Here is a 57,531-nt window from a genome sequence, read left to right as displayed (position 1 = left end):
GTGCTGTTCAAGTCGGACGTGGTGCAGGTGCTGCGGGCGGACGTGGTGCTGCTGAACCACGACTACGACTTCGGCGGGCGCCCGCCGCTGCGAGTGGACCTGCGCATCCAGCGCGGTGGTGCCAGCGTGGACGTGACGGCGTTGGTCATCCACATGAAGGCGCTCGCCGGTGCCGACGACTACGCGCGGCGCCTGTCGGCCTCCGGGTGGATCAAGGACTACATGGACCTCCGCCTGCCCACGCAGCGGGCCATGGTGGTGGGTGACTGGAATGACGACGTGGACGTGTCCATGGCGACCAATCCCAGCACCGGGCTGAAATATGAATCGCCGTACCGTAACTTCGTGAGCGACTCGGCCAACTACCGGTTCACCACCCAGGCCCTGTCCGAGGCGGGCATTGGCAGCACGGCGAGCCGCAGCACGTTCATCGACCATCAGCTCGTCACCAACGAGATGTGGACCAGCTACGTCCCCAACTCGACCCAGGTGCTGCGGCCGAACATCACGGGCTACCGGAACAACACGTCCGACCACTACCCCATCATCAGCCGCTTCAACTTCGGGAATGCAGGCGGCGGGGGAACGGGGACGGGCGGGACGCAGTACAAGGTGTTCATCAACGAGTACCTGCCGCAGTCGCACAACAAGCCAGGCACCACGACGCCGGATTATGACCAGCAGTTCGTCGAGCTGGTGAACACCGGCACCACGGCGGTGGACCTGGGCGGCTGGAAGATTCACGACGCCAGCTCCTACGCGGGCGAAGACGACACGCGGCACATATTCCCTGCGGGGACGATGATTCAGCCGGGCAAGTCGTACGTCGTGTACTCGGGGCCGACGGCGGTGCCTGCGGGCGTGACGAACGCCACGGCAGCCTCGGGAGGCGGGCTGTATTTCAACCGGGGCGTCAACACGGGCAGCAGCGGAGACACCGTGTTCCTGGTGCGGCCGGACAACAGTGTGCAGGACAGCGCGGGTTATCAGGACACAGAGGTGGGCATCTCCTACAACCGGAGCCCGGACGGGAGCTCCACCGGGACCTGGGTGCCGCATACGCAGCTGTCACCCGGAGTTGAAGCTTCGCCTGGGCGGCGGGTGAACGGCACGGCGTTCTGATAGAGGCAAACTGTTCCCCTTTGTTGTTGAAGCAGAGAAACGTGCTCAGCGGCACGCCTCGCTGCGAGGAGAACTCCTTCTGCCTCAGCCCGCTCGCCTCGATGGCTTCGGCGATCCGAAACCACTCCTGCTTCTCCACCGGCTTCGACAAATACTCCAGGATCCACGGCGCTGACTCCTCACTCAACGCCTCTCAGCTCGTCGTTGGCCGGACGGATACGCTGCACCGTGGCGGCGTTCATGAAGGAGTCCATACCTCTCTCATGAATGGGGCGGATGGCGGACAATTCAATGAGGGCCTGCCCACCCAGCCCTCCGTCGCCCATTCCCTCTTCGGCCTACCCCTGACGCAGTAGTGATAGTTCAGGAGTTTTGTCGCGTGACAGCCACGAGGACTCCAAGCCTGTGTAGGTGCAGCGCAATCCATCTCGCCTCGGTCTCTGTACCCGACCAGAGATCATTCAAAGGTGCGCGTATCAAGCGCGCGGCCGCGTTGAGATCAAGCCCAAGCAAACGCCTCATCTCCCTTACGGCATTGCTGCGGTGTGCCGCATCCAAGAGGTGCAAGCTCCATTGCCCCTGAGCCTCAATGAATGCACTGCGGATCTGCTCAGACGGGAATCCGATATCGTCCTCTTCCACCGCATTTCCACAGTGCATCCCCCGTGACCACCGCAACTCCTTTCTTGAACCGATGGACTGAACGACGCTCCATTCAACACCACAGCCACACACTGAGCAATTTCCGTCCTCGCGGATCACTCAATCCATCCCTTCTTTCGTTTGACTAGCTCCAAAGACTCACAAAAACCCTCAATGGAGAATGTGCTTATCCATTTGTTGCGGCGACTGCTGTCGCGTCAAGGAGTTGAGTCCCCTCACGAGCATGACTTCCGGTGGTCCGGCTCCGTGATGGCATTTTCGGAACCTCCGCTCGTGAGCCCCTCAGCCAGTGCGCACGAAAACAGGCGTCCATCCCTCAAATAGCATACGCGGCAACAATCAGGCCTGCTTCTGGACCCCACCTCGTCCGCTCGGACTTCCATGGTTACTGGGACTACGTCCTCAAGCCCAAGGTGGCTAAGCAATTTCTGATCGAACCCCTACCGTTGGCGTCCTGCTTCGCCACCAAGCTGCGCTGCGCGTCTTAGATATCTGTCTCTGTGTCACAGTTCTTCCACTGTGCATCCCTGTGGCCGACCAAAGTAGCGCACCCCTACATCAAGCTCGGAATCTGAGAGCATTTTATGCGCTGACCGTAAGGTACGGTGCGCAGTCATCTCTGATACAGGCGCTGTTTTCAGAAATCTCAAAAACTCTCTCCTGACTTCTCCAGTCATGACTGCACATTCCATAGGCGCGCCATCCTCATCAACACCTGCAGATTCTCTCGGACCAATCGAGGCCAGAAAGCCAAAAAGCTCCTCCCACCAGGGATGCCACTCTCTTGCATCCGATGGGCTAACAAAAAAGAACCGAACTCTTCCGGTGGCATGGGGGAGATCGACTCGAATGGTGGCTATCGTTTGGACATTCATCGTTAAAAGACCTCTGACAGCGCCTCAATCACAGCCACCCTATTAAGCATAGAATCCGCTCCTGGCTCGGAAATGGTCTCAAGGAGATCTGGCATATCTGGGACAGGCTGAGTCCTTTCGAGCTTGTTACTTCGTAGCGTTGCCATTTCAGAGCGCGGCAACGCAACCACCACCCCACCAACCTCTCCACCCTCGCGCCCCATGACTCGTATCCGCGAAAAATTCCACCATGAACAAATCGGCCACTGTAAAGAGCCGCTCCGACTCCAAAATCTTGAAACGGGTGCAACACCTTCTTTGACGAATGCATTTAGGCGGCTGCGCAGCGGTGCGCTGGAGGCGGGTGGAGAAGGCGGTGGTCCTCCACCCCAGCGGCAGCCCAGGGACTGAACCCATCCGACCATCTCCGGCTGCTCGACCGCCTCCGCCACGCCTGGGTAACCCTGCACCCCATATGGCCCCTCCCGGCCCCGAGTGGGAATCGTCAGACGGACCCACAATGAAAATGCGCGCCATTCGTTATAGGCGCGACCCATTTTGCGACCCCGTTCCGTATCCCATTTTGAAGGGATGACGGACGGCCGGGCATTGGGCTCGAGCCGGCTCGCGATGAGGGACGGAGTTACCGTGCTGCCTGGAAACGACCGGTCCGTCTTGGAGGCTTTCCGCCGGGGGGAGACGTCCGTCCTCACGCAGGTGTACCGGGCCTATTCGCCGGAGGTGCTCCGCTACCTCTCGCGAAAGTTCGCGGTGGGCACGGATGGGGGCACGCGGAGCGCCGCGTTGTCCGCGCTGGATTTGGACGCCGCCCATCAAGAGACGTTCGTCCGGGCCTTCCGGCCCAACATGCGGCAGGCCTATGACGGGGTTCGCCCCTACCTGGGCTTCCTCCTCACAGTGGCGCGCTCGACGGCCATCGACCTGATGCGCGCGTCGGGACGCGTGTCCCGCGAGGCCGTCCCCATGGACGACGCGCCCGAGCTGACCCACCTGCCCACCGAGGGCCGGACGCCAGAAGAAGAAGCCCTCAGCACCGAAGTGCGCGACCTGGTCCGCGCCTTCCTCGACACACTCACGGACGAAGGCCGCGCCCTGGCACAGCTCCGTTTCGTCGAAGGTCTTTCGCAGGAATCCGCCGCCCAGCAACTCCAGCTCACCCGAGGCGAAGTCCGGGTGCGCGAGCGGCGGATGCGGACGCACTTCACCGAGCATTTGAAGAATTCGGGCTGGCTGGACGCATCGGCCGAGCCCGGGCGGATGGAGCTGGGAGTCCTCCTGGCCTCGCTCGCCCTGTGCGCAATAGGGAGCATGCCCTCATGAGGTGGTACGAGAGACATATCGACGCCAGCCTGACCCGGTGGTCGCTGGGAGACCTGTCCTCCCACCAATCCGCTCGCCTGCTGCGCCACGCCCACGCCTGCCAGCGCTGCGGCACCCGCTACGAGCGCTGGGCCCAGGCCCACCGCGCCCTGGAGGGCAATGACATCCACGTCCCCTCCTCCGTGGAGCTCCAAGCATTGTCAGACGGAGGCCTGGAGGCCGCCCTCGCCGCGGCCGCGCCGGAACAGGCTCCGTCCCGGTGGTCCTCCCTGGCCCTGCTCGGCGGCGCGCTGGCCGCGGTCTTCCTCGCGGTGGTGCTCGTCCCCACCGCCACGACGACGCCCGGCGAGTTCGTCGCCCGCGGCGAAGGCACCGCGCCGCCCGGCGTCGCCCTGCGAATCTTCTGCGCCACCCCGGGCCAGGCCCTGCGCGAGCTGCACGCCGGAGATGCCTGCCGCGCCGGTGCCATGCTGGCCTTCGCCGCCGGTGGACATGCGCCTTTCACCCACGTCGCCGTCCAGGTCCGCGGCGCCAAGAAAGCGGAGGTGACGGCCGGTCCCTTCGCCCTGTCCGGAGGCTTGGGCAAGGAAGCCCCCCTCGAGCTGACCGTGCCCATGCCAGAGACGGCGGGCACTGTCGAAGTCGTCGCTGTCTTCGCAGGCAGCCCGACCGAGTCCCTGTCGACCCTGCGCGGAGAACAGACAGAGGGCACGGTGGTGCTCAAGCAGTCAGTGAGGGTAGAGGAAGCTCCATGAAAAAGCTGGGAGTGCTCCTCGGCGCCGCGGCACTGCTGCTAGCCCGTGGTGCCTCGGCCGAAGCCGTGGTTCGCCGCGCCCTGGTCATTGCCCATAACGGGAGCGACGACCCGTCGCTCCCGTCGTTGCGTTTCGCGGACGATGACGGCGTGCTGTGGGCGGAGACGCTTCAACGCCTGGGCGTGGAGACCACGCTGCTGGTAGCCCCGGACGAGGCAACACGCGCCACGGCCCGGCCGGTGCTCGCGGGCGCCCGGCCCCCAACACCAGACGAGGTGAAACGAGAGGTCGCACGCCTCCGCGCGGCCAACCTGGTGGACCATGAATTGGGACGCCAGACAGACGTGCTGCTCGTCTACGTGGGCCACGGCAACACAGACGAGGCCGGACGCGCGTACTTCACCCTCGCGGGGGGACGTCTGGATAAAGCAAGCCTTTACGCGGACGTGGTGGACCCGCTCGGCGCCAGCTACGTCCACCTCATCGTGGACGCGTGCCGCGCGTCTGGCGTCGTGGGCAGTCGCGGCGGTCAGACGGACGCGGCGGTGCTCGCGGAGCTGCGCGGCATGCTGGCCCGTGAGCAGCTCGCCACCCGGCCCACCGTGGGCGCCGTGTTCGCGGAGAGCGAGGACGGCGAAACGCACGAGTGGTCCCGCATCCGCGCGGGTGTCTTCAGCCACGTGGCCCGCTCCGGCCTCCTGGGCGCGGCGGACATCAACGGCGACGGCAAGGTGGAGTACAGCGAGCTGGGCGCCTTCGTCACCGCGTCGCTCCAGGGCGTGAAGGGCCTCCCCGCGCGCCTGTCGCTCCACGCCTTCGCCCCCACCCGCGAGCCCCGACGTCCGCTGGTAGGCCCCGCGCCGAAAGGCCCCAGCCTTCCCCTGCCCTCCGGGCTCGAGCACTCGCGCATCTCCGTCGAGGACTCGGACGGACGGCGGCTGGCCGACGTGCGCCGATCCAAGGAACAGTACGTGCTGCTGCGCCTGCCCGAGCGCGACGTGTATTGGATTCGCACGCCCACGCAGGAAGCCCGCATCACCCTGGCCAAGCTGTCCACCAACGGCATCATCGACCTGGGCGACCGGGAGCTCCAGGAGCGAGGCCCCGCCGAGGAGGCTCTGCGCAAGGGCTTGTTCGCGGTGCCGCTCGACAAGGATTTCTACGAGCGCTACGTGGCGGCCACCGGGCTCGCGCCCGTGGGCATATCCCAGGCGTTTCCTCCGAGCGCGGGCGGCACCTTCCCGCGGTTCATGGCGCGGCGGCCCGACACCTTGGCGGGTTGGGACCTGGGCTGGACGGGGCAGCAGGCGCCGCTCGGATTGAGCACGCTGGCCACCGGACCCACCGTGACGTGGCGGCGCGAGGCGCCCCTGCCGTCGCTCTACTACGGCGCGCGCGCCTCCTATGGCCTGACGCCCCTGGCCACCGACGACATCCGCACCCACCGGGGTGCGCTCCTCGGCCTCCTGGGCGCACAGGTACCGGCCCCCCTGCGCGTGCCGCTGTTCCTGGAGGCGGGCGCGGGCTGGGGCTTTCTGGGAATCACTCGCGGACAGGTGCGCATGGGCGACCCCACCGTGCTCTCCACGTACACCGCCGCGGGGGTGACGGGAGCGCTGGCGGGTGTGCGGCTGCGTCTGGCGGCCACGCTCACCTATGACCGCGTCACCCTGGACCAGCGCAATTACTGGGACCGCGCGTTCGGCTTCGAGCTGGCGCTGCGACGCTGAGGGACCTGCTCATGAGACGCATGTGGATGACGATGCTCGTGCTCGTCACGGGGTGTGACGGCATCGAGTTGGAGCGGCTCGTCCGGCAGCACCCGCCGCTCACCCGGCTGGAGCCCGAGCCCGCGGGTACCAACTGCGTCCACGGTGGCCATTTCGTCCGCACGGGCCTGGACCTGAACGACAACGGCGTGCTCGACGACGGCGAAGTGACCGTCACCCAATACGCGTGTGTCACCGCCATCCCCGGCGTGCTGATGCGCGTGCAGGACGAGCCCCCCGGTGAGAACTGCACCGAGGGCGGCAGGGTGTACCGCGCGGGCCAGGACGCGAATGGCAACGACGAGTTGGAAGACAGCGAGGTCAGCCGCCAGGTGTACGGCTGCGCCAGCTCGGCGGCCGTGGTCACCCGCGTACGGCCACGGGAGCCGCTCCTCTTCCCCTGCGGGGAGAACGGCGCCGTGGTGGAGGCGGGACAGGACCAGGATGGCAACGGCGTGCTGGACGACTCCGAGGTCCGGACGACGTCCAACCTCTGCGTGCTCCCCTCCGAGGTCCGGCTGCGTCAGTCACCGGCTCCGGCCGGCGCCGCGTGTCCCACGCCCAGCACCCAGGTGGACGTGGGCACCGACGCGGACGCGGACGGCCTGTTCGAAGACGAAGAGGTGATGTCATCCATGTTCGTGTGCCAGCCCCTGCACACGCTGGACGGCAACTACCGCGTGCGCAACGCGGTGGACCTCGTGGCGCTGGAGGGCATCTCCCGCGTCCGGGGCGCCCTCTACTTCGACGCCGGGGCCGCCACGGAGGCCGTCCTCCCCGACTTGATGATGGTCGAAGGCGCGCTGGAAATCGTCGACACGTCGCTTGAACGCGTGGAGATGCCCTCGCTGCGCCTCGTCGGTGGCCCGCTCACCGTCGCCCGAAACCCCGCGTTGACCACGCTGACCCTGGGCAGCGGCAGCCGCGCTCCGCTCTGGGTCTGGGGCGATTTCAGCCTGATATCCAATCCCTGGCTCCCCACGCTCGCGGGAGTGAGCGCGGTCCTTCCTGGCAACAACATCGTCCTGAGAGACAATGATGCCCTCGAAGGGGGCTACTTCACCTTCACCTCCGCGCTCCTCGGCAGCATCACCCTGGAAGACAACGCAAAGCTCTCCACCCTTCCCTTCCGGCACCTCGAGTGGCTGGGCGGCTCCCTGAACATCATCGGCAACTCCTCCTTGAGCACCCTGACCGGAACGGTGCTGCAGAAGGTCGTGGGAGACCTGGTTGTAACGGACAATGAAAACCTGACTGCGTTGTCGGGCATGCCAGCGCTGACGTCCATTGGCGGTGGCCTCCGCGTGCGGGACAACGCCAATCTGCGCTCGGTGGAAGGCATGAATGAACTCACCCAGGTGGGGACGCTCGAATTCGATCGCAACCCCGCGCTGGAAGCCGCGGGAGAGTTCCCCAAGCTGGCGCGCGTCACCTCCGGCATGCGGTTCAATGCCAACGCCGTGTTGAAGGACCTGTGGGGGCTCCAGAAGGTGCAGAACAGCGGTTTCCTGTTCATCGGCAACAACCCACAGCTCTCCCGGCTGATGGGCTTCGACCGGCTGCTCTCGCTGCAGGTGCTGACCGTGGAGAACAACGCGAGCCTCACCGACCTGTCGGACCTCGCCCTCCTCCAATCGGTGGAGGAGCTGTTTGTGCTCTCCAATGAGAACCTGCTGCGCCTGGACCTGAATGCCCTGGAGAGCGTCACCCGCCTCTTCACCGTCACGGAGAACCCCCGGCTCCCCACCTGCCTGGCCGTGTCGCTCGCCGCACGGGTCAACACGGGCGGCGCGCCCGAGATTCGCGGCAACGACAGCTCATCTCCCTGCGATTGAAGGCCTCCCAGCGGCGAGCCCCGTCACGAGGAAGAGAGAAGCACCCATGCGATGGACCTGGATGGCGGTGGTACTGCTGGCGGCGGGCTGTGACGACATCAGCCTGCGCGAGCTCGTCACGCAACACGAGGCACGCACGCGGGTGGACCCCGAGCCAGCCGGAGACCGCTGCCCGCTCGGCGGCAGGGCCTTTCTCGCGGGCCTGGACCTGAACGACAACGGCGTGCTCGACGACAGCGAAGTCACGAGCATCGAGTACGTCTGCACCACGCCCACGCCCGGGGTACTGGTGCACATGCAAGACGTGCCCCCCGGCGAACAGTGCCCGCTCGGAGGACATGTGTCGCGGGCGGGCCAGGACGTGAATGGCAACGATGCCCTGGAGGACGGCGAAGTCACCCGGGAGGTGTACGGCTGCACCGAGCCAGTCTCCCCGCGTGTGATTCACCGAAGCCAGCATCAGCCTCCGTCGGCGGCGGTCCCTCCGTGGCTCTGTAGCTGGGGCCGCACCTGGGTGGAGGCCGGCCTTGATGCGAACGGCAATGGCCTCCTCGACGACGACGAGGTCCGCGCCGTGGTCAGCGTCTGCGTGGAGCCGGCCCGGCTCAAGGTCGTCTACGTGCCCGAGCTCGCCGGAGCGGCCTGCCCCCAGGGTGGCACGGGCATCCGGCTGGGCGTGGATTCGAACGGCGATGACGTGCTCTGGGGGCCAGAGGTCCACAAGACCGCCTTCGTCTGCGAGGCCCTGCACACGCTCCACGGCGACTACACCGTGCGGACCCCCGCGGACCTCGCCGCGCTCCAGCGCATCTCCCGCATCCAGGGCTCGCTCCTCATCAACGACGCGTCCATCACCGAGCTGAGCCTGCCGGGGCTCGCGGTGGTGGACCGCAGCTTGCGCCTCTGGAACAACCAACTCCTGACCCAGGTGGACCTGCCCGTCCTGCGCTTCGTGGGTGACGACCTCGACGTGACAGCCAACCCCGCGCTGGACAGGCTGCAAGCGGGCGGCACCGACGAACAACGGCTGTTCGTGGGCCGAGGCGTCGTCGTGAGCCACAACGACCGGCTGCGCAACCTGAACGGGCTCGTGAGCGTGTCGCCTCGGGAGAGCCTGCTGGTGGAGGGCAATGATGTCCTGGCGTTCCACCCCAAAGAGGACTCCGTGCTCGTCAACGTCGACAACCTCATGGGCTCGCTCACCGTCACCGACAACAACGCGTTGCAAGCGCTTCCCTTCTCGAACCTCGTCCATGTCGGCGGCAACGTCCGCGTCTCGGGGAACCCGGAGCTGCGCTTCCTGGAAGGCCTCTCCCCGTGGAGCATCGGAGGCGGGCTCGTCATCAGCGAAAACAAGGCCCTGCAGGCGCTCTACAGCCTCGCGCCGCTCCGTCACCTGTCCGAGCTGAGCGTGAAGGGAAACCCCGCCTTGACGACCCTGGAGGGCCTGAGCGGCCTGAGTACCCTCGCTTCGCTTCGCGTGTCGGACAACGCGAGCCTCGTCCGGCTCGGCCTGAGCAGCCTGCACCAGGTCGGTCAGGTCTTTGACGTCACGGACAATCTCGAACTTCCGTCATGCCTCGCGACGTCGCTCGCGGCGGACGTGTACACGGGCGACGCCGGGCAACTCCACATCAGCGGCAATAACGACACCGCCACCTGCGGCGAGTGACGCCCCGAAAGGCTCCTGGCGATGCGATGGACGTGGATGTTGGCGCTGGTCCTGGCCACCGGGTGTGACGGCATCGACCTGCACCGGCTCATCGGTCAGCACGAGGCGCGCACCCGCGTGGCTGACGAGTCCTCCGGCCCGAACTGCGAGCACGGCGGGAAGGCCGTGCGCTCGGGGCTGGACCAGGATGATGACGGCGTGCTCGACGACGACGAGGTGACGGGCACCGAATACATCTGCGCCACGCTCTCGCCAGGCGTGCTGGTGCGCACGCGGCAGCTCCCTCCCGGCGAGCCATGTGCGCTGGGCGGGCAGCTCACCCTGGCGGGGGCGGACCTGGATGGCAACGGCCTCCTTTCGGATGACGAGGTGACGCGCGAGGTCCACGGCTGCATGGAGCCGGCGCCTGTCCTCGCCCGCGTGCGCCCGCTGCTGACCCACCCCTTCGTCTGCCGGCACGACAACGCGCTCGTGGAGGCCGGCGTGGACCTCAATGGGAACGGCGTGCTCGATGACAACGAGCTCCGGGCAGCCGCCCGCTTCTGCGCGGACCCCGCGGTGACACTGCTGCGCCAGCGGCCAGAGCCGACGGGCCCTAACTGCACCACGGGAGGCACCCAGGTGGAGGCAGGCGTGGACACCAACCTGAACAGGGTGCTCGACGACACCGAGGTTCTCGCGGCTGCCTTCGTGTGCCAGCTGTCGGCGGCCCATGACGGGATGTACGCGGTGGAGAACGCGGCCGACCTGGAAGCGTTGAAGTCCCTCTCCATCATTCGCGGTGAGCTCTCCATCGAGGACACGGATGTCACGACGGTGGTGCTGCCCGGCCTCGTGTCGGTGGAAGGTCCGCTGTCCATCCACGACAACCCGGCGCTGACGCGGGTGGAGCTGTCTGGGCTTCGCTACGTGGGAGGAACGTTGAGCATCCGTGGCAGCAACCTGCTCAACGAGGTGCGCGTCGGACCGCAGACGATGGAGGCGCTTCCAGCCGTTCGCGTCGACAGCCTGACGCTCTACACGCTCCCCGCCTTGTCCTCCCTGAGCGGCGTGGCCGCCGTGGCGCCCCACTTCGACCTCACCGTGTGGAACACCGGCGTGCTGTCGAGCCCCGACACGTTCCCCCACGTCCAGGTGCTGGCGGGCACGCTCACCGTCCACGGCAACCCCGCGCTGGAGAAGCTGCCGGTGTCCCGTCTGACAGAGGTGGGAGGGAGCGTCACGGTTTCGGGCAACCCGATGCTTCAATCCCTGGAAGGGCTGGGACGTTTGACGAGAGTCGGCGGTGGGCTCGACGTCTCCAACAACAACGCCCTCACGCACCTCACCGGGCTGGAACACCTGGCGGTGGTGAAGGACCGCATCAACGTGATGAACAACGCCCGGCTCCTGGACCTCCGCTTCGATGCCCTCTCCGAAACAGGCGCGCTCACCGTGATGGGCAACGCAGCGCTGGAGCAGGTGGGCCCGATGCCGTCGCTGCTCCGGGTGAATCAGGACGTCACCCTGGCGGAGAACCCACGGCTGCTGCGCGCGGCGGACCTGCCAAAGCTCCAGAGCATGGGCGGCGCGTTGTTCGTCAACCTCAACCCGCTGCTGACGGACCTGTCTGGCTTCCAGCAAGTGACGTGGATGCGCGGCCTGTATGTCACGGGCAATGACGCGCTGGAGCACCTGAGCACCCTGGGCTCGCTCCATACCGTGGTGGGCACCCTGAAGGTGATGGGGAATCCAGCGATGACGGCGCTGAGCCTGGATGCACTCGCGCGCGTGAGCGATGCGTTCGTCGTCACGGACAACCCCCGGCTCCCTTCGTGCTGGGCCACGATGCTCGCGGACGACGTCTACACCGGGCCGCCGGAGGAGCGCTCCATCGGGAACAACGACAGCGTCACGCCTTGCCCTCCCTAGGCTGGCTGGAAGCGCGCGGCCTGGAACGGTGCTTGCCCGTGCGGGAAGCGCGGTCCTACAGTGCCGGCCTCCACCAAGGCCGCCATGACGATCCCGAGTCCACCGGCGTCGAGGGAATCCGCTTCACCGGCGCTCGCCCCGACTCCGCCTGTCCCCACCATTGCGCCTTCTCCGTCACCCGCGAACCGGTGGGCGCCCTGGGGCGCCGCGCTGGGTGGACTGGCGTGGTTCCTCTGGCTCGGCGGTGGCCGGGCGATTCCGCCCACGCGCATCGACTGGATGATTCGCGAGGACTGGGCGGCCTCCGGTTTCGGTTGGCTGTTCTACCGAAACGCACCCTGGGGCCTGCCGCTCACGAGCTCGCCCAACCAGCTCTTCCCGCATGGCACCTCCGTGGCGCTCACGGACGGCAATCCCCTGCTGGCGGTGCTGTTCAAGCCCTTCAACGCGCTGCTGCCCGCTGACTTCCAGTACCACGGCCTCTGGCTCGCGCTGGGCTTCGCGCTCATGGGCTGGTTCGGCGCGAAGCTGGTGTCCGTCGTTTCGTCCCGCCCCACGCACCAGTTGCTGGGCGGCCTGCTGCTGGCCCTGGCTCCGCCCATGGCGGCGCGGCTGGGGCACCTGACGCTGTGCTCGCACTGGCTGCTGGTGGCCATGATGTGGCTGCACCTGCGCGACACACCGGACGCCCATGGGGCGAAGCGGAGCCTCCTGTGGGCCGCCGCGTTGAACGCCGTGGGCGCGGGCACGCATCCGTACCTGGTGGCCATGCTCGCGCCGCTGGCCATGGCGCTGACCGTGCGCCTGGCCCTGGGCCGCGTCATCAGCTGGGGACGCGCGCTGCTGGCCTCGGTGGGCATCGTCGTGCTGGACGTGCTCATCTTCGCCCTCTTCGGCTACTTCGTCGGCAGCAACCTGGGTGCGGAGGGCTTCGGCCAGTTCTCCGCCGACCTGACCACGCTGTTCAATCCCACGGACTGGTCGCGGCTGCTGCCCTCGCTGCCCGTGGCGCGGCGGCAGGGCGAAGGCTTCGGCTATGTGGGCGCGGGGGCGCTGCTGCTCGTGGTGCTCTCCGTCGTGGGCGCGGCGCTTCGCTTCCGCACGCTGCGCGATGTGCCCTGGCGGCGGGGACTGCCCTTCGCGGTGGCGGTGCTGCTGCTGGCCGTCTACGCGCTGTCGTCCCGGGTGACGTGGACGGGCCGGCTGGTGGTGGACCTGGGCGGGCTGTACGAGCCCTTCTCGCGGCTGACGTCCGCGTTCCGCGCGTCCGGGCGCTTCATCTGGCCGCTGTGCTACGCGGTGATGGGCGGCGCCCTCCTCCTGTGGCTGCGACAGTGGCGAGAGCGCGCCTGGGTGGGGACGGCGGTGCTCGCGCTGGCGGTCGCCGTGCAGGCCTATGACGTACGCCAGGACAAGAGCGAGCTGCGCCGTCGCCCGGAAGGCTTCCGCCGGCTCCAGGCCCCGGAGTGGGCGGAGCTGAAGGGCCACTACCAGCACCTGGCCCTCTTCCCGCCGCAGGTGCAGTGGGTGTGCCCCTACAACGAGCCGCTGGTCAACGCGACGGGGTACATGGCCTACCGGCTGGGCCTCACCTTCAACAGCGGCTACGTCACCCGGACCCCACCGTCGATTGCGGAGGAGTGCAACGCCACCATGCGCCCTGGCGGCGTGGACGGGGACACGGTGTACGTCGTGGTGCGTCAGCAGGTGGGCGCCTTCCTCCGGGCGGGCGCGCGCTGCGGGATGGTGGAGGGGTTGCCGGTGTGCGTGGCCGGGCAGCGGAACGACGCCTTCGCACAGGCGTTGACGCGGCAACCCTTGCGATAGCGCGGGGCCCCGCCGAATCCGATGGACTCCCTGGCGGGGACAGGCAGCATCCCGGCGTATGGGAAGTGACGACATCGTCGCGGCGTTGCGCCAGGTTCCGCTGTTCGCCCGACTCACCGGAGAACAGCTCCGCTGGATGGCGGACCATGGCCGTCAACTCCACTTCCCCGCTGGCACTCGTATCGCCGAGCAAGGCGCCGCCGCGGATGGCCTGTCCGTCATCCTGGAGGGCCACACGCAGTGGAGCCGCCGCACCGGCACGGAGAGCGTGCCCACGTTCACGCTGGAGGCCGGCGACCTCTTCGGTGAGCTCATCCTCTTCCTGAACGCGCCCTACCCCCACAGCGGCGACGCGGTGACGGACGTGCGCCTGTTCCGGATGGAGCCGGCCACCTTCTGGGAGCTGCTGCGGCTGGCGCCCGGACTCAGCCGGGGATTGATGGAGCTGGCCTCGCAGCGCTCCCAGCAGCAGGCGCACGACGTCCGTCCTCAGTCAGAAGTGCTCCCCGTGGGACGCATGGCGGCCGAGCTGGGCGCCGAGCTGGGCAGCCCCGCCGCGGCGGCCCGGCGGAGCGCGGCGCGGCTGGGCGAGCTGATGGCCACGGTGTCCGCGCGCGCCATGGCCCTGGGCGACCACGGCCTTTCCCTGCCCCAGCGCAGCGTCCTGCTGGCGCTGCCTCGGGAAGCGGCGGAGCGCGGGCGGACCTCTCCGCCGCTGGAGCCCCTGGCCCGCGCCGAGCGCGAAGAAGCGCTGGGCTCCTGGTTGGAGGCGCGCGGCGTGGCGGATGCGTGGGAGGCGGCGCCCGCGCTGGTGGCCTCCGGACTGGACGTCGCGTGGCTGGAGTCGGTGGCGACGCGCGTGGGCGGGGCGCTGCTGGGCGACGTGCTCGCGTGGCTGGTGGTGGCGGTGAGCTGTGACGTGCTCATGGCGGAGGTGGCGCGAGGAACGGCACGCGTGTCCGCACTGGTCGAAGGCGTGAAGGCCTATGCCTTCATGGACCCGGTGCCGCGTGAGGACGTGGACGTCCACGAAGGACTGGAGCACGCGCTGGCGGTGCTGGGCCACCGGCTGCGCGGAGAGCACCTCACGGTGGAGCGTGAGTACGACCCGCACCTGCCCCGGCTGAAGGCGGAAGGCGTCGCGCTCGACGAGCTGTGGACGCAGCTGGTGCTCAACGCGCTGGAGGCGCTGGGCGAGCGCGGAGGCCGCGTGCGACTGCGCACCTGGAAGGATGCCGCGCACGTGGTCGTCGAGGTCTCCGACGACGGGCCGGGCATTCCCAAGGACTTGCTGCCGCGCATCTTCGAGCCCTTCTTCAGCACGAAGCCCCATGCGGCGGGCATGGGCCTGGACGTCTGTCGGCGCATCGTCGAGCGCCATGGCGGCGACCTGTGCGTGCGCGCCGAGCAGGGCGGCACCCGCATCCAGGTGCGTTTGCCGGCGTAACCACCGCGGCTCGGGCGCCCGCGCCCGGGACTTCATCGTCCCCTGACGAAGCTGTCCGCGAAGCCCTCGGAGAGGGCGCCCACGGCGCTCAGTCCTTGGGGCCGAGCGCCGCCACCGCCGCGGCCATCACCTGCTTCACGGGGACGCCCGCGGCCTCCGCCAGCTGGCGGCAGTCCTCGAACTCCGGGTGGGCGTTGAGCACCGCGCCCTGGCGCAGCCCACGCTTCACGCGGACCTTGCCCCACGGCGTCTCCACCTCCACCCAGTCACGCTCCAGCGCCTGACGCTCCACGCGGTGGTAGCGCACGCCCAGCGTGGTGGACTCGCGCAACACCACGTCCACGATGGCTTCGCGCGTGCCGCCCTCCACCAGCGCGCTCAACAGGTGCCCCGGCCGGCTCTTCTTCATCACCACCGGCGTCACCCACGCGTCCAGCGCGCCCACCGCGAGCAAGCGCTCCAGCAAGTGCCCCAGTAGCTGCGGCGTGGCGTCATCCAGGTTGGCCTCCACCACCCAGAGCCCTTCGTTGCGGGCCTGCTCCAGCCGGCCCAGCGACGCGCGCAGCACGTTGGGGCGGTCCTTGAAGTCCTTCGTTCCGACGCCGTAGCCCACCTTCTCCACGATGAAGTCCGGCGGATGGCCGATGTGCGCCAGCACCTTGAGCAGCGCCGCGCCCGTGGGCGTCGTCAGCTCCCCCACGCCTTCGAAGCGCACGGGCACGTCACGCAGCAACTCCAGCGTCGCGGGCACGGGAATGGGCATGGCGCCATGGGCCACGCGGATGGTGCCGCTGCCCAGCGGCGGCGGCGCCGCATGGACCTCCGGGTTGCCCAGCAGCTCCAGCACCACCGCCGCGCCACAGATGTCGACGATGGAGTCCACCGCGCCCACTTCATGGAAGTGGATGTCGTCGATGGACACGCCGTGGACCTTCGCCTCCGCCTCGCCGATGGCGCGGAACACCGCCAGCGCCCGCTCCTTCGCGCGCGGGGGCAGCGTGTCCGCCTCCTCGATGAGGCGCCGGATGTCCGCGTAGGCGCGGTGCGGATGGGCCTCGCGCGCATCCAGCACGACGTCCAGGTGCGTGCCGCTGATGGCGTGGCGCACCGCGCGGCTCACCGCCAGCTTCCAGCCCGGGACGCGCAGGCCCGACAGCGCGCGCTCCAGCTCCGCCGGCGAAATGCCCAGGTCCAGGCCCGCCGCCAGGAACATGTCCCCGGCGATGCCGCCCACCGGCTCCAGGTAGAGGATGCGTCGCATGGTGCTCACCTGCGTCCCTTCGTGCGGGAGATGAGGGCGGCGTAGAAGCCACCGCCAAAACCGTTGTCGATGTTCACCGTGGCCACGTTGGAGGCGCACGAGTTCACCATGGCCAGCAGCGCGGACACGCCCTTGAAGTTGGCGCCGTAGCCCACCGACGTGGGCACCGCGACCACGGGAATCCCCACCAGTCCGCCCAGCGCGCTGGCCAACGCGCCCTCCATGCCCGCCACCACCACGGCGGCATGGCACTCCTGGATTTCCTCGCGGCGCCGCAGCAGCCGGTGGATGCCGGCCACGCCCACGTCGTAGACGCGCCGCACCTCCGCGCCCATGGCCTCGGCCGTCGTGGCCGCCTCTTCCGCCACGGGGATGTCGCTGGTGCCCGCCGTCACCACGGCCACGCGGCCCGCGCGCACCTTGCCCTGCTTGAGATGGAAGATGCGCGCCACCGGGTGGTACTCGCCCTTGGGGAAGCGCGCCACCAGCGCCTCCGCCTTGTCCGGCTGGAGCCGCGTCACCAGCACCGTCTGCTTGCGCTCCACCAACGCCCCGACGATGCCCAGCAGTTGCTCCACCGTCTTGGGCTCACCCAGCACCACCTCCGGGAAGCCGAAGCGCAGGTTGCGGTGCGTGTCGAGCGTCGCGTACCCCAGCTCCGCGAAGGGCAGGTCCTTCAACTTGCCCACCGCGTCGTCCACGGAGACGCGGCCGGACTTCACACTGCCCAGGAGCTGTTTCAGCGCCTTCTCATCCATGGGCGCCCGTCTAGCTCGAAACGGGCTACACGCCCAGCCGCGCCAGCAGGTCACGGATGCTGTCGCGCGCCAGCACCAACAGCAGCTGCCCACCCACCGGGGGCGCCGCGGTCGCGAGGAAGCGGGCCTCCAGCACCACCACGCTGCTGGCGTCGCCCTCCACCTGCCCCACCGCGTCGGACACCACGTCCCTCGCGCGGCCTCGCCGCACCGTGGGCACCGTGGGCACCAGCTTCCAGCCCGTCAGCCTGCCCATGGCGGACAGGCAGGCGCTGGCGACGATGTTCGCCGTCTCCGCCATCACGCTGTCCCGTTCGGCCTGATGAATCGCGGGCTGTCCCTCCAGGAGCAGCGCTTCCAGCGCGGCTCCGTCCTGCTGGGGCAGCACCAGCAACAGGGCCCCCCGCAGCCCGCCCTGGATGCCCAGCCACCCCGACACCACCGGCGCGGCTCCGCCCAGAAGCTCGGCGGCGTCGGAGGGGCCTGTCAGCAGCACGCGGGGAATGGAGAGGTCCACCTTGCGTCCCCCCATCAACCGGGAGAGCGCATTGGCCGCGTGGCCACAACCAATGTTGGCCACCTCGCGCAGTGCGTCGAGTTGCGCGTCGCTGTGCAGGGGCTGGCTCACGCGGACAGTAACCTCGGCACGTCCAGGATGAACACCGGACGCCCACTTCCCAGAATGGTGACGCCGGACAGGCCGGGCAGCAAGTCCAGGGGCCGCGACAGCGGCTTGAGCACCACTTCCTCCTGTCCCAACAGGCGGTCCACCGCCAGGGCCACCCTGCCGGAATCCCCGTCCATCACCACGAAAGGCCGGGCTCCCAGTCTCCGGGGGGCAGGTACGCCCACCAGCGCATCCAACGAATGGACCGGCAGCAGCGAATTACCATGGGGCAGCAGGGCCGTCTCGCGGCTGCGGCTGAGTGACTCCCCGTCCGCCTCCGTCGCCCCCACCACCTTGGCGATGGGCAGGCCGAAGACCTCCTCGCCCACCTCCACCAGCAGCAGGTGCACCACCGCGACCGTCAGTGGAAGTCGCAGGGTGAAGCGGGTGCCCCGGCCTCGCTCGCTGTCGATTTCGAGCGTGCCTCCGACGTTCTCCACCACGCGCTTCACCGCGTCCATGCCCACACCGCGGCCGGAGATGTCGGTGATGTCCTTGGCGGTGGAGACGCCCGGAAGGCACGACAGCATGAAGGCCTCGCGGTCCGTCAGGCGCGCCGCGGCCTCCGCCGAGAGCAGGCCTCGCGACACCGCGGCGTTCTTCAGCTTCGCGGGGTCCATGCCGCGGCCGTCGTCCTCCAACTCGATGATGACGCGGTCCCTGGCGCGCTTCACCGCCACCAGCACCCGGCCCCGTGGGCCCTTCTTCGCGGCGGCGCGATCCTCGGGCGCCTCCAGGCCGTGGTCGATGCAGTTGCGCAGCAGGTGGAGCAGCGGATCCGACAGCTCCTCGAGGATGGCCCGGTCGAGTTCGATTTCCGCGCCGGTGATGACCAGGTCGACCTCGCGCTCCTTGCGGCGGGCGATGTCTCGCGCCGCCCGGGGCAGCCGGTCGGTGATGAGGGACAGCGGCGTCATGCGCGCCGTCATCACCTTGTCGTGCAGGTCCTTCACCAACGTGTGCAGCCGGTAGACGCCCTCTTCCAGCGCGGGGCGCGTGTTCTCGGGCAGCACCTTGCCCACCTCGCGCAGGCGGGCCGTGGCGAGCATCAGCTCACCCACGGTGTCGAGGAAGTAGTCGAGGAGCTCCGTGCGCACTCGCACCGTGCGCGACGCCGTGTCCGAGGGCGCTCGGGCGCCATCGGGGACAGGCACCAGGGTGGGCTGCACCACGGGCGCGGCCACCGCGGGCTTCACCGAGATGACCTCCACCTCGGCCACGTTCTTCAGCGCCGCGTGAATGCCCGCTTCGCCCGCCGGGGTCTCCAGCTCCAGTTGGATGTTGCCGTCTGGAATGCGGCCGGCTTTCAGTTCCTCCAGCGCGGGCCGGAGCTCCACCAGCGTGCCCAGGTTGGTGAGGCGCTTGTGGACGAGGAAGGCGCGCACGCCGGGCACCTGACAGGTGGGCGCGATGCGCAGCCGCACCGCCCAGCGCTGGGCCAGGGTTTCCGGGAGCGGCGCGCTGGCCGCGGCCTTCAGGGAGTTGGCCAGGTCGGGCGTAGGAGCCACGGTTCCGGCGTCGGCTCCGGGCGCGTCCGAGGCCCGGCGCGCGGACAGCGGCACCACCACGCCTCCGGTGGCTCCGTCCGGGGATGATGGGGCGCTGGTGCCGTGCGCTCCATTCGGCGCGCTGGAGGTAGCGGAGGTACCGGGACCGCCGTTCATCAGAAGATTGGGACTGGCCGAGCCGGTCCCTGCACCGTCAACACCGGTGCCGCTGGCCACGCCTGGGTTGGGACTGCCACCCTCGGCGCCCGAGCCTCCGTCGACGCTGCTCCGGGTGCCGCTGCCAGCAGCTCCGCCACCGTGTGTTGAGGCAGGGCTGGCACCGGCGCCTGTGGGGCCCGAGCCGCCCGCTCCGCCCGCAGTGCTCGAGCCACTTCCTGCTGCGCCGCTCGTGCCGCCACCGGTGCCCGAGCCGCCAGCTCCGCCCGAGCCGCCAGCTCCGCCCGCAGTGCTCGTTGCACTTCCTGCTGCGCCCGCAGTGCTTGAGCCGCCCGCTCCGCCCGCAGTGCCCGAGCCGCCCCCCGTGCCCGAGCCGCCCGAGCCGCCCGCTCCGCCCCCCGTGCCCGAGCCATCCGAGCCAGACCCCATGCCTCCGCCGGAGCCATCCGAGCCAGAGCCCGAGCCTCCGCCAGGGCCATCCGAGCCGGTGCCATCCGAGCCGCCGCCCTCCGGCTTCAGCGCCGTCACCTTCGCGACGCGCGTGGCGGCCGGGGCCTGGCCCGTCATGGTGGTGACGCGCTGGCTGAGCTGCGTCAGGAGCGCCGCGGAATCATCCGGCTGCTTGCCCTCCGCCACCGCGCGCACCTGCGCGAGCATGGTGTCGGCGGCGGTGAGCAGCAGGTCCACCAGGTCGCGGTCCAGGCGGCCGCGGTCCTGACGGACGGCGTCCACGAGGTCCTCTACACGGTGCGCCACGATGGCGATGGGCTCGAAGCCCATGGACGACGCCATGCCCTTGACCGAGTGGGCATGGCGGAACATCGAGTCCACCGCGCTGGACGAGCCCTCGCGCTCGAGCTCCACGAGGTCGCGCCCGAGCGCCTCCAGGTGGTCGGTCGCCTCGGAGATGAAGAGCCCGAGGTAGCGGGACATGTCCATCGTCATGGACCCGGCCTCGTGTCAGGAAGGGTGGACAGCCCGCGCCAGGGCGCAGCCGCTCACGTCTCGCCCAGGACCTTCTTCACCACGGCCAGCACGTCCTCGGCCCGGAACGGCTTGACGATGAAGTCCGAGGCGCCCGCCTCGATGGCCTCCATCACCAGGCTCTCCTGCCCGAGCGCGGAGCACATGATGACCACCGCGCTGCTGTCCGCCTTGATGATCTCTCGCGTGGCCTCGATGCCGCTCTTGAAGGGCATGACGATGTCCATCGTCGTGAGGTCGGGCTTGAGCTCCTTGTACTTCTCCACGGCCTCCAGGCCGTTGGCCGCCTCACCGACGACCTCGAACCCCCCAGACGCAAAGATGTCCTTGATCATGTTGCGCATGAAGATGGCATCGTCGACGACCAGGACCCGCTTAGCCATGTGAAGAACTCCGCCTCCGAATCACCTAGAGGAGCGCGGACACTAGCATCCGCGCTTTCCAGGGGGCTACTCACTTGGAATGGGTGAACAAGGCAACCACCGCGGCGTCCAACCCTTCTGGGTCCAGGACCGTCACTCCCAGGCCACCCAGCCTGGCGACGCCCCGGATGGCAGGCGTCATCTTTCCTGGCGCCGTGCTCACCCGCTCCACCGCTTCGATGCCATCTACGTCTGTTACCAACAGTCCCAGGTCTCTCCGCCCGCGGTCCAGTAGAACCACCCGTCCGGGCGGGGTAGGACCCTCGGGAAGACTCAGAAGCTGCCGCAGCTCTACCACTGTCACGACCCTGCCGCGCAGATTCATTACGCCTGTAATGGCCAGTGGCGCACGCGGCACACGGGTGAAGCGCTCGGGAGGCACGACGACCTCCCGCACCGCCGAGAGCGGCAACCCGTAACGCTCCTTCTCCACCCGGAAGATGACGTGCCGCACAGGAGTAACGTTCTATCCACTCTGGAATGACCGGCCCGATTCGCTACCGCTTCGACCGGGACGAACCCGCCGCGCCCCGCTTCGCCGTGGACGTCTGCTTCGCGCCGGCCCGCCTGGTGGGACCTTCGCGCGCCGGGGCCGGCTTCGCCACGGATTTCTTCCCGCCCGCCGCCGCCTTGCCCGGTGCGGGCTTCTTTCCGGCCGCTGACGTCCGTGCCACGGCCCGCCCCGCCGCCACGCCCCGCTTCGCCGCCACGCCCTTCCCAGCACCGGCCCCCGGCTTCGCCGCCGCGGACGTCCTTGCAGGGGCCGCGGGCTTCGCCGCCGACTTCGCCTTCCGTGCCGCCGGCTTCGCCTTCGGAGCCTGCGCCGCGCCCGGAGCCATCAGCGCCTTGAGCACCTTCTGCGGCGCCACGGCGCGGAAGCTCTCGTGAATCCACTGGGCCAGCAGCCCGATGGGGACCTCGCTGCCCGGCTTGAAGTGGGAGGACACCCAGCCGCTCTTGCCCAGGCCGTAGCCGGTGGGCGCGGTGAAGGGCAGCGTGAGCGCGGCCTCGTTGGACTCCGGGAGCTTGGTGGTGACCCCCAGCCCGTCGTTGTCCAGCACGAGGATGGCGAACATCTTCCCCTTCACCTTGGCCGTGCGGTGGCCCCAGGGGAACTCCTCGGTGACCTCGGGGAGCGCGAGCATCACCTCGCGCAGATGGTCCTCCGCGGCCTTCAGCTTCGCGTCGACGTTGTCCGAGGGCGTCTGGCTCATGGCCCCAGGCGGAAGCTGCGCACGACGCTCTGCAGCTCGACGGAGAGGTTGGTCAGCTCACTGGCCAGCGACGTCATGCGGGACACGGCGGCGGTCTGCTCCTGGATGACGGCCTGGATGGCCTCGGTGGAGGAGGCGTTGTTGCGCGCCACCAGCTTGATTTCCTCGATGGCCGTCACCATCTCCTCGCTGCCCTTGAGCTGCTCGCGGGCGCTCTCGGAGATGAGGTGCACCTTCTCGGAGCCCTTGCGGATGGTGTCGGTGATGGCGCCCATGGAGCGCACGATGTTGGTCAGGTCCTCACGGCCCTCGGCCAGCTCCGCGATGCCTTCCTTCATGGCGCTCACGACGGAGGTGGACTGCCCGGAGATGTCGCGCGCCAGCTTGGAGATCTGCTCGGCGGAGCGGCCCGCGCTCTCGGCCAGCTTGCGCACTTCATCGGCCACCACCGCGAAGCCGCGGCCGTACTCACCCGCGCGCGCCGCCTCGATGGTCGCGTTGAGCGCCAGCAGGTTCGTCTGCTGCGCCACCTGCGTAATCGCGTCGACGATCTTCGAGATTTCCTGCGTCTTCTCGCCGAAGGCGAACACCTGCTGGCTGGCGGACTCGATGCGGTTGAAGACCTTCTTCACCTTGTCGCCGGCCAGCCGCGCCGCCTTGGAGCCGTCCTCGGCCGCGCTGCTCGTCTCCGCCGTCGTCCGCGCCGCGTCCTCGGCGCTGGCCGTGGTGCGCTGGATGCTGCCGGCCATCTCGGTGATGACCTTGGACGCCTTCGACACCAGCTGCGACTGGGACTCGGCGCCGCCGGCAATCTTCTCCATCGACGAGCCCACCTCCTCGGTGGAGCCGTTGACGTTCTCCGCCGAGCGCTGGAGGTCGATGGCCGTGTCGGCCACGCTCTTGGCCGTCTCTTGAATCTTGCCCACCAGCTCGCGCAGGTTCTCCTGCATCCGGGTGATGGCGCCCGTCAGCTCGTCAATCTCGTCGCGCTTGCTGCCGCCCTCGGCGGCCACCGGCTTGGACAGGTCGCCCTGCGAGATTTCGTATGCGGAGCGGCTGAGCACCTTCACGCGGGTGACGCGCGCCAGCCACGAAGGCAGCAGCGCGGCGGCGGCCCCGGTGATGATGATGGCGACGCCGATGCGCACGGCGTCCTTCCCCCCCGCGCTGAGCGCGGGGAAGACGAAGCTGATGAGGCCGTCCGACGCGTACATCCACCCCGTCAGCGCCAGCCCCATCAAGACGTAGCCGTTGAGAATCTTCCGGTGAAGGGAGACCTCGCGGGTCGCGCGAGGTCCGTCCACGGCGCGCAGCAGTCGCTGCAGGGGCTCGCGGCGGGGAGTGTGTCCGGGGACTGTGTCGTCGCGGAGGGGACGGCGCACGGGTTGCTTTCGGGGGATGAGAAGCGTCTCGGGTTTAGCCTTGCTGCTCCGCAGGGTCAATCCATCGCCCGAGGTCGGAAGTGGTCGAACCCCTCTGGCAGTGGGAGAACGCGGCCTGTCCTGTCCCGGCTCACCCACCCGCGCCCCTCTGTGAAGTGGCCGATGCGGGTGATGGCGTGCCCGCCTGTAGCGCACGCGCGCTCGAATGCCCGGCTGCGTCCCGGGGGAACGGCCAGCAGCAACTCATAGTCCTCGCCCCCCGCCAGCGCGCCTTCGGGCCCCAGGGCCTTGCGCACCGCCGCCGACAGGGGCAGCCGCTCCACCTCCAGCTCCGCGCGGACACCCGAGGCGGTGCAGAGATGACCCAGGTCTTGTGCAAGTCCGTCGGAAACATCCAGCGCGGCGGATGCATGGCGCGAGGCGAGCAGGCCCAGCGCCACGCGAGGCTCGGGGCGGCGCTGACGGCGCACGGCGGCGCCCCGGCGCAGCCCCGCACGAAGGTGCTCCAGGCCCAGGCGCGCATCGCCCAACGTGCCGGAGACATAGAGGAGGTCCCCGGGCCGGGCCCCCGCGCGGGTGAGGGGCGCGCGTGACAGCTCGCCCGCCGCGGTGATGGTGACGGACAGCTCGCGCGCGGAGGTGAAGTTGCCACCCACCAGGGCAATCCGGTGCGCGGTGGCCAGCGCGGCCATGCCTCGCGCCAGGCCCGTGAGCTCCCGCAGGGGATAGTCCTTCGGCAGCGCGAGCGCGCAGACGAACCAGCGCGGCGTGGCCCCCATGGACGCCAGGTCCGACAGGTTCACCGCCAGCGCCTTGTGGCCGATGTCCGCGGGGGAGAACGCGGCGCGCGTGAAGTGCACGTCCTCCACCACCGCGTCCGTGGTGACGCACTGCGCACCAACGGAAGGGGGCAGCACCGCGCAGTCATCCCCGGGCCCCACGGGCACGCGCGCGGCCGGGAAGTGCGCGAGGAACCGGCGGATGAAGTCGAACTCACCAGACATGGACGCACACGTAAGACCAGACGGCCTGTCAGGGCAACGACACTTTTTGGTACCTTGGGCAGACGCAACTTTTTCCCACCAATCCAAGACAACATCAAGATTGGGACTTCCATCTCCTGGGGGAATTTCATGTCGAAGATTGGCGAGCGGCTGCCTTTCGTTTCCACGTCCAAAACCCAGACGAGCCCCACGGGCCCAAAGGACGTCACTGCCCAGCAGTGGGTGGACCTGCTCGGCTCCGTGCTTCCAACGCAGAGCGTGACAAAAGCAGCCCCCGCCAGCACCTTCGCCGCCCAGGCCCCGGGGACTCCGGGCACCCCGCAGCCCCCCTTCGGCAAGGAGATTCTCCCCTCCGCCCTGGGCCCGCTCCGGGATGAGCGCCTGGCGGAGTGCATTGCCGAAGCATACCGGAATGTCTTCAAAGGCGAGCGCTGGGCGAGCGGGCCCGAGCGCTCCAAGTGGCTGGACTTCGCGCGGGAGCTCCGCAACAAGGACCCCGAAATCACCGCCGAGGAGGTCCGCTTCGCCATCCAAGACAAGCTGCGCTTGGAGCGGGACGGACTGGACGCCCATTCGCCGGCGAACACCGACAGGTTCATCTCCGAGGCCCTCGCGTGGGTCCACCAGTGCTACGACGACAAGGCGCCCCCTCCCACGGAGGCGGACATGCAGCACTGGCGCGCCTTCGCCGCCGACCTGATGAGCAAGAATCCGAAGACGACCCCGGAGGAGCTCAAGTACGCCATCATCGACGCCGTCCGGGGGAAGGTGCTGGGGACGGACGCGGTGACGCCGGAGAACATCGACAAGTTCATCCAGGACGCCGTCAAGTGGGTCACCCAGTGCTACGAGGACAAGGAGCGCAAGGCCACGCCCGCGGAGCTGAAGGAGTGGCGCGCCTTCGCCCAGGAGCAGTTGAAGAAGGACCCGGAAATCTCGCCGGAGCACCTCAAGTACGCCATCACCGACGCCGTGCGCGCGAAGATGACGGGGACCGGTGAGGCGACGCCGCTGAACATCGACAAGTTCATCGAGGACGGCGTCAAGTGGGTCACCCAATGCTACGAGGGCCAGGAGCGCAAGCCCACCGCCGGGGAACTGGCACACTGGCGCGACTTCGCCCGAAAGCACCAGAAGGCGAACCCGGACATCACGCCGGAGGCGCTCAAGTTCGCCATCCAGGACGCCATCCGCGTGAAGGCGACGGGCATGGACGGCACGGGCACCACCAACATCGACAAGTTCATCCAGGACGCCGTCAAGTGGGTGTCCTTCTGCTACGAGGGACAGGAGCGCGACGCCACGCCCGAGGAGATGCGGCGCTGGCGCGCCTTCGCCAACGAGAAGAAGAAGGAGAACAAGGACATCTCCCCGGAGGAGCTCAAGTTCGCCATCCAGGACGCGATGCGCAACGAGAAGATGGGGACGGACGCCCCCGCCAGCAATCGCATCGAAGACCACATCCGGGCGGCCTACGGCTGGCTCATCTACCTCAACGAGGCCGGGCCCTCGCAACCGTCGAGCGAGCCAACGCCCAACGAGCTGCACGAATGGAAGAAGTTCGCCGAAAAGAAGCTGAAGGAGACGCCTGAGATGACGAGCGAGGAGCTCCGGTACTACATCCTGGACAGCCTCCGCACCGCCATGGCCAACAGCTGACGGCGGCGCCCCCTGCGCTCGCGTTCAGAGCGAGCGCAGGAAGGCCACCAATGCCTCACGCTCCGCCTTGCCCAAGGCCTTGAAGCGCTCGCGGGCACGAGCGCCTTCGCCGCCGTGCCAGAGGATGGCCTCCTCGAAGCTGCGCGCGCGCCCGTCGTGGAGCATCCGCACCTGACGGTTCACCGTCTCCAGCAGCCCCAGGCCCCACAAGGGCGGCGTCCTCCACTCGGTGCCGCTCGCCTCTCCGTCAGGGCGGCCGTCCGCCAGCTCCGGCCCCATGTCGTGCAGCAGCAGGTCCGTGTACGGGCGGATGCGTTGGTTGGACAGCTCGGGGACGTCCTCGACCGTGCCCGTGGTGAACTCCCGCTGGTGGCACGCCGCGCAGCCCGCCTGCTGGAAGAGGACCTGTCCCTTCATCACGGTGGGCTCCAACACGTCGCGCCGCGCGGGCACGCCGATGAGCCGCAGGTACAGCGTCGTCCGCTCCAGGACGTGGCGCGACAACGCGGGGCCCCTGGCGGCCACTCGCGTCATGCAGCCTGCCTGCTTCGCCGTGCAGTTGCTCTCCGGATAGAGCGGTGACGTCAGTCCCAGGTCCTCGGAGAAGGCGCTGGCGACCTGTTGCTCCAGCGTGGGCTGATTGGCCTTCCACCCGAAGCGGCCCAGCTCCGCCTTGCCGGAGTGGACGCTGACCACGCGGTTCGGACGGCCGGAGACGCCGTCCCCATCGCGGTCATCCGCGTCCGCCAGGGCGTGGATGGCTTCATCCGGGATGGCCGCCAGCAGCCCCAGGCCGAAGAGCTGGGAGGGGATGCGCGGCGAGAGCATCACCTCGGGCGCCAGCTTCCCATAGCCCAGTTGGTTGATGCGGTAGCGCGGCTGGCGCAGCGTGTACGGCGTCCCGTCCGCGTACATCCCCTTCACGTCCGTATAGGAGACCTGGACCGTGCCCTCGGCCGGGACGTCCGCGGTCCCACGGTCATTGAGCTGCACGCCGTAGACGGGCTCGTGACGCCCCGCGGGCGCGTCCTTCGCGGGCACGCTCAACCGGACGAGCAGCGGCGCCTCCGGCCCCACGTCGGGCAGCGGGCGGCCCCGGCCATCCTTGAAGTGACACGAACCACACCCGGCGGCGTTCGTCAGCGGGCCCGCCAGCCCTTCTTCATGCGCGGCCCAGTCCCGCATGAACAACACCTTGCCTTCGCGCATCTGGTACCAGCGCGTGGGCGCCAGGTTTCCCAGCGCGCGGCCATAGGCATTGTGCGAGACGTCAAACACCGTGGTGCCGCCCCCCGCCAGGGCCTCGTCGTCCGGGCGCCCGGGCACCTCCGAGACGGCCGCGCCCGGCGCGGGGGCGGCGTTCTCCTGCCTGGGTGCTCCCGCCGTGAGCAGCAGGGCCGTCAACCACCACGATGCCTTCATGGGACGCTCTTCGGAGAGAGGATTTGGAACGGGACAGACAACGGCCCGGAGCGGGCTTCCCCCCTGAGCCCGCTCCAGGCCGAAACGACGCGATGACTACTTGCCGGCGGGGACCAGGGACTCGCCAGTGATGACCGTCGAGCGCGCGGTGGTCTGCAGGTCGATGCGGTTGAAGTTGAGGTACGGGTAGTTGGACGGGCCCGAGATCTCCTCCTGCAACACGAGCTGGTCAGCCCGGACAATCTGGCCGTTCGGCAGCCGGACCCCCGGCTCCGCGACGGTGTACTGCCACAAGCAGGCGCTGCTGAGCTGAGCGCTCGCGAAGCCCACGGTGAGGGGACACAGCGTGTTGCAGTAGTTGCAGTTGGAGTAGCCGTTCGCGTAGCAGGCCGACTCACACTGGGCATACGTCTGGGTGCGCGGGCGGCAGTTCGGCGTCCAGCCCGGGTTGGGGACCATGATGCCCACGGCGCCCGTGTCACCGCTGCGGATGCCACCCACGGCGGCCTGGAGCCGGCCGTTGTAGTACGCGAGCACGGAGTAGGTGGTCGCGTCACCGGAGCCGGTGAACGTCGCGGAGTACGAGGTGGACTCCCGCGACGAGCTGACGGTGGACGTGCTGACCGGCACATCCTCGGCGTAGGCGGTGAAGAAGTTGCGCTGCGCGCCGTCCGACTGGGTCTCCGCCGTCCAGGCCGCCGCGGGCGGCGTGTGGATGGCGACGCCGGCCTTACCGGAGGGCTCCTTCTCCTGGCTGTCGATGCGAACGCCCTTCTCCGAACCGCTCACCTTGACGGCGCCAAGGCCACAGTGCTGGAGCCCCTGGAACTCCACACAGTCGTCAGCGGCGTGGGCCTGGCTGAGCGGAAGAGCGAGCGAGAAGACGGCGGCCCAGAGGGCGGTTCCAACGCGACGAGACGAACGCATGAAGGCTCCTGACGACCCAGGGGGAATCCCTGAGCTCAGGAGAAGCGACTTCAAGCGTCATGCCATGTTTTACCGCACTCTCAGAATACGCCGGGCTGTGACAGGAATCACCACAGCCCTGGCGGGTCATGTGACTGCCATTGCTACAAGAACAGCCCCGGGTCGAACTCGTCCACGTTGACAGGGAGCATGCGCGGCAGGGGCCGGTTGAACACCTTGGCGTTCAACTCCAAATCCAGAATCTTGAGCCCGGAGGGGACGAGCTCCCGGAAGCGCTGGCTGACGTATTCACGCAGGCCGAGCACGGCCACCTGGCGCTTCTCCTCCAGCATGGGCTTGAGCGCGTCCGCGAAGTCCGCGCCGTCATGGCTGGCGAGCACCACCGCCGCGCCGGGGCGCTGGGTGCGGATGTTCTCCAGCAGCTTCAGGATGCCCAGGTCCACCACCTTCTGGTCGGGGCGGCCGTAGAGCAGGGCCACGTCGCAGCCGGCGGACTTGAGCGCGCGCACGAAGCCAATCATGACGTCCGGCAGCTGCTCCCCGCGGGCGTTGAGCACCACCACGCAGCGCACGGGCGCCGGGAAGTTCGTCTCACAGAAGGACACGAGCCGGTCGAACTGGACGCGGTCCTGGGACTCGGGCTTGCGCCCCACCACGTTGGACACAGCCCAGTCGATGTTCTCGGCGTCGATGAGTACGTAGGAGGAGGCGGGGGGGCGTCCGGAGAGCATGCGCGCGAGGATACGCGGGAGCCCTTCCGGCCGGGGAACTCAGTTCAGTCCCCCGGTGCGTCAGGTCGCGTCAGAAGCGGTCGTGTCCGCTGGGCGACGGCGTGGGCGCCAGCGCGGAGAAGCCGCCGTGCTCCGACAGCGGCGGCTGGAGCGGCAGCACCACGGTGAAGCGAGAGCCCCGGCCGAACTCGCTTTCCACGGACACACGGCCGCCGTGGCCTTCCACCAGGCTCTTCACGATGGCCAGTCCCAGCCCCGCGCCGCCGTGCTCGCGCGTGGAGCTGCCGTCCACCTGGTAGAAGCTCTGGAAGATGTTCTCGAACTGGTCCTCGCGGATGCCCATGCCGGTGTCTTCCACGCTCACGCGGTAGCCCGGCGCGGCCAGCTCCTTCTGCGCGGTGGCCTCCGACATCACCACCGACACCCGGCCCCCGGACGAGGTGAATTTCACCGCGTTGGCGAGCAGGTTCACCACCACCTGGCGCAGCTTGTCCGCGTCCGCGGCCAGGCGCGGCTGAGGCAACGGCGGCAGGCGCACCTCCAGCTCCACGCCCTTGCGCTGCGCCTGGGGCGCCACGCTGGACACCGCCGTCTGGATGACGCTGCCCAGGTCCACGGGGCCCATCACCAGGCGCAGCCGTCCGGCTTCAATCTGGCTCAGGTCCAGGATGGAGGAGATGAGGTTGAGCAGCGACTCGCCCTTCTCCACGATGGTGCGCACGTAGAGCAGCTGCTCCGGGTTGAGCGCGCCGGCCAGGCCCTCAGCGAGCATCTCCGAGTAGCCGATGATGGAAGCCAGCGGCGTGCGCAGCTCGTGGCTCACCGTGCCCAGGAAGGTGGACTTCAGCCGGTCCAGCTCCTTCAGGCGGGTGTTCGCCTGCGCCAGCCGGGCGTTGTTCGCCTCCAAATCCCGGTGCGTCTCCAGCATCGCCTCGATGTGGAGCTGCGTCGCCAGGAAGGCGCGCTGCCCGCTGGCCACCAGCGCGGCGAGCACCTGCCCGAAGTGCACCAGCACCTGCGCGGCGGTGCGTTCGGGCACGCGCCGCACGCGGGCCACCAGTTCGTGCGCGCGCGACAGGTCCACCCCAGAGATGTCCGTCAGCGACGGCGGGAAGTCCGCCAGCTCCTCCGGCGTGAAGGGACCCAGGATGACGCGGCCCAGCTCGTCGCCCTCCCAGCGCACCGGCATCACCAGGTAGCGCAGGCCGGTGAAGCACGGCAGCGCGATGATGCCCGCCGCCTCCGAGCCGTCACCTCGCGCGGGCCGGGCGCCCTGCACCAGGGCCACCGGTCCATCCTTCACGCGGGCCACCGTGGCGGTGCAGCGCGAGCGGCTCTCCGGGAAGCCGAACACGTACGAGCAGAAGTCGCCGTGGCCCACCTTCACGTCGGCCAGCTTGTCGCCCGCGGTGTCCATCACCTTGATGCCCACGCGGTACAGTTCGCTGAAGCTCCGCACCACCTCCACGAAGGAGGGAAGGTCCAGCATGTCCGCCAGCGACAGCCTCCGCTGGAGCACGGACTCACGGCGCGAGGCGCCCACGCCGTCCGACGCCCCGTTGCCCGACGCGCCGTTCATCGCCCGTCTCCGCTGCGCGCTTCACCCGCCGCGCGCCCGTACATGGAGGCCAACGCCGTGCCCGTGAGGTCCATGCGCCGGAAGATCTGGCCCAGGAACTCCGCCTCCGTCAGGCCCAGGTTGCGCGCCAGGTGGGCGCGCAAGTCGAGCCGCCGGTAGGCGGCCTGCGCCACCGCGTGGAAGGTCTCCAGCACGCCTTCGCCCCGCAGCGCCACCGCGCCCACCACCGCCTCGCCGCCACGCCGGCGCGACTCCTCGATTTCGGCATCCGTGCGCGCGTCCGGCAGGTCCTTCTTGTTGAACTGGATGACCACCGGGACCTGGCTGGGGTCCAGGTTGTTCTCCTTCATGTTCTCCTGGAGGTTGCGCCAGTAGGCGTTGTTGTCCGCCGTGGCGCCGCGGCGGCTGTCCGCGATGAAGACCACCGCGTCCGCGCCCTGCAGGACGATGCGCCGGGTGGCGTTGTGGATGACCTGGCCCGGCACGGTGAAGAGCTTCACCTTCACCTTGAAGCCGGAGGACGTGGAGAAGAAGACGGGCAGCAGGTCGAAGAAGAGCGTGCGGTCGTCGTGTGTCTCCACGGTCAGCAACCGCCCCCGCACCTCCGGGGACGCTTTCGCGTGGAGATGACGCAGATTCGTCGTCTTCCCGCTGAGGCCGGGCCCGTAGTAGACGATCTTGAGCGTCAGCTCTCGCTGGGCATGGTTGAGTTGCAAGGTGGGGCTCTGGCTGACGGTCGAGCGGAGGAGTTTGACGCCTTCGCGCCCGACTGCGGGTTTTATAGTGGGAAGCGGCCCGACACGGAAGGCCGGCAGGGTGCCAGGCGTGGAGGCGATGCTCATCCTTGGAATGGGCTGAACGCATGGCCGGTTCGACGAAATCCGGCTCCTCACCAGCGGAGAGGAGGGCCTCTCCTCACTTCATGGGACAATGTGCGCGGAATCACCGCGTGCACCGGTGCCGCCGGAGCGGTTAGGATCGCAACTCGACGGAGGAGCAAGGCGATGACGATGAAGCAGGTGGACGCAGGCGTGGAGGTGGCCCCAGCACCGATACTGGATGTGGCTGGCCTCCCCAACGACCTGATGGCGGCGGTGAAGTTCGGCCTGCCCACCGACGAAGACATGACGGCGGTGGCGGACCTGCGCGCCGGCTCTGAGCCCTGGAAGAGCCGGGGTGAGACGCAGGAGGACAGCCTCAAGGCCCTGACGCAGCTCAAGCCCTTCATCCATGTGGCGAAGCTGCAAAGCCAGCTTGTCGGCTATGTCACGGTGGAGCGGGACGGCCCGGTTCCGGGCGCGGCGTACCTGCGCAACATCGTGGTGAAGCCCGAGCTGCGCCGCAAGGGCCTGGGCAACATCCTGCTGGAGCAGGCGCTGAAGGCGGCCCGGGACATGTACCGGAAGACCATCGCCCTGCGGGTGGATCCGTCCAACTCGCCCGCGGTGAGCTTCTACCGGAAGGAAGGCTTCACCACGGTGGCCACGGTGGTCTCCAAGAAGTCCGGGAAGCTTCGCCTCCTGATGTCCCGCGAGCTCTAGACTCCACGGGACGTAATGCCGCCGGGCGGGGGGCCCTCCTCCCGCCTGCTGCTCCGAGCGGGCCCCTGGTGGGTCCCGGAGCTCCCTCCCCCCCGCATTCCAGGTGACAGTCTCCGTCAGGCACGGACGATTTCCGTCTGTCCGGAAGCAGGCGGGCAATCCTGGGACAAGGGGTGGCCGGATTCCGCGCGATGTCGTCTATCCTGCGGCTCCCCCGCGCCCGCGCGCTGTCGCGGCTGAGCCGACATCCCGCATGAAATCGCTCGCAGAACTGTTGCGGCACCTGTCGCGTCCGGGTGTCACCGAGTTGACCCTGGCCACCGGCCGTCCGCCGATGATCCGCGGCGCCAATGGCTATGAGCCGGTAGACCCCACCACCGCCACGGCCGAGGACATCACTCGCGCCCTGCAGGCCATGGTGGGCGTGGCCCGGGCCTCCACCGTCACGGAGACGCCGGTCCAGTGGACCGTCAACGCCACCGGCCTGGGCTCGCTGTCCATCGCCGCCATGCGGCGAGGAGACCTCATCCACCTGCGCCTCAGCCGGGCCGCCGACGCGGGGGCCGCCGCCCAGGCCGCCAACGCGCGTCCCGCGGCGCCCGCGTCCGCGCAGCCCGCGCGTCCCGCCGCCCCAGCGCCCGTGCAGGCCGCGGCACCGTCCTATCGGACGCCCGAGCCCGCCCCTGCTCCGGCATACCGCACGCCCGAGCCCACGGCGGCCCACGCAGCACGTGCGCCCGAGCCCGCGGCGGCCCGTCCGGTGGCCGCGCCGGCCCGGACCTTCACCGGCGCGGGGCGCGAGCTGGCCGTGTTGCTGGAGGAAGGCCGCCGGGGCCTGGCCAGCGACGTTCACATCATCGCGGAGCGCCCGCCCCTCTTCCGCTTCGCGGGCGAGCTGATGGCGCAGGGCCCGGTGCTGGACGCGACGACGGTGGAGAAGCTGCTGCTGCCGGTGGTGCCGGAGCGGCTGCGGCCCGTCCTGGAGCGCGAGGGCAGCTGCGACTTCTCCCTGGAGACGCCGGAGATGGGGCGCTTCCGGGTCAACGTCAGCCGCCAGCGCACCGGCCTCAAGGGCACCTTCCGGCTGATTGCGCGGGAAGTGCCCACGCTGGAGTCGCTGGGCCTGCCCGCCGACATCGCCAAGGCCACGCACCATCACCAGGGACTCATCGTCATCACCGGCCCGTCCGGCCACGGAAAGACGAGCACGCTGGCGGCGCTCGTGGACCTCATCAACCGCGAGACGTCCCACCACGTGCTCACCGTGGAGGACCCGGTGGAGTTCGTCCACCCGCGCAAGCGCGCGCTCATCAGCCAGCGCGAGGTGGGCTCGCACACCAAGACGTTCGCCAGCGCGCTGAAGGGGAGCCTGCGTGAAGACCCGGACGTCATCGTGGTGGGCGAGCTGCGCGACACGGAGACGGTGCGCATGGCGCTGTCCGCCGCCGAGACGGGCCACCTGCTCATCAGCACCATGAACACGCCGAGCGCGGCGAAGACCATCGACCGGCTCATCGACCTCTTCCCGCCGGGGGACCAGCAGCAGGTGCGCCTGTCGCTGTCCAGCGGCCTGCGGCTCATCGTCAGCCAGCGGCTGATGCCAAGCGCGGACGGCAAGGGGCTGGTGGCCGCGGCGGAGGTGCTGCCGGGCTCGGTGTCGCTGGGCAACCTCATCCGCGACAACAAGACGTTCCAGATTCCCTCGCTCCAGCAGCGCGGCAAGAGCCTGGGCATCATCCGCTTCGAGGACTCGCTGGCGGACCTGGTGCGCGCCGGGAAGGTGAAGCTGGAGGTCGCCAAGGGCTTCGCGGACAACCCGGACGAGTTGGAGGCGGTGGTGACGGGCAAGCGGTCCGGCGCCACCGTGGCCGCGCCGGAGACGCAGCAGGATAGCGCGAGGCTGCTCAGCAAGATGGGCTCGCTGATGGGAAGGAAGGGCTCCTGAGATGACGACGCCCCGTCTGGCCGTCCTGTTCGATGCGCTGCTGGAGCAGAAGGGCAGCGACCTGCACCTGGGCATCGGCTACCCGCCCATGGGCCGCATCCGCGGCGAGCTGGTGCCGCTGCGCGAGCAGCCCCTCAGCGCGCCGGAGATGCAGGCGCTGCTCTTCGAAATCTGCTCGCCGGAGCAGCAGCGGCAGATTGTCGAGGACCTGGACCTGGACTTCGCCTACAGCTACGGGACGAAGGCCCGCTTCCGCGCCAACTACTTCAACAAGATGACGGGCCTGGCGGCCGTCTTCCGCACCATCCCCAGCAAGGTGCTGTCGCTGGAGGACCTGAAGACGCCGGAGGTGGTGCGCAAGCTGTCGGAGCGCCGCAGCGGGCTGGTGCTCGTCACCGGCCCCACGGGCAGCGGCAAGTCCACCACGCTGGCCGCGATGATCAACTACATCAACAAGACGCGGCCCGCGCACGTGCTCACCATCGAAGACCCGGTGGAGTTCGTGCACGAGTCCATGCGGGCGCAGGTGACGCACCGGGAAGTGGGCCCGCACGCGTCCAGCTTCGCCACCGCCATCCGCTCCGCGGGCCGCGAGGACCCCAACGTCATCCTCATTGGCGAGCTCCGCACCAACGAGACGATGAAGCTGGCGCTCCAGTTGGCGAGCTTCGGCGTGCTGGTGTTCGCCACGGTGCACACCAACAGCGCGCCGGCCACCATCGACCGCATCATCAACGCCTTCCCCGCCGACGAGCAGCAGCAGGTGCGCGGCATGCTGGCGGAGAGCCTGGCGGGCATCGTCGCCCAGCAGCTCATCAAGACGGCGGACGGCAAGGGCCGCGTGGCCGCGCTCGAAATCCTGGTGGGCGGGCCCGCCATCGCCTCCATGATTCGCGAGGGCAAGGTGTTCCAGATTGCCTCGAAGATGCAGGCGGGCCAGGGCCAGGGCATGCAGACGCTGGACATGCACCTGGAGCGGCTGGTGAAGGACGACGTGATTACGCCCGAGGCCGCGCTGGAGAAGGCCCAGGACAAGGAGAACCTGGCCAAGGTCATCTCCCGCCTCAAGCCGGACTGGCAGGTGCCGGAGTCCCTGAAGTCGCTGGGCTAGCGCGCCACGGACACTTTGAAGGGCAGGAACACGGACAGGAAGAAGCCAGCAGTGGGGAGCGTGGGTTGGATGGACCTCACGGTGAATCACCGTGGCGGACCTGGAGCAGAGCCTGGAGCGCGTCACCGCGATGGGGGGCCGGGTGCTCGGGACGATTCGCGGCTCCGCCAAGACGGGCCGCTCCTGCTTCATCGAAGACCCGTCCGGCACGGCGTGCGCGCTCTACCAGTCAGGGAGCGACTGACGGGCCGCACGCTCCTCCCAGCGTTCCTTCCAGGTGTCGGACCTGGGTGGTAGACCCAGGCCCGTGATGGATGAGGCGCGGGGAGGACCCGACAAGAAGAAGGAGCGCGGTCCGAAGCGGCCCCGGAAGGTGTCCCCCACCTACCTGGAGAACGCGGCGCTGCACTACCTGAAGCGTTACGCGGCGACGAAGAGCCAGTTGCAGCGCGTGCTGCTGCGCCGGGTGGACCGCTCCATCAAGTTCCACGGTGGTGAGCGCGGCGAGGCGCTGGCCTGGGTGGAGGCGCTGGTCGCGAAGCTGGTGCGCAACGGCCTGCTCAACGACGAAGCCTATGCCCAGATGAAGGCGCACTCACTGCGCGCCTCGGGCCGCAGCACGCGGGTGATTGCCCAGAAGCTGCGCCTCAAGGGCGTCCCCGCGGAAGTCGTGGCGAAGAAGGTCGCCGACGCCACCCACGAGGTGTCCGAGGAAGATGCCGCGCGAATCTGGGCACGGAAGAAGCGGCTGGGTCCCTTCCGCACGCAGCCCGGCACCCGGGAGGAGAATCGGAAGCGGGACCTGGCCGCGCTGGCCCGGGCGGGCTTCTCCTTCGGCATCGCGAAGAAGGTCATCGACTCCAGCCCGGCCTGAGCCGGTCTGGTGAAACAGCGGCGGCCTGCCCGCTCGGAGCAGACCACCGCGCAAGCACGCTCAGTTGTCGGTGGCGTCTTCGATCTTGTCCCCGGCCTCCTCGGCCGTGTCCTCGATCTTGTCGCCCGCCTCATCCGCGGCGTCCTCCGTCTTGTCGACGGCGCGCTCGGCGTCGTTCTCGGCGCTCTCCCGCGTGTTGCGGTGGCAGCCCGTGCCCACCACCAGAACGCCCAACGCCGCGGCCATCAGCATGTTCTTCAGCATTCGTGCACCCCTCCTGAAAGTCGGGCGGAAGGTAGTCACGGCCGCCTGGACGCCAAGAGGGGTTGAGCACAATGTCAAGACACGCACATGCAGTCCGGCCCGCTACCGGGCGCGGTAGGCCTTCATGCGCGCGTCGCTCGACTCGCGGCGCCGCAGGGCATCCATCCCCGTCGGGAGCTGCACCGGGGCGTCCGCCCACTCCGACAGGCGCCCGAGCAGGAAGCTCCGCTGCGGCTCCGGCAGCGCGCTCAGCGTGCCGAAGAAGCCGATGCTGTCATCAGCGATGACGCGGTACGCGTCGTTGCCCGTCGTGGTGCTGAAGGCGCTGGCGGACCAGGGGCTCAGGTCTCCATAGACGAGCAGCACCCGCTTGGCCTCGAAGCGGGTCCACGCCTCCAGCAGGCCCACGGTCCACGGCTCGTACTGCTTGCGCACGCCCGTGGGCGGGAAGCGCGTGGGGAGGTGCTCACCGGCGTAGCGCAGCAACGGCCGCAGGTGAACCTCCGGGTACCCCGGGCCGCCCAGCTGCGTGGCGCCCTGGTAGTAGAGCGGCGCCGACTCCTCCAGCGCCTGGTCGGAGAAGGTGAACTCCAGCGTGGAGACGTAGCTGAAGAAGGCGAAGAGCTCCTCCGCGCTCGCCTCCGGCGAGGGCAGCCCTTCACACGTCCCCGCCATGCCGTAGTACTGCCAGAAGATGAAGGGCACCTCGATGACGGCGAACTCGAAGGCGCGGTCCTTCCCCAGCGTGTTGAAGGTGAAGCCCTGGGCGTCGTAGCCATCCATGAAGGGCAGCAGCTCGTCGCGGCGGGTCAGCGCGGCGTACTGGAGGGAGGCGAGCTGCTGGCGGCAGGCCGCGTCGCCCACCTTGGTGAGGATGAAGCGCCCGTGGCGCGCGTCATGGAGGCCCCGGTTGTGCTGCGCCGAATAGGTCACCGTGGCGTGGACGTCGTTCGGGAAATAGAAGCGGTGGGCCAGGGCGGCGGTGCCGCCCTTGAAGACGCCGGTGGACAGCCAGCGCCCGCCGTACAGCGGCTTGAAGGCCTCGACGAGCCGGTGGGCATCCGCGGCCGCCTGCCACATCGTCAGCTTCCGCCAGTCCATGTCGGCTGGCTTGGACGCGCCGTAGAAGCGGTGCTCCACGGTGAGCTGGTTGCCCTGGAGCAGGTCCGTGGGCTCGGCGGGGATGGGCTCCTCGAAGATGGCGGTGCCTTCCGTGTCCAGCACCATGGGCGCCGTCTCCGAGCGGTGCATCAGCGTCACCCGCTGCTGGAAGCGCGTGCCCCAGGGACGCAGGTGGTCCACGGGCTGCTCGTAGTCCATCGTGAAGAAGCGGAAGCCGTTGACCTCGACGTCGGTCAGCACCGTGAGGCCGGCGATGGACTCCAGCCGGGTGCGGAGGTCCACGCTCGACAGGTCCACGGAGACGGACGCGGGCGGCGCGGTCCCCTGCTCCAGCGACTCCAGGCCCTCCGTCGTCGAGCCGCCACAGCCGAGCACCCATGCGCCGAGCAGGCCGCCCACCGCGAACCCCGCCCAGTTCCGCTTCAGCCCGCTTCGCATGGTGTCGTCCCTCAGGTGTCCGTTGAAGCCCGCGAAGATAGCAGGCCTGGGCCCACGCCACGCATGAAGCGCTTGGGCGCGGCATGCCTACATACCGGTCCCGCACAACGAGCGGTAAGGCAGACTATTTCCAGGAACGGCATCCAGCGCCGTGACTCAGGGTCCGGGCTGCCCCTGTTCGAGCAGGTCCTCGCGCGTCAGCGTGAAGACAGCCTGCCCACACCGGCCCTGCATATCCGCCGTGGCACGCGCCACCCGAACGACATAGCGCACACCGTCCAGGGTCAGCGGGGCCGGCTGTCCTACCTCCGCGGTCACCGTGGTCCCCGGGCCTTGCGAACGATTCGCGTGCGTCACACGGAGTTGGACGTCCAGCGCATGCGTCCCATCCGCCAGCGTGCAGCCCGCGTCCTCCCATTGGAAGCCCAGCTCCGGAACGAGCCCTGGAGGAAGCAGCACGTCTCCCGCGATGGTGGTGGGAGCACTCGGCACCGTGAGCAGCAACAGCCGGCCCTCCGCGTCCCGCAGGGTGTCTCCCGACAACAACACGGGAACCTCACCATCCTCCTTCGTAGGACAGGACGCGGGCTCGCGATGGCTGGTCCACTGAACGACCTGACCCGTCAGGTCCGCCAGCATGTCCGGCACCTGGAGGCCGTAGCTCACGCCGCCGCGCACCGGCCCCGCCTCGTACTCCAGCACCGAGGCCCACCGGTCCTGGTGCCGGTACGCACCGCGCAGCTGCCGGGCGACGGTGAAGCGGCGCTCCAGCCGCGTGTCCGTGCGCTGCCGCGCGGCGTCCTCGGGCTCTTCCTTGAACGCCACGTCCACCTGGGCCGCGCGCCAGACCTGGACACACGGGCTCTCGCGCCGGAGCGAAAAGGCGCCCCTGGCGTCGGGGACCGGCTCGGAGCACTTCATCTGGCAGCCCATCAAGCCGGTCAGGAGGAGCCCCGCGGCGCCGCGCGCCCAGCGCACCGGGGCACGACAACGGGCCGGGCGCGGGCGAATGCTCATGGGCACTCAGCGTACAGCGTCGTGCCGTCGGTCGACACGAAGAAGTCCTGCCCCTCCACCTGCCCCCGCGCCCGCAGCCGCTCCCGCGTGCGCTCCACCTTCAGGCGACGCGCCGCGACGGGTGGCTCCGCGTGGGGCACGCGCGGCTGGAACCGCACCGGCCCTCCCTTGTCGTCTGGAGCGTACTTCGCCAGCAGCGCGCGGTGGGCGCCGTCGTCCGCGTCGCCGTCGTCCAGGAAGTCCAGCTCCACGGCGCCCCACTCATTCACATCGCAGTCGCACGAGCCGCACCCAGGGAAGCCGCATCCCAGGAAGCCGTTCCGGCAGGAGACACACTTGCTCTTGGGGGACGCGCTACACGCCGCGCACGCATTGCCTCCAAACGAGTACGTGTGCGAGCCCGGCGAGCCCACGCCGAGCATCTGGTAGCGGTAGTTCATCACGCTGGCGTGCACCACGCTGGTCTGCCCCGCCACGTCGTTGCCGTTGTGGTCCAGCGCCAGGTTGTGGCCCAGCTCGTGGATGAAGGTGCCACGCTGTTCCTGGATGCTCGGGCTGCTCCAGCAGCCCAGGCTGATGATGAGGTCATTTCCCAGCACCTCCGCCTTGCCGGAGGAACACGACGTGCTGCTGCCCTGCCGGTAGGCCCACACCGCATAGTGGAAGTAGGGCCGCCGCTCCGGGTACCCGGTGGAGAACCCGCCCTGCTTCAGTGAATAGAAGTCCACGCCGCCGCTGCACGCGCCGAAGCACACCACTTCATGCCAGGGCAGCGCGCTGTCGACGAAGGCATGCAGCCGCGCGCCCGCGTCCCGCGCGAACACCGCCGCCGCGTCCGCCACCAGCCCGGCATAGGGCTTCCGCGTGAGGTAGGGATTGGAGGGGTGCTCCATCCAATCCACCTCCACGTAGAGGTCCTTCACCGTGGGGCTGCCCCACTCGGAGAAGGAGAAGCCGTCATTGCCGAACAGCTCCAGCGTGTCCGGTATCCCATCCCCGTCCGAGTCCTTCGAGTCCGGGTTCATCCCCACCAGCGGCTCCAGGGCATTGGAGATGCCGTCTTCATCCTCGTCGTTGTCGCTGAAGATGGTGGACCACAGCGCGTCGTCGTGGACGAAGCTGGCCGTGCCCGTACTGCCGGGAAAGCGGCCCACCACCACGCGCTGGGCGCCCGCGTTCTGTGTGCTCGCCGCGACGACCAGCGGGTAGGAGCGAGGCCCACTGTCATCGTCGTGTTGCAGGTACTCCGCGTTGGAGCGCAGCAGGAAGACCAGGTGGTCCCCGGCGCCCGGCGTCGTGGACGTGGCCCGGAAGGTGTCCTTCACGTTCCAGGCGAAGCTGAGCGGCACGCCGCCGAAGGGCTGGTTGCTCAGGAGGAGCGCTCCATTGCGATACAGGCTGGCCGTCCCGCCGCGTCCTTCCGCATAGGCGCGCACCCAGACGCGGTAGAGCCCGGAGTCTGGCGCGGTGAACGTCACGCAGGAACGCGCCGCGCCCGCGCAGTCGTCACCCATGGCCACCTGGCTCCAGCCGCCCCGGTCCCGGAGCACGTGAAGGACGGTGTCCGGCGCGGTGCCCGTCAAATCCCGCGTCTCGAAGGTGTACGTCTGCCCCGCGTCCAGCCACGTGCTCAACCAGATGAAGGAGCCCCAGTCACGCGAGGCCACGTAGTGCGGCCCGGCCAGCACCAATGCGGGCGCCAGCAACACCAGCGCGAGGAGACTCCTCGGAAGCGCCTTCATCGCGTCTCCTCCGCGCGGAAGAAGGCTTCCTTGAAGGCGTCATGCTGACGCGACTTTTCCTCTGGCGGAAGCGACCGCCACTTCACCTGCTCCACGGTGAGCGCCTGCTGGTAGCGCGCGTCCACTTCGCGCGCGCGGAGGTCCTCGGCAGAGGGCTCCGGCGGCGTGGCCAGCTTCGCCACCAGGTTCAGCGCCGCCAGATAGCGCCGTTCCTTCTCCACGCGTGCTTCGGGCGTTGCGTCCATGAAGGCGCGCTCCGTGCGCGTCACCAGCGCCGCCAGATCGTCCACCGGCTCTTCTCGAAGCAAGGCCCGTTCGTCCGGCGTCAGCGGCACCAGCGCGCGCGCAGCGAACCGCTCCCATTCCGGCGCTTCGTCGCGAAGGCTCGCCACCTGCCCCGCGCGGCCGGTGTCATCCTTCGCGGGTTCGACGTGGAAGCGCGGCTCGGCGGCGACCTGGGGTGGAGCCGCGGGCGTCCGGGCGACTTCGCGCGGTACCCCTTGATTGCCGAGCGCCCACCGGGGGACCAGCAACGAAGCACCCGCTCCGACCAGCATGATGCCCAGCACTACCGCTGCGACTTCCCCTCGTGTGCGCATGCGTCGTCCCCCACTCGCTGGCGCGGAGCTCTAGCGCCATTTGCCGGGGACGGCAAACCTACCCCGCAGCAGTCTGTGCGGGGGTATCCACGTCACGCCGAAGTGTCATGACATGGACGCCGGAAGGGCGGGCACTACGCCTGAGGCATGGGACGGCCCGGGCCGTGGAACACGGCGACGGGCGAGGACAACGTGAGCGACTCGTCCTCAGGCGCCGTGCCCGCGGCGCCCTTCGCGAGCGGACGCCCACCGGCGAGCACCTCCCGCGCACGCGTCACCAGCCACTGCACTCCACGAAGCGCGTCACGCACCAGCAGCAGCGGCGCGTCTCGTGACAGCAATGCGGGGGCGTTCGCATCGCGCATTGAAGCGGGTTGTCCCACGCCCAGCTCGTAGACCATCTTTCCGCCGAGCGTCGCCGTGCAGAGCGCCAGCCCACAGGCGCCCAGCCCCAGCGCCACGGTGGCCGCGGTGGGCTCGCGCCGCAGCCGCCACACCGTCACCCCCAAGGCGCCGAGCAGCACGGAGGCGTTGCCCACGCCATGCAGGAACGTCATGTCCCGGGCACGCGGCGTCTCCAGCCGGACCTCCTGGCTGGCCGCCAGTCCCGACACGCCCGCGAGCAGGCCACCAATGGAGCCAGCCACCCAGATGCGGCGTGCCACCCGGGCCCAGGCGCCGTCGCCCGTCGTCACCGAGATGAGGTCCGCCACGGCCGCCGTGGGAAGCAAGGCCAGTGGCATGTGCACCAGTGCCGGGTGCAGTTCATACAACAGCATCTCCTTCTTCATCGCGCGGCCTCCTGCCCTTATCCTCCAAGGGTAGGCACCCCGAGGACCCATGGCAGGCACGGCCGCCTGCCCGCCCTCCCAGAGCGGGGAAGCGTTCAGCAGGCGATTTCGAGCGAAAGGGCAAGCTCGGGCTGGGTGAGCACCTCACAGCCGTCAGGGGTCACCAGGATGGTGTGCTCGAACTGCGCGGACAGGCTGCCGTCCTCCGTCACCACCGTCCAACCGTCGGCCAGGATGCGAATGTCCGGCCGTCCCAGATTCACCATGGGCTCCACGGTGAGGACCATGCCCGAGCGCAGCTTGATGCCCGAGCCTCGCTTGCCGGTGTGGGGCACAGTGGGCGGCCCATGCATCTGGTGGCCGATGCCATGCCCGCCGAACTCCTCCACCACGCTGCAGCCCTCCTTCTTCGCCAGCTCCTCGATGGCCGCGCCGATGTCCCCCAGCCGCGCGCCATGGCGGACGACGGCGATGCCCGCGTCACGGCACCGGCGCGCCACGTCCACGATGCGACGGGCGTCTTCGGACACCTCGCCAATGAGGAAGGTCGCGGAGGTGTCCCCGTGGAAGCCGTCCAGGCACGTCGTCACGTCCACGTTGATGATGTCCCCTCGGACCAGCTGCTCGCCTGCGTTCGGGATGCCGTGACAGACGATGTGGTTGCGGCTGGTACAGACGGTGGCCGGGTAGCCCTTGAACCCCAACTGACTGGGCTTGCCACCCCGGCGCGCCGTGTCCTCGCGAACCCACTGGTCGATGTCCGCCGTGGTGACACCGGGGGTCAGCTTCGAGGCAACGAAAGCCAGCGTACCGGCGGCGGCCTGACTCGCTCGGCGCAGACGTTCGACGTCCGTGCCCTTGAACAAGGGAATGCTCATGGCCGCCAAGGTGAGGGTCCAGGGTGCCTGGCGTCCAATGCTGTTTCGGTATGGCCGACAGCGCTAGAGTGGCGGACGTGAGCCTTACGCACATCCAGTCCTTCGTCGCCGTTGCCGAGGAGTGCAACGTGGGCCGGGCCGCGCGTCGCCTGCACCTGACGCAGCCGCCGCTCAGCCGTCACATCCAGGCGCTCGAGGACGAACTCGGAGCGCGCCTCTTCGAGCGGACCCGGGGTGGCATGCGCCTGCTCCCCGCGGGCGAAGCCTTCCTGCGGCACGCGCGTCGCATCCTGGCGGAGGTGGACGCCGCCGTGCTCACCGTGCGGGACGTAGCGGGCAACCGCGCCGGCGGATGACGCAGCCGGGTTTGGAGCGTGCGTTCAGCATCGGACGGACAGTCGCCACCTTCTGCGGGGCCATCCGCCCGACGACCTGGAACCGGGGCGTCGGGCTGCTAGAGCGGGCATCGATGCCCGACCTCCTCGTGACTCATCGGAGTCCTCACGTGCGCCGCATCCGGGTGCTCGCGCCCCTGCTCTGGGCCCTCGCCTCCTCCACGGTGATGGCGGCGCCTGCGCCTGAGGCCCAGGAGGTTCCCGACACGAACGGGCAGCCGCCAACGGATGCGCCCACGCGGGAGCGGACGGAGGCAGAGGATGCGGACGCTGGGCGGACCGTCGTCACGGGCTCGCGCCGCCCCCGGCCGGCGAGGGACGTGCCCGCCACCATCACGGTCCTCCCCCGCCCGGAAATCGACCGGAGCCCCACGCTGACGCAGGACTCGCTGGTCCGCACCGTGCCCTCCGCCGCCACCTTCCGCCGCACGCCCAGCCTCGTCTCCGACCCGACGGCGCAGGGACTCAACCTGCGCGGGCTCGCGCCTTCGGGCGTGGCGCGCAGCCTCGTGCTGCTCGACGGCATCCCCGTCAACGACCCGTTTGGTGGCTGGATTTTCTGGCGCTCGCTGCCACGCCTCGGACTCGAGCGCATCGAGGTCGTCCCCAGCGGCGGCTCCGCGCTCTACGGCAGCGGCGCGCTCGGCGGCGTCGTGCAGCTCGTGTCACGCGACATCACCGGAACGCAGCTCGACGCGGATGCCACCTATGGCAACGCGCATACGGGCATGCTCGCGGCACGCGGGGTGCAGATGTGGGGTCCCGTCCGCGCCTCGCTGGAGGCAGAGCTGCTCGACAGCGACGGCTACCCCATCGTCAGCGCCGCCCAGCGCGGCGCCATCGACGCGGACACGCCCAGCAGCCATGCCGTCCTCAACGGGCGCGTCGAAGTGGATGCCACCGATGCGCTCACCCTCTCCGCCCGCGCTGGCCTGTTCCGCGAGGACCAGAACGGCGGCACCCGGCTCACCACCGCGCGCGTGGAGCTGGCGCACTTCGGCGCGGGGGCACGGCTGCGCACCGCGGACGGCGGCACCTTCACGCTGGACCTCTTCGGCCGCGTGCAGCGCTTCGAACAGGACCGCGCGCGCATCCCCCAGGACCGCTCTTCCGAGGCGCTGGCCGCCAGCCAGGATGTGCCCGCCAACGACCAGGGCGCGTCCCTCGTCTGGACCGGCCCGTCCTGGACGGCCCTGGGCACGCACGTCCTCACCGCGGGCCTGGACGCGCGCCGCATGACGGGCACGTCCCGGGAGCAGCTCTTCCCGCCCGCGCCCTCGGAGACCGCCCTCCGCCTGCGCGACACCGGAGGCACCCAATTGTCCGGCGGTGTCTTCATCGAGGACCTCTACACACCCTCGCCCGCCTTGGAGCTCAGCGCCGCGCTCCGGATGGACGTGTGGCGCAACCAGGACGGTGAGCAGCGTCTGGAGCGCGCCAACGGCGCGGTGGCCACCACGCGCTTCGACGACCGCACCGAGCAGCAGCTCAGCCCACGGTTGGGCCTGCGAGTGCGTCCGCTGGAGGGGCTCACCCTGCGCGCCTCCGCCTACCGTGCGTTCCGCGCCCCCACGCTCAACGAGCTGTACCGCCCCTTCCAGGTGGGCACCCTCCTCACCGCCGCCAACGCCCACCTGGGCGCGGAGCGACTGTGGGGCGCCGAGGCCGGCGTGGAAGCCGAGTCCTCCTCGCGGGGCCTCACCACGCGCGTGACGGGCTTCTGGAACGTGCTCGACGACCCCATCACCAACGTCACGTTGGAGCAGCCGCTTCCGGATGGCTCCACGCGACAGCGGGAGAACCTGGGACAGGCGCGGGTGCGCGGCGTGGAGGCGAGCGTGGACTGGAGGCTGGCACGCCAGTGGACGGCGCTGCTCGCGTACACCTTCGTGGACCCTGTCGTGACGCGCTCGCCCGGACAGCCCGGGCTGGTGGGCAAGCAGCTCGCCCAGGACCCACGACACCGGGGCACCGCCATCCTCACCTTCCACGACCCCGACATCGTGACGGCCACGGTGCAGCTTCGCGTGACGGGCGCGCAGTTCGAGGACGACCTCAACGAGCGCCCCATGGGCGGCTACGCCGTGGTGGACGTGTCCGCCAGCCGCCGCCTCTTCTGGAAGCTGCACGTCTTCGGCGCGGTGGAGAACCTCTTCGACCGCGAGTACCTCGCGGGCCGCGCCGGAGTGGACACGCTGGGCCCGCCCCTGCTGGCGCGCATCGGCCTGCGGCTGCGCGACGCGCCCTGAGGCTCAGCGGATGGTTCGCACCGGCCGCACCGGGCCGTTGAACCAGCGGCTCAGCGACACCACGTCCTCCATGCGGCGCGCGGGCGGCAGGCTGTCGAGGAACACCCGGCCATACGCCTTCGTCACGATGCGCCGGTCCAGCATCGCCACGATGCCCCGGTCCGACTGCGTGCGGATGAGCCGGCCGAAGCCCTGCCGCAGCGCCAGCGCCGCGTGCGGGAGCTGGTACTGCTCGAAGGGCTCCTCGCCTCGCTGCTGGAGCTGATTGATGCGCGCGGCCACCAGCGGGTCTCCTGGCGACGCGAAGGGCAGCCGGTCGATGATGACCAGGCTCAGCGCGTCGCCCGGCACGTCGACGCCCTCCCAGAAGCTGTGCGCCGCGAAGAGGACGCTCGGCGTCTCGCGGAAGGCCTCCAGCAGCTGCTGCTTGGGGCGCTCGCCTTGCAGCAGCGACTGATAGGGCAACCGGGGCGCCACCAGCTCATAGGCCCGCACCATGTTGCGCAGGGACGTGAAGAGCACGAAGGCGCGCCCACCCGTGACTTCGCAGAGGCGCTCAATCTCCTCCGCCGCCTCCTCGATGAAGCCCGGCGCGGACGGGTCCGGCAGGTGCGTGGGCAGGTACAGCGCCGCCTGCGACGGGTAGTCGAAGGGGCTGGGCACCGCCAGCGTCCGCACGCGCGTCACCGGGTGGCCGTCCTCGCCGTACAGGCCCATGCGGTTGGCGAAGAAGTCGAAGCGGCTGTCGGCCGCCAGCGTCGCGGACGTGTACACCACCGTGTCCAGCGCGCCGTACATCCGCTCGCGCAGCTCCTTCGCCACGTCGATGGGGCTGGCGCGCAGGAAGAGGCCCTTGCCTCGCTGCTCCGCCCAGTAGACGTGGTCCGAGGACTCGGCCTTCTCCAGGAAGGAGAGCTGCTCCTCCATCTCGTCCGAGCGACGGGTGATGGCGGCCAGCTCCGGCTCGCGCTCGCCCACCGTGAAGGCGGACAACGCGGCCAGCGCGTCCCGCACGCCCTCCAGCGGCGTGGACAGCTTCGCCATGACCTCCGCGCGCAGCGCCACGGAGGCCTCGTGGCCGGACAGCCCCAGCGCCCGGGGCGCCTGCGCGAAGAGCGCATCCGCCCCCGCGCGCAACCGGGCCGCCAGCGCGCGCAGCATGGCGTGGCGGGCGTCGTCCTCCTTCAGCGACGCCACCGCGTCCCGCGCCAGCTCCTCCAGCCGGTAGTTGGACACGCTGCAACCGAAGTGGCCGCTGGCCGCGTCTTCCAGCGCATGGGCCTCGTCGAAGATGACGGCCTCATACCAGGGCAGCACGCCCTCGGTGCGCTTGCCGGAGCTGCGCAGCGCCAGGTCCGCGAAGAAGAGGTGGTGGTTGACCACCAGCAGGTCCGCCTGCTCCGCGCGCTTGCGCATGCGCGTGACGAAGCACGTCTCGTACTGCGGGCACCGGGTGCCCACGCACGTCTCGGACGTCGTGGACAGGCGCGACCAGGCGCTGAAGGACTCGGGCAGGTCCAGCTCGCTGCGGTCGCCGGTGTCCGTCTCCTCCGCCCACGCCTTCAGCTTGGGCCAGTAGCGCGACTCCTCGCGCGAGCCGAACTGCGGCTCCTTGGAGAAGGCGTCATAGCGGTGCAGGCAGAGGTAGTTGCTGCGGCCCTTGAGGTACGCGGCCTCGAAGCGCAGGCCCATCTTCTCCCGCATCAGCGGCAGGTCCTTGAAGAAAATCTGGTCCTGCAAGGTCTTCGTGGCCGTGGACACGACCACCCGGCGTCCCGACAGCAGCGCGGGCACCAGGTAGGCAAGCGTCTTGCCCGTGCCGGTCCCCGCCTCGGCCAGCAGGTAGCTGTGCTCGGCGAAGGCCCGCTCCACGGCGCGCGCCATCTGAAGCTGCTCCGGGCGGTGCTCGTACGCGGGCAGCGCGACCTCGAGCGCGCCTCCCGGACCGAGCAGGCTGTCGACGGACGGAGGGGTGGAGACGGAGAGCGACATCGGCACCGAGGGGGAGACGGGAAGCGGCCGGACAAAATAGCAGCGACCGCCGTTTCAAGCGCGTTTCCGGCCGCGGCCGCGCCGCCTGGCCCGGGTGGCCGCCTGCTCCTCCGCCAGCGAGCCGCACCGCCCCCGGCGGCACGGCGCCCGGACAGCCCGGCGCTCAGTACCCCGCGCTCAGCGTGCGCAGGTGCTGGAAGACGAGCACGGCCAGCACCAGCACCACGATGAAGCCCACGCCCACCGCCACCGTCTTCAGGCGTCGGAAGACGTTGGGGGTTCCGGCGGGCTCCACCGATGACGGCACCACCAGGGTGGCCCTGCGCACCACCTCATCACGGCCCCGCCGGGCGACGGCATCGTCGGGCGCACGCGCCAGGCGGATCCGGTACAGCCGCCCCGCCATGGCCAGCTCGCCCCGCCCCACCGCCAGCGTCATCAGCCGGTCATGGGCGTCCCAGTCCTCCCAGCGCGCCGCCAGCTTGCGCCACGCGTCCGCCAGCACGTCCGATAGGGGGTGCTCCTCGGGCTGGTAGTTGACGTAGACGAGCCCGCACTGCGGGCAGGACAGGGCCTCCTCGCGCCGAGGCGCCACGCACTTGGGACAGACGCCAGGGGGCGGCTCGAAGAGGGCGTCGTCCGTCAGCGGCGCCGACTCCGAACGCACCACCCGCAGGGCCGGCGTCACTGGCGCGGAAGCGCTCCAACTGTCGGAGGGCGGCACCACCGGCGACGGCGCCAGCGCAGCCCCCCCGGAGGGAGCAGCCGGCACCTCTGTTCGCGGCGCGGTGGCGGCTGGCGGGCCCACGCGGCTGTCCGCGCCGCAGCGGCCACACGTCACCACGAGTCCCCCGGCCTCCATCCGGTAGGTCTCCAGCGGCACGAGCCGCTCGCACGCGTCACACTGGAACTTCATGTCATCACCTGGCGCAGGGGAATGGGCATGGCGCAGCCGATGAGTGCCAGCAGGCACAGCGCGCAGATCCACTTCCTCAGCGGACTGAGCGGTTGCTGGGGTTCCACCACCTCGGGATGGCCGAAGCCTACCAGCTTGCTCGTCACCAGCAGCCACAAGCCCCAGGACGCGGTGACGAAAAGGGTGAGAACCAACAGCACCAACGCCACCGCGCGGCCCACCCAGTGCGCGCGCCGGCCCCACAGCGCATAGGCCAGGTGCCCGCCGTCGAGCTGCCCCACGGGCATCAGGTTCAGCAGCGTGACGAGCAGCCCGAACCAGCCAGCGATGACCACCGGATGGACCAGGATGTCCTTGCCCTCCGGAAGCGGCCCCAGGGCCAGGCGCGTCAGGCCCTGCATCAACAGGCTGTCGCCGAAGAGCGTCTGCACGCCGTTGAAAGGCGTCTCCGGCGCGGGCGGCGCGTTGGTGACGCGGTCCATCACCCAGGTGAAGACGTCCCGGCCAATGGCCCACAGCGAGCCGTCCCCTGGAAAGAGGGTGGACGGGATGTCCGGCGCATCCACCACGGTGGAGTGAGCCAGCCCCCAGAAGAGGATGGGCAGGGCCACCGCCAACCCCGCGAGCGGTCCCGCCGCGCCAATGTCCACCAGGGCGTTGCGGTTCGGGATGCGGTCGCGAATGCGGATGACGGCGCCCAGCGTGCCCACGCCGAGCACCGGCAGCGGGATGAAATAGGGCAGGGATGTTTCAACCCGGTGCCAGCGCGCCAACACGTAGTGCCCCATCTCGTGGGTCCCCAGGATGGCCAGCAGCGACAGGCTGAAGGCCAGCGCGCGGAAGGCCGCTTCGGGGGACACCTCTCCCAGTGAGTAGGGCCGCTGGAAATGGAAGTAGAGCAGGTACGAGGTGAAGGTGGTCCCTACCGTCAGCACCAGGAGCAACAGGTGCACCCAGTAACGCGGCGCGGGGCGGGCAGCGGAGACGGTGTCCATGAAGGGAGCCTCGAGGTTGGCTAGCAAGAGGAGGTGTGCATTGCAACGCGCAGCCGCCCAGCCGGAGCGATACCAAGTGTCTCGGACGGACCTTGACATGGAGTCGACATCTGCTACGACCCCGCCCGCTTGAAGGTCTCAAGACAACGGCCGGTTGCTCTCCAAGGCGTCCGGCCACCACACAAGCATCCAATTCAAGAGGGGAAAGAACATGAAGAAGCTCGTCCTGTCCGCCGTTGCCGCCAGCAGCATGGTTGCCTGCACCAGCGTTGAGAGCGCCGTTGTCTCCGGCACGGAGATCGCCTCCAACGGTGAGGCCGTGGCCGTTGTTCAGGCCAACGCCCTGGGCCTGACCGCCATCTTCCACATCGTCGACATCGTGCAGAGCGACCTCGACACCGTCATCAACAAGCTGCTCATCGCCGAGGCCAAGGCCATGGGCGCCTCCAAGGTGGAGCTGCTGACCGCGGGCACCACCGCCCGTCACGGCATCTACGCCCTGACCGGCACCATCATCGGCGTGACCAGCTCCAGCGCCGTGGGCGTGGCGGTCAAGTAGTCCACACCGCGCAAGCCGCGCGGTTCATGCGGAAGGCCCCCTGGCGACAGGCGGGCCTTCTTGCTTTTGTGCCCTCCCATGCGTGAACGCCTCCTCCTGTTGTGTGCCCTGACGGCCCTCACCGGCTGCCCCAAGAAGGGCGGCGATGACGCGGCCACACTGCTGCCCGAAGTCAAAGCCGGGCTCGTCACCCGCGAAGCGAAGCTGAAGAGCTACCGCATCGCCGGCACCGTGCAGGACGCGGGGCTGGAGCCGGTGACGTTCACCTTCGAATTCCGCGCGCCGCAGCGCCTGCGTGGCACGCTGGGCCCGCCCGCCTCGCGCACCTTCGCGTGGGATGGCACGCACTTCTTCCAGCAGCTCGACGGGGAGAAGCGCTTCAGCACCTTCACCTCGGAGCTGCCGCCCGCGAAGCTCGCCGGCTTCCTGTCGGAGACGTTCCACCCCTTCACGCCGGAGGGCTTCCGGACGCCGCTCTTGCTGAGCCACGCGACGGTCCGCCGCGCCACGCACCCGCTGGCGCCGCAGGCGGTGGAGCTGGTGCAGAAGCTGGACGGTGACGCCGCGGGACTGGAGATGGTCTACGTGCTGCGCTGGCCCCAGCTGGACTTCCTGGGCCGGCGCACCGTCTCACCGGACGGCGCCGCGGCCGAGGAGCGCGTGGAGGAGGAGCACTGCGACGCGGACTTGTCGCTGTGCGTGCCCAAGCGCCTTGGCCGGTGGCAGGGAGGCAAGCGCGTAGGCGAAACGGTGCTCACGCGCGTGGAGCTGAACGCGGCCCTGCCCAACGACGGCTTCACCCTCACCGCCCCCGAAGGCTACGACGTACAGACGCGGACACTGGTGGAGTCCACCCCCGCCACCCAGCCCACGGACGGTTGACCGCCACCCTCGGCATCCCCACCTTCGAGGCCGAGGGACAAGGCACATGGTGGAAAACGTCATCTTCGACGTGGATGGAACCCTGGTGGATTCGGTGGACGAGCACGCCGAGGCATGGCGGCGCGCCTTCCTTCACTTCGGCCGGGACATCCCGTTCGCGCACGTGCGCAGCCAGATTGGCAAGGGCGCCGACCAGATCATCCCCGTCTTCTTCAATGACGAGGAAGTGGAGCGCTTCGGCAAGGAGCTGGACGAATACCGCGGCAAGCTGTTCCTGGACGAGTTCCTGCCGAAGGTGCGTCCCTTCCCCCGGGTACGGGAGCTCTTCCAGCGGCTGCGCGCGGGCGGCATCCGCATCGTGCTGGCCTCCAGCGCGAAAGAGCAGGAGCTGAAGCACTACGTGAAGCTGTGCGGCATCGAAGGCCTGTTCGAGACGAAGACGAGCGCGGACGAGGTGGACAAGAGCAAGCCCCACCCGGACATCTTCGAGGCCGCCCTGGCGCGGCTGGGCAAGCCTCCTGCGGACGTGACGGTCGTCGTGGGCGACACGCCCTATGACGCGCTCGCCGCCAACAAGTCGAGCCTGGCCTCCGTGGGCGTGCTCGCGGGCGGCTTTCCTCCGGATGACCTGCGCGCCGCGGGCTGCCGCACGCTGGTGAAGGACCCGGCGGCGCTGCTCGCGCGCTACGAGGCGTCCCGGCGCGAATGGCCCTGGAACGAGTCCGGCACCAGCCCAGTGGCCAAGGACGACGAGCGGCGCTGAAGCCGCGCCCCCGCCCTTCCCCACCCCCGCGAGAGGGATGGGGAAGCGGCGGCGTGCTAGGTGCGGGTGCGGCTGCGCGAGCCGCGGCTGCTGGTTCCGCGACGCGTGCCGCTCCGGGACTTGGAAGCAGGCCGCTTCGCGGTGGTGGTGCGACGGGCTGTGGCGCGACGGGCCGCGGTGCTCCGGGCGGCGGTGGACTTGGAACCCGAACGCGTGGCTCGAGCAGCGGGCTTGCGCGTGCGGCTGGTGGTGGCGCGGCGACGGGTGCCGGCGCGCTTCGCGGCGGTGGCCTTGCCTCCCTTGCGGCCCGCCTTGCGCGCGTTCTTCCGCGCCAGGGGACGGCTGCGCGCGACCTTGGCCTTGCTGCCCGGGCCGCCCTTCTTCATCCCGCCGCCCGTGAGCTTGTTCACGGTAGCCCAGGCCCGGGACTCGGCCGTCTCGTCGGAGACGCCGCGCTTCTCGTAGCCCTCTTCGATGTGCTCGGCCATCCGCTTCTGCTTCGCCGTGTACTTCGCCTTGCTTCCTCGTGCCATGCGACTTGCTCTCCAGGCCTGACTGACACCTGCATGGGGCCAGCTCCAGCGCAGAGGTGGGCAGTCATCCACTCATCCGGAAGCGTGCAGCCGGATGGACTTGTTCACCCGCCGACGCACGCATGCACGCCCACGTGGCACCCGACATCGGGAATGCACCGGAGCACGGGGCGACTCGCGGCGAGGATGCGCGCACGACACCACCTCGTGTCCCGCTGGTCGGACGGGCCGTGCGTGCACAGATTGGCGGGCGACACGAAAGAGGAGGCACCCTGGAACCCGCCCTCATCAAGCCCCCATGCAGGCCCGTCCTGGATGACGGCCCCGCGGTGTTGGTGGTGAATACGCGCTCGCGTTCCGGGCGTGAGGCCTTCGAGACCGCCAGGGAAACACTCGTGGCGCGGGGCGTCTCCATCGTCGAATGCCACGCGCTGTCCCGAGCGGATCGGTTGAACGCGGTGGTGGAGCGGATGGTGGCGCGGGGCACCCGCCGCCTCATCGTGGGAGGAGGCGACGGCACCCTGAGCCGCGCGGTGGTCCGGCTGCTGGGCCGCGACGTGACGCTGGGTGTCCTCCCGCTGGGTACTGGCAACGACTTCGCGCGCTCGCTGGGAATCCCGCCCGACATCGAGGCCGCCTGTGACGTCATCGCCCAGGGCTACATGGCCCGCGTGGACGTGGGCCTGGCCAATGGGCGCCCCTTCCTCAACGCGGCCAGCCTGGGACTGGCCACCGGCATCGCCAAGCGGCTGACGAAGCGGCTGAAGCAGCGCGCGGGCAAGCTGGCCTACCCCGTGGCGGCCGCGGCGGAGGTGAAGGACCTGCGCCCCTTCCACATCCGGCTGAAGGCGGATGACCAGGAGCTGGCGCTGGACGTGCTCCAGTTGGTGGTGGGCAACGGCCTCTACCACGGCGCCGGGAACATGGTGGCGCCCGACGCCCGGCTGGATGATCGGCGGCTGGACATCTACGCCATCGCCGCGCCCTCCGCCGCGTCGGGGCACGAAGGGACCGGCCTGGGCCAGCTCCAGGACATCGCCACGTTGATGCGGGTGGCCCTGTCCCTGCGCTCGGGCGAGCACGTGGAGCACCCCGCCGTCACCGCCCTGCGCGCCGCGCGGCTCTACGTGGAGGCCGACCCCGTCCAGGAGGTGAACGCGGACGGCGAGCTCGTGGGCAAGACGCCCATGCGCTTCGAGGTGGCCCCCGCGGCCCTGCGCGTCTACGCGCCCGCGCCCTCCTGAAGTTTCGGTTCACTGCGAGGCTGGCCTACACTGTGGGCAGCCGCGACGGCGACGGCCGGACGCGGGGGAGGCCGAGCCCGTGCGCCATCGAACCCCCTTCTTGATTGCCTTGTGCCTGGCCATCGCGGCTGTGCTGCTGCTGTGGTTCCGCATGCCCGTCCCCGCGGCCCCCGCCGGCGCGCGCCCGGAGGCCGCGGCGTTGACCGCGCCAGCGCCCGTCACCAGCGGCGCCCCGTCCCGCGCCAGCACGCCGCCCACCCCGCCGCTGGAGACCGCCCCCGACGCCGAGCTGGGCGCCTTCGTGGTGCGCGTGGTGGACGCCCAGGGGCCCGTGATGGGCGCGCGGGTGCGGGCCTACCTGCGCGTGGGCGCGGACGGCACCGGGGCCACGCCGTGGCGCCGCGCGGGCGAGGGCACCACGGCGGACGGCGGCGTGCTCCGCCTGCCCGCGGCGCCCGGCGACTACCTGCTGTCCGCGCATGCCCCGGGCCACGGCCCCGTGCGGCTGGAGGCCACGCGGCCGCTCGGCGAGGCGGAGACGGCCGTCGAGCTGCGCCTGCCCGACGGCGTGACGCTGAGCGGGCGCACCGTGGCGGAAGGGCGCGAGGAGCCGGTGCCGCTCGCCTCACTGACGCTGCGGCCCTACCCCGGGACGCCCACGGCCTGGGCGGCCCCCACCGGCTTGCCGGAAGAAGCGGCGGAGACGACGAGTGATGCCCAGGGCCGCTTCGCCTTCACGCAGCTGGCGCCCGGGCGCTACGAGCTCACCGCCGAGGCGCCGGGCTTCAGCCGCCGCACCTTGCGCCTGCTCCAGGTGCCGCGGGCCGGTGAAGTCGTCGTGGGGCTCTGGGGCGCGAGCACCCTGGAGGGCTTCGTCGTCGACGCGAAGGGTCAGCCCGTCGCGGACGCGGAGGTGGTGGCGGCGGGAGGCACCGCGCCGGTGCGCGTCACCACCGGGGAAGGCGGCGGCTTCGCGCTGGAGGTCAACGCCGGGACGTGGGTCGTGTCCGCGCGCCGTGGGGACCAGCTGGGCCGTGTGCCGGGCCCGCTGTCCGTCGCGCCGGGCGAGACGCTGCGCGGGCTCGTGGTGACGCTGGGCGCGGCCAGTGGCCTGACGGGCACGGTGTCCACGGTGGAGGGCGCGCCGGTGCGCGGAGCCATCCTGGTGGCGTCTCCCGCGGGCGGCCAGGGCGAGCTGGGCCGGGCGGCGTCCGGTGACGATGGTGGGTGGCGGATGGACGTCCCCCCCGGCGAGTACGACGTGACGGTGCGCGCGGCGGGAATGACGGGCCGCGTGTTCGAAGCCGTGGTGGTGAACCCGGGCGGCCACACGCCCCTGGACGTGCGGCTGGAGCCCGCGACGGCGGCGCTGGAAGGCCTGGTGGTGGACGCGGAGGGACGGCCGCTGGGAGGCGCGCAGGTGCGCGCTGAACCGGCGTCCTTCTCTGGCGTGGCGCACACGGCGCTCACCGACGCCGAGGGCGCCTGGAAGCTGGGGGGGCTGGAGGCGGGGCCCACCTCCGTGCGCGCGCGGCGCGAGGGCTCGCAGCGGTGGACGTCCCGCATGGAGACGCTGAAGGCGGGCGTCGTCACCCGCGCGGACTTCACCCTGGCGGACTCCGGCTCCGTGTGGGGACAGGTGACGCGCGCGTCGGGTGGGCCGCTGACCGAGCCCGCGCTGGTCCACGCCGTGCCTCGGGGCGGCTCGGGCACGGCCTCCACGGAGACGGATGCGCAGGGCCAGTTCCAGCTGGAATTGCCCGCGGGCGTCTACCAACTGGTCGCGCTGCTCCACCAGACGCCCGCCATCTACTTCCACATGGAGAGCGACCCGTTCGTGACGGTGCCTTCGGGCGGCGCCGTGCGGCAGGACCTGCTGTTGAAGGAGGACTCCGTGTTGTCCGGCGTCGTGCTGGAGCCCTCCGGGGTGCCCAGTCCGCTGGCCATCGTGGCCGCCATCCAGGGCGGGGACTTCCCCATGACGCGCAAGGAGCGCGCGGACGAGGCGGGCCAGTTCGCCATGCCGCCGCGCCCCCAGGGCGCCCAGCCCCTGGAGCTGGTGGCCCACAACGCGGGGCGCGTGGGGCGGCTGCCCGCCGCGCATGAGGACCAGGCGCCGCTCACGGTGCGGCTGGAGCCCGCGGCCACCCTGCGCGGGCGCGTGGTGGCGGGCAGCGGCGCGGCTCCGGAGGGCTTCACCCTGGAGCTGCTCGAGGCCAACGGTGAGGCCCTGCCCTGGGCCGGCGCCTGGCCCACCACGCGGCGCTTCGCTGGCAGCACCTTCTTGCTTCCAGACGCGCCCGCCCAGGCGCTGAAGGTGACAGTGCGCACCGAGGACGGCCGCACGGGCGAAGCCCAGGTGACGCTGCGGCCCGGGGGCACCTCGGACGTGGAGGTGCCGCTCACCGGCGGCGTGGCGTCCATCTCCGGGCGCGCGGTGTGGAGCCGGGGGGGCGGCCCCGCGCCGGGGGTGGCGGTGTTCCTCGACAAGGCCGTGGGCGGGCGCTCGGACGCCTTCACCGGGCAGGACGGACGCTTCCGCCTGAGCGACGTGCGCCCGGGCATCCACACCGTGCGGCTGCTGCCGCCGGAGGGCCGCGTGGAGACGCGCACCGTGAAGGTGGCGGAGGCGGAGGCCACCGACGTGGGTGACGTCACGGTGTCCCCGCGCCGGGCCACGCCGGGCACGCTGGGCGCGGGCTTCAGTGAGGACCGGGGCCACGTCGCCTTCGCGTGGCTGACGCCGGACGGGCCCGCGGCGCGCGCGGGCGTCAACGTGGGGGACCGGCTGGTGGCGGTGGATGGCCAGGTGGTGCGCGACAGCACGGAGGCGGAGTCCCGCACCCGGGGTGCGCCCGGCACGCCCGTGCGGCTCCACGTCCGACGCGCGAATGGTGAGCAGGAGGTGCTCGTCACCCGCGCGGAGTGAGGCCCGCTACACCTTCTCCAGCACGCGCGACAGCACCTGCGCGGTGAAGTTCACCAGGGGAATCACGCGCCGGTAGTCCATGCGCGTGGGGCCGATGACGCCCACCGTGCCCAGCACCTGCTCCTGGTTTCCGTAGGGGCTGGCGATGACGGTGACGTCGCCGGCCGCGGAGAAGTCGCTCTCCGCGCCAATGAAAATCTGCATCTCGTTGGCCACCTGCACCCGGTCCAGCAGCGACAGCAGCTTGTGCTTCTCGTCCAGGGCCCTGAAGAGCGCGCGCATGCGCTCCACGTCCGCGAACTCCGGCTGCTCAAAGAAGGACCCCGTGCCCTGGATGAGCACCCGCTCCGTGGACGCCAGGTCCGTGGCCGCCGCGCCCAGCTTCAGCGCCTTGGCCGTCAGCGCGTTGTAGAGCGCCTGCTCCTGGTCCATCTCCGCGCGGATGCGCTCGCGCGCCGACTCCAGCGGCACCTCCCGCAGCAACTCCGACAGGTAGTTGCTCGCCTTGAGCAGCTCGTCGGAGGTGATGGGGAACTCCACGGTAATCGCCTTGTTGTGCACCTGGCCGCTCTGCCCCACCAGGATGGCGAGCACCCGGTCCTCGCGCAGCCGGACGAACTCGATGCGCCGGAACACCGCCGACTCCGGCCGCGGCGCCACCACCACGCCCGCGTGACGCGTCAGCGAATGGAGGATGCGGCTGGCCTCGCCCAGCATCTCCGCCAGGTCGGCCTCGTGCGCGAGCCCCGCGTGGATGAGCTCCCTGTCCCGGGGCGTCGGGTCCCTCAGCTTCACCAGCGTGTCCACGTAGAAGCGGTAGCCCTGGTCGGTGGGAACACGCCCGGCGGAGGTGTGGGGCTTCTCCAGGAAGCCCAGCTCCTC

The 57,531-nt window shown here is 69.8% G+C and carries 48 protein-coding genes (2 of these 48 running past the window's edge); 22 read left to right on the top strand and 26 right to left on the bottom strand.

All coding sequences use genetic code 11. The annotated features are described in order from the left end of the window. From BLU09_RS08530 to BLU09_RS08485, 9 genes are all read left to right on the top strand, one after another. Positions 1 to 1,122: the 3' portion of a lamin tail domain-containing protein gene (locus BLU09_RS08530; protein WP_244171539.1), read on the top strand. It extends 900 nt beyond the left edge of the window; the window shows 1,122 of its 2,022 coding nt (coding positions 901-2,022); the start codon falls outside the window, past its left edge; the stop codon is at positions 1,120 to 1,122. Between the two features lie 2,165 nt (positions 1,123 to 3,287). Further along, the gene (locus BLU09_RS08520) at positions 3,288 to 3,980 is read left to right on the top strand and encodes an RNA polymerase sigma factor (RefSeq protein ID WP_174257157.1); all 693 of its coding nucleotides are present in this window, start codon (positions 3,288 to 3,290) and stop codon (positions 3,978 to 3,980) included. After that, positions 3,977 to 4,735, top strand: coding sequence for a hypothetical protein (locus BLU09_RS08515; RefSeq protein WP_186817985.1), 759 nt, complete (start codon positions 3,977 to 3,979; stop codon positions 4,733 to 4,735). The genes BLU09_RS08520 and BLU09_RS08515 overlap by 4 nt, the downstream gene beginning before the upstream one ends. Further along, positions 4,732 to 6,465: a hypothetical protein gene (locus BLU09_RS08510; protein ID WP_090488065.1), complete on the top strand. Its 1,734-nt coding sequence runs from the start codon at positions 4,732 to 4,734 to the stop codon at positions 6,463 to 6,465. Before BLU09_RS08515 ends, BLU09_RS08510 begins: the two co-directional genes overlap by 4 nt. Before the next feature lie 26 nt (positions 6,466 to 6,491). Continuing rightward, positions 6,492 to 8,339, top strand: coding sequence for a protein phosphatase 1 regulatory subunit 42 (locus tag BLU09_RS08505; protein WP_244171538.1), 1,848 nt, complete (start codon positions 6,492 to 6,494; stop codon positions 8,337 to 8,339). 46 nt (positions 8,340 to 8,385) lie between these two features. Further along, a complete protein-coding gene (locus BLU09_RS08500; RefSeq protein ID WP_090488060.1) occupies positions 8,386 to 10,011 on the top strand; it encodes a DUF7151 family protein in 1,626 nt (541 codons plus the stop codon). Between the two features lie 36 nt (positions 10,012 to 10,047). Then, the gene (locus tag BLU09_RS08495) at positions 10,048 to 11,922 is read left to right on the top strand and encodes a DUF7151 family protein (protein ID WP_244171537.1); all 1,875 of its coding nucleotides are present in this window, start codon (positions 10,048 to 10,050) and stop codon (positions 11,920 to 11,922) included. Positions 11,923 to 12,006: 84 nt separating this feature from the next. Beyond that, complete coding sequence (locus BLU09_RS08490; protein WP_244171536.1) at positions 12,007 to 13,749, top strand: DUF6311 domain-containing protein; 1,743 nt, start codon at positions 12,007 to 12,009, stop codon at positions 13,747 to 13,749. A 58-nt stretch (positions 13,750 to 13,807) separates the two neighbouring features. Further along, positions 13,808 to 15,196, top strand: a complete 1,389-nt coding sequence (locus tag BLU09_RS08485; protein WP_090488054.1) for an ATP-binding protein — start codon at positions 13,808 to 13,810, stop codon at positions 15,194 to 15,196. A gap of 88 nt (positions 15,197 to 15,284) precedes the next feature. Here BLU09_RS08485 and larC read toward each other — a convergent pair whose 3' ends face one another. From larC to thiL, 9 genes are all read right to left on the bottom strand, one after another. Beyond that, on the bottom strand, positions 15,285 to 16,457 hold the full coding sequence (larC, locus tag BLU09_RS08480) for a nickel pincer cofactor biosynthesis protein LarC (protein ID WP_186817986.1): 1,173 nt from the start codon (positions 16,455 to 16,457) through the stop codon (positions 15,285 to 15,287). A 5-nt stretch (positions 16,458 to 16,462) separates the two neighbouring features. Further along, positions 16,463 to 17,215 carry a nickel pincer cofactor biosynthesis protein LarB gene (larB, locus tag BLU09_RS08475; protein ID WP_090488050.1) on the bottom strand — a complete coding sequence of 251 codons (753 nt, stop codon included), beginning with the start codon at positions 17,213 to 17,215 and terminating at the stop codon, positions 16,463 to 16,465. 25 nt (positions 17,216 to 17,240) lie between these two features. Next, a complete protein-coding gene (locus tag BLU09_RS08470; protein WP_090488048.1) occupies positions 17,241 to 17,843 on the bottom strand; it encodes a chemotaxis protein CheC in 603 nt (200 codons plus the stop codon). After that, positions 17,840 to 20,491: a chemotaxis protein CheA gene (locus BLU09_RS08465; RefSeq protein ID WP_090488046.1), complete on the bottom strand. Its 2,652-nt coding sequence runs from the start codon at positions 20,489 to 20,491 to the stop codon at positions 17,840 to 17,842. Before BLU09_RS08465 ends, BLU09_RS08470 begins: the two co-directional genes overlap by 4 nt. A 53-nt stretch (positions 20,492 to 20,544) precedes the next feature. Then, positions 20,545 to 20,913: a response regulator gene (locus tag BLU09_RS08460; protein ID WP_011556618.1), complete on the bottom strand. Its 369-nt coding sequence runs from the start codon at positions 20,911 to 20,913 to the stop codon at positions 20,545 to 20,547. A gap of 70 nt (positions 20,914 to 20,983) precedes the next feature. Beyond that, positions 20,984 to 21,406: a chemotaxis protein CheW gene (locus BLU09_RS08455; protein ID WP_011556619.1), complete on the bottom strand. Its 423-nt coding sequence runs from the start codon at positions 21,404 to 21,406 to the stop codon at positions 20,984 to 20,986. Between the two features lie 43 nt (positions 21,407 to 21,449). Further along, entirely contained in the window at positions 21,450 to 22,166 is a 717-nt protein-coding gene (locus tag BLU09_RS08450; protein WP_090488044.1) for an MmcQ/YjbR family DNA-binding protein, read from the bottom strand. Then, entirely contained in the window at positions 22,163 to 23,548 is a 1,386-nt protein-coding gene (locus BLU09_RS08445; RefSeq protein WP_090488042.1) for a methyl-accepting chemotaxis protein, read from the bottom strand. Before BLU09_RS08445 ends, BLU09_RS08450 begins: the two co-directional genes overlap by 4 nt. Before the next feature lie 56 nt (positions 23,549 to 23,604). Then, the gene (thiL, locus tag BLU09_RS08440; protein ID WP_090488040.1) at positions 23,605 to 24,552 is read right to left on the bottom strand and encodes a thiamine-phosphate kinase; all 948 of its coding nucleotides are present in this window, start codon (positions 24,550 to 24,552) and stop codon (positions 23,605 to 23,607) included. A 129-nt stretch (positions 24,553 to 24,681) separates the two neighbouring features. On the opposite strand from thiL, the gene BLU09_RS08435 reads away from it, so the two are divergent. Further along, positions 24,682 to 26,211, top strand: coding sequence for a hypothetical protein (locus tag BLU09_RS08435; protein WP_090488037.1), 1,530 nt, complete (start codon positions 24,682 to 24,684; stop codon positions 26,209 to 26,211). A gap of 24 nt (positions 26,212 to 26,235) precedes the next feature. Here BLU09_RS08435 and BLU09_RS08430 read toward each other — a convergent pair whose 3' ends face one another. The 5 genes from BLU09_RS08430 to BLU09_RS08410 all read right to left on the bottom strand — a co-directional run bounded on the left by BLU09_RS08430 (position 26,236) and on the right by BLU09_RS08410 (position 31,586). After that, on the bottom strand, positions 26,236 to 27,633 hold the full coding sequence (locus tag BLU09_RS08430; RefSeq protein ID WP_090488035.1) for a di-heme oxidoreductase family protein: 1,398 nt from the start codon (positions 27,631 to 27,633) through the stop codon (positions 26,236 to 26,238). A 96-nt stretch (positions 27,634 to 27,729) separates the two neighbouring features. Continuing rightward, complete coding sequence (locus BLU09_RS08425) at positions 27,730 to 28,560, bottom strand: hypothetical protein (protein WP_244171535.1); 831 nt, start codon at positions 28,558 to 28,560, stop codon at positions 27,730 to 27,732. Between the two features lie 143 nt (positions 28,561 to 28,703). After that, entirely contained in the window at positions 28,704 to 29,291 is a 588-nt protein-coding gene (locus BLU09_RS08420) for an NYN domain-containing protein (protein ID WP_011556626.1), read from the bottom strand. A gap of 70 nt (positions 29,292 to 29,361) precedes the next feature. Beyond that, complete coding sequence (locus BLU09_RS08415; protein WP_090488031.1) at positions 29,362 to 30,870, bottom strand: ATP-binding protein; 1,509 nt, start codon at positions 30,868 to 30,870, stop codon at positions 29,362 to 29,364. Next, entirely contained in the window at positions 30,867 to 31,586 is a 720-nt protein-coding gene (locus tag BLU09_RS08410) for a GTP-binding protein (protein ID WP_090488029.1), read from the bottom strand. Before BLU09_RS08410 ends, BLU09_RS08415 begins: the two co-directional genes overlap by 4 nt. Positions 31,587 to 31,874: 288 nt before the next feature. Here BLU09_RS08410 and BLU09_RS08405 point away from each other — a divergent pair, with 288 nt between their 5' ends. From BLU09_RS08405 to BLU09_RS08390, 5 genes are all read left to right on the top strand, one after another. Beyond that, entirely contained in the window at positions 31,875 to 32,411 is a 537-nt protein-coding gene (locus BLU09_RS08405; RefSeq protein WP_011556629.1) for a GNAT family N-acetyltransferase, read from the top strand. Positions 32,412 to 32,664: 253 nt separating this feature from the next. After that, positions 32,665 to 34,356: a type IV pilus twitching motility protein PilT gene (locus BLU09_RS08400; protein WP_090488027.1), complete on the top strand. Its 1,692-nt coding sequence runs from the start codon at positions 32,665 to 32,667 to the stop codon at positions 34,354 to 34,356. A 1-nt stretch (position 34,357) separates the two neighbouring features. After that, positions 34,358 to 35,467 carry a type IV pilus twitching motility protein PilT gene (locus BLU09_RS08395; protein WP_090488024.1) on the top strand — a complete coding sequence of 370 codons (1,110 nt, stop codon included), beginning with the start codon at positions 34,358 to 34,360 and terminating at the stop codon, positions 35,465 to 35,467. 91 nt (positions 35,468 to 35,558) lie between these two features. Beyond that, positions 35,559 to 35,711, top strand: a complete 153-nt coding sequence (locus BLU09_RS38700) for a VOC family protein (protein ID WP_167371041.1) — start codon at positions 35,559 to 35,561, stop codon at positions 35,709 to 35,711. A gap of 66 nt (positions 35,712 to 35,777) precedes the next feature. Then, on the top strand, positions 35,778 to 36,341 hold the full coding sequence (locus tag BLU09_RS08390; RefSeq protein WP_090488022.1) for a regulatory protein RecX: 564 nt from the start codon (positions 35,778 to 35,780) through the stop codon (positions 36,339 to 36,341). Between the two features lie 60 nt (positions 36,342 to 36,401). On the opposite strand, the gene BLU09_RS08385 is transcribed toward BLU09_RS08390, so the two are convergent. The 7 genes from BLU09_RS08385 to map all read right to left on the bottom strand — a co-directional run bounded on the left by BLU09_RS08385 (position 36,402) and on the right by map (position 43,192). Continuing rightward, the gene (locus BLU09_RS08385; RefSeq protein WP_090488020.1) at positions 36,402 to 36,605 is read right to left on the bottom strand and encodes a hypothetical protein; all 204 of its coding nucleotides are present in this window, start codon (positions 36,603 to 36,605) and stop codon (positions 36,402 to 36,404) included. Between the two features lie 102 nt (positions 36,606 to 36,707). After that, complete coding sequence (locus BLU09_RS08380; RefSeq protein ID WP_090488018.1) at positions 36,708 to 38,165, bottom strand: S28 family serine protease; 1,458 nt, start codon at positions 38,163 to 38,165, stop codon at positions 36,708 to 36,710. Positions 38,166 to 38,321: 156 nt separating this feature from the next. Beyond that, on the bottom strand, positions 38,322 to 39,182 hold the full coding sequence (locus BLU09_RS08375; protein ID WP_244171534.1) for a hypothetical protein: 861 nt from the start codon (positions 39,180 to 39,182) through the stop codon (positions 38,322 to 38,324). Next, positions 39,179 to 40,924 carry a hypothetical protein gene (locus tag BLU09_RS08370; protein WP_090488014.1) on the bottom strand — a complete coding sequence of 582 codons (1,746 nt, stop codon included), beginning with the start codon at positions 40,922 to 40,924 and terminating at the stop codon, positions 39,179 to 39,181. Before BLU09_RS08370 ends, BLU09_RS08375 begins: the two co-directional genes overlap by 4 nt. Beyond that, on the bottom strand, positions 40,921 to 41,523 hold the full coding sequence (locus BLU09_RS08365) for a hypothetical protein (RefSeq protein WP_090488012.1): 603 nt from the start codon (positions 41,521 to 41,523) through the stop codon (positions 40,921 to 40,923). The genes BLU09_RS08370 and BLU09_RS08365 overlap by 4 nt, the downstream gene beginning before the upstream one ends. 134 nt (positions 41,524 to 41,657) lie before the next feature. Continuing rightward, positions 41,658 to 42,314 (bottom strand): DUF2231 domain-containing protein, encoded by a 657-nt coding sequence (locus BLU09_RS08360; protein WP_244171533.1) that lies wholly within the window; start codon positions 42,312 to 42,314, stop codon positions 41,658 to 41,660. A 95-nt stretch (positions 42,315 to 42,409) separates the two neighbouring features. Continuing rightward, complete coding sequence (map, locus tag BLU09_RS08355; protein WP_090488008.1) at positions 42,410 to 43,192, bottom strand: type I methionyl aminopeptidase; 783 nt, start codon at positions 43,190 to 43,192, stop codon at positions 42,410 to 42,412. A 77-nt stretch (positions 43,193 to 43,269) separates the two neighbouring features. Between map and BLU09_RS08350 the strand changes: the two genes are divergently transcribed. After that, on the top strand, positions 43,270 to 43,548 hold the full coding sequence (locus BLU09_RS08350; RefSeq protein ID WP_090488753.1) for a LysR family transcriptional regulator: 279 nt from the start codon (positions 43,270 to 43,272) through the stop codon (positions 43,546 to 43,548). Next, positions 43,545 to 45,836 (top strand): TonB-dependent receptor, encoded by a 2,292-nt coding sequence (locus BLU09_RS08345; RefSeq protein ID WP_090488006.1) that lies wholly within the window; start codon positions 43,545 to 43,547, stop codon positions 45,834 to 45,836. The genes BLU09_RS08350 and BLU09_RS08345 overlap by 4 nt, the downstream gene beginning before the upstream one ends. 3 nt (positions 45,837 to 45,839) lie before the next feature. Here the strand turns inward: BLU09_RS08345 and yoaA are convergent, their stop codons facing one another. The 3 genes from yoaA to BLU09_RS08330 form a co-directional block, all read right to left on the bottom strand. After that, a complete protein-coding gene (yoaA, locus tag BLU09_RS08340) occupies positions 45,840 to 47,828 on the bottom strand; it encodes a DNA repair helicase YoaA (protein ID WP_090488004.1) in 1,989 nt (662 codons plus the stop codon). A 163-nt stretch (positions 47,829 to 47,991) separates the two neighbouring features. Then, positions 47,992 to 48,744 carry a hypothetical protein gene (locus tag BLU09_RS08335; RefSeq protein ID WP_090488002.1) on the bottom strand — a complete coding sequence of 251 codons (753 nt, stop codon included), beginning with the start codon at positions 48,742 to 48,744 and terminating at the stop codon, positions 47,992 to 47,994. Further along, positions 48,741 to 49,739: a site-2 protease family protein gene (locus BLU09_RS08330; RefSeq protein ID WP_186817987.1), complete on the bottom strand. Its 999-nt coding sequence runs from the start codon at positions 49,737 to 49,739 to the stop codon at positions 48,741 to 48,743. The genes BLU09_RS08335 and BLU09_RS08330 overlap by 4 nt, the downstream gene beginning before the upstream one ends. 211 nt (positions 49,740 to 49,950) lie before the next feature. Between BLU09_RS08330 and BLU09_RS08325 the strand changes: the two genes are divergently transcribed. From BLU09_RS08325 to BLU09_RS08315, 3 genes are all read left to right on the top strand, one after another. After that, positions 49,951 to 50,298 carry a hypothetical protein gene (locus BLU09_RS08325; RefSeq protein ID WP_011556645.1) on the top strand — a complete coding sequence of 116 codons (348 nt, stop codon included), beginning with the start codon at positions 49,951 to 49,953 and terminating at the stop codon, positions 50,296 to 50,298. A 78-nt stretch (positions 50,299 to 50,376) separates the two neighbouring features. Continuing rightward, complete coding sequence (locus BLU09_RS08320; RefSeq protein WP_090487998.1) at positions 50,377 to 51,180, top strand: hypothetical protein; 804 nt, start codon at positions 50,377 to 50,379, stop codon at positions 51,178 to 51,180. A 46-nt stretch (positions 51,181 to 51,226) separates the two neighbouring features. Beyond that, on the top strand, positions 51,227 to 51,943 hold the full coding sequence (locus BLU09_RS08315) for an HAD family hydrolase (protein WP_090487996.1): 717 nt from the start codon (positions 51,227 to 51,229) through the stop codon (positions 51,941 to 51,943). 56 nt (positions 51,944 to 51,999) lie between these two features. Here the strand turns inward: BLU09_RS08315 and BLU09_RS08310 are convergent, their stop codons facing one another. Continuing rightward, positions 52,000 to 52,476: a transcriptional regulator gene (locus BLU09_RS08310; RefSeq protein ID WP_090487995.1), complete on the bottom strand. Its 477-nt coding sequence runs from the start codon at positions 52,474 to 52,476 to the stop codon at positions 52,000 to 52,002. Positions 52,477 to 52,706: 230 nt separating this feature from the next. Here BLU09_RS08310 and BLU09_RS08305 point away from each other — a divergent pair, with 230 nt between their 5' ends. Beyond that, positions 52,707 to 53,720, top strand: a complete 1,014-nt coding sequence (locus BLU09_RS08305; protein WP_244171532.1) for a lipid kinase — start codon at positions 52,707 to 52,709, stop codon at positions 53,718 to 53,720. A 79-nt stretch (positions 53,721 to 53,799) separates the two neighbouring features. Then, the gene (locus BLU09_RS08300) at positions 53,800 to 56,649 is read left to right on the top strand and encodes a carboxypeptidase regulatory-like domain-containing protein (RefSeq protein ID WP_090487991.1); all 2,850 of its coding nucleotides are present in this window, start codon (positions 53,800 to 53,802) and stop codon (positions 56,647 to 56,649) included. A 6-nt stretch (positions 56,650 to 56,655) separates the two neighbouring features. Here the strand turns inward: BLU09_RS08300 and hrcA are convergent, their stop codons facing one another. Then, positions 56,656 to 57,531: the 3' portion of a heat-inducible transcriptional repressor HrcA gene (hrcA, locus tag BLU09_RS08295; RefSeq protein ID WP_090487989.1), read on the bottom strand. Its footprint extends 156 nt past the window's final position; only the last 876 of its 1,032 coding nucleotides appear in the window; the start codon falls outside the window, past its right edge — the gene reads right to left on this strand; the stop codon is at positions 56,656 to 56,658.

The organism is Myxococcus virescens (genome assembly GCF_900101905.1).
In the GTDB taxonomy this organism is placed as follows: domain Bacteria; phylum Myxococcota; class Myxococcia; order Myxococcales; family Myxococcaceae; genus Myxococcus; species Myxococcus virescens.
This window is presented reverse-complemented; position numbering and strand designations above follow the sequence as displayed.

Excerpts from the sequence above, each read along its gene's own strand:
- BLU09_RS08400 (WP_090488027.1), top strand. The coding sequence starts at position 32,665 with ATGAAATCGCTCGCAGAACTGTTGCGGCACCTGTCGCGTCCGGGTGTC.
- BLU09_RS08370 (WP_090488014.1), bottom strand. The coding sequence starts at position 40,924 with ATGAAGGCGCTTCCGAGGAGTCTCCTCGCGCTGGTGTTGCTGGCGCCC.
- BLU09_RS08365 (WP_090488012.1), bottom strand. The coding sequence starts at position 41,523 with ATGCGCACACGAGGGGAAGTCGCAGCGGTAGTGCTGGGCATCATGCTG.
- BLU09_RS08345 (WP_090488006.1), top strand. The coding sequence starts at position 43,545 with ATGACGCAGCCGGGTTTGGAGCGTGCGTTCAGCATCGGACGGACAGTC.
- BLU09_RS08485 (WP_090488054.1), top strand. The coding sequence starts at position 13,808 with ATGGGAAGTGACGACATCGTCGCGGCGTTGCGCCAGGTTCCGCTGTTC.
- BLU09_RS08330 (WP_186817987.1), bottom strand. The coding sequence starts at position 49,739 with ATGGACACCGTCTCCGCTGCCCGCCCCGCGCCGCGTTACTGGGTGCAC.
- BLU09_RS08500 (WP_090488060.1), top strand. The coding sequence starts at position 8,386 with ATGCGATGGACCTGGATGGCGGTGGTACTGCTGGCGGCGGGCTGTGAC.
- BLU09_RS08360 (WP_244171533.1), bottom strand. The coding sequence starts at position 42,314 with ATGAAGAAGGAGATGCTGTTGTATGAACTGCACCCGGCACTGGTGCAC.
- BLU09_RS08450 (WP_090488044.1), bottom strand. The coding sequence starts at position 22,166 with ATGAGCCAGACGCCCTCGGACAACGTCGACGCGAAGCTGAAGGCCGCG.
- thiL (WP_090488040.1), bottom strand. The coding sequence starts at position 24,552 with ATGTCTGGTGAGTTCGACTTCATCCGCCGGTTCCTCGCGCACTTCCCG.
- BLU09_RS08415 (WP_090488031.1), bottom strand. The coding sequence starts at position 30,870 with ATGAACGGCGCGTCGGGCAACGGGGCGTCGGACGGCGTGGGCGCCTCG.
- larC (WP_186817986.1), bottom strand. The coding sequence starts at position 16,457 with ATGCGACGCATCCTCTACCTGGAGCCGGTGGGCGGCATCGCCGGGGAC.
- BLU09_RS08510 (WP_090488065.1), top strand. The coding sequence starts at position 4,732 with ATGAAAAAGCTGGGAGTGCTCCTCGGCGCCGCGGCACTGCTGCTAGCC.
- yoaA (WP_090488004.1), bottom strand. The coding sequence starts at position 47,828 with ATGTCGCTCTCCGTCTCCACCCCTCCGTCCGTCGACAGCCTGCTCGGT.
- BLU09_RS08465 (WP_090488046.1), bottom strand. The coding sequence starts at position 20,491 with ATGACGATGGACATGTCCCGCTACCTCGGGCTCTTCATCTCCGAGGCG.
- BLU09_RS08495 (WP_244171537.1), top strand. The coding sequence starts at position 10,048 with ATGTTGGCGCTGGTCCTGGCCACCGGGTGTGACGGCATCGACCTGCAC.
- BLU09_RS08430 (WP_090488035.1), bottom strand. The coding sequence starts at position 27,633 with ATGAAGGCATCGTGGTGGTTGACGGCCCTGCTGCTCACGGCGGGAGCA.
- larB (WP_090488050.1), bottom strand. The coding sequence starts at position 17,215 with ATGGATGAGAAGGCGCTGAAACAGCTCCTGGGCAGTGTGAAGTCCGGC.
- BLU09_RS08315 (WP_090487996.1), top strand. The coding sequence starts at position 51,227 with ATGGTGGAAAACGTCATCTTCGACGTGGATGGAACCCTGGTGGATTCG.
- BLU09_RS08310 (WP_090487995.1), bottom strand. The coding sequence starts at position 52,476 with ATGGCACGAGGAAGCAAGGCGAAGTACACGGCGAAGCAGAAGCGGATG.
- BLU09_RS08325 (WP_011556645.1), top strand. The coding sequence starts at position 49,951 with ATGAAGAAGCTCGTCCTGTCCGCCGTTGCCGCCAGCAGCATGGTTGCC.
- BLU09_RS08420 (WP_011556626.1), bottom strand. The coding sequence starts at position 29,291 with ATGCTCTCCGGACGCCCCCCCGCCTCCTCCTACGTACTCATCGACGCC.
- BLU09_RS08385 (WP_090488020.1), bottom strand. The coding sequence starts at position 36,605 with ATGCTGAAGAACATGCTGATGGCCGCGGCGTTGGGCGTTCTGGTGGTG.
- BLU09_RS08320 (WP_090487998.1), top strand. The coding sequence starts at position 50,377 with ATGCGTGAACGCCTCCTCCTGTTGTGTGCCCTGACGGCCCTCACCGGC.
- BLU09_RS08490 (WP_244171536.1), top strand. The coding sequence starts at position 12,007 with ATGACGATCCCGAGTCCACCGGCGTCGAGGGAATCCGCTTCACCGGCG.
- BLU09_RS08390 (WP_090488022.1), top strand. The coding sequence starts at position 35,778 with ATGGATGAGGCGCGGGGAGGACCCGACAAGAAGAAGGAGCGCGGTCCG.
- BLU09_RS08425 (WP_244171535.1), bottom strand. The coding sequence starts at position 28,560 with ATGCGTTCGTCTCGTCGCGTTGGAACCGCCCTCTGGGCCGCCGTCTTC.
- BLU09_RS08505 (WP_244171538.1), top strand. The coding sequence starts at position 6,492 with ATGACGATGCTCGTGCTCGTCACGGGGTGTGACGGCATCGAGTTGGAG.
- BLU09_RS08460 (WP_011556618.1), bottom strand. The coding sequence starts at position 20,913 with ATGGCTAAGCGGGTCCTGGTCGTCGACGATGCCATCTTCATGCGCAAC.
- BLU09_RS08335 (WP_090488002.1), bottom strand. The coding sequence starts at position 48,744 with ATGAAGTTCCAGTGTGACGCGTGCGAGCGGCTCGTGCCGCTGGAGACC.
- BLU09_RS08375 (WP_244171534.1), bottom strand. The coding sequence starts at position 39,182 with ATGAGCATTCGCCCGCGCCCGGCCCGTTGTCGTGCCCCGGTGCGCTGG.
- BLU09_RS08395 (WP_090488024.1), top strand. The coding sequence starts at position 34,358 with ATGACGACGCCCCGTCTGGCCGTCCTGTTCGATGCGCTGCTGGAGCAG.
- map (WP_090488008.1), bottom strand. The coding sequence starts at position 43,192 with ATGAGCATTCCCTTGTTCAAGGGCACGGACGTCGAACGTCTGCGCCGA.
- BLU09_RS08515 (WP_186817985.1), top strand. The coding sequence starts at position 3,977 with ATGAGGTGGTACGAGAGACATATCGACGCCAGCCTGACCCGGTGGTCG.
- BLU09_RS08435 (WP_090488037.1), top strand. The coding sequence starts at position 24,682 with ATGTCGAAGATTGGCGAGCGGCTGCCTTTCGTTTCCACGTCCAAAACC.
- BLU09_RS08405 (WP_011556629.1), top strand. The coding sequence starts at position 31,875 with ATGACGATGAAGCAGGTGGACGCAGGCGTGGAGGTGGCCCCAGCACCG.
- BLU09_RS08380 (WP_090488018.1), bottom strand. The coding sequence starts at position 38,165 with ATGCGAAGCGGGCTGAAGCGGAACTGGGCGGGGTTCGCGGTGGGCGGC.